This is a genomic window from Anabaena catenula FACHB-362, from assembly GCF_014698735.1.
Classification (GTDB): domain Bacteria; phylum Cyanobacteriota; class Cyanobacteriia; order Cyanobacteriales; family Nostocaceae; genus Anabaena; species Anabaena variabilis_A.
In genome coordinates this window covers 1-57671 of the sequence record NZ_JACJTQ010000022.1, presented here as the reverse complement: position 1 = coordinate 57671, position 57671 = coordinate 1, and the positions used below count along the sequence as shown (strand labels likewise).

Annotated in this window: 56 protein-coding genes and 3 tRNA genes (1 of these 59 running past the window's edge); 37 read left to right on the top strand and 22 right to left on the bottom strand. The window is 40.1% G+C overall.

The annotated features are described in order from the left end of the window. Together H6G68_RS15260 and murI are read left to right on the top strand one after the other, a co-directional pair. On the top strand, positions 1 to 235 hold the 3' portion of the coding sequence (locus H6G68_RS15260) for an N-acetylmuramoyl-L-alanine amidase (protein ID WP_190907396.1). It extends 1667 nt beyond the left edge of the window; only the last 235 of its 1902 coding nucleotides appear in the window; its start codon lies off the left edge, out of view; its stop codon occupies positions 233 to 235. Between the two features lie 148 nt (positions 236 to 383). Beyond that, complete coding sequence (gene murI, locus H6G68_RS15255; RefSeq protein ID WP_190907395.1) at positions 384 to 1241, top strand: glutamate racemase; 858 nt, start codon at positions 384 to 386, stop codon at positions 1239 to 1241. Positions 1242 to 1471: 230 nt separating this feature from the next. Here the strand turns inward: murI and H6G68_RS27230 are convergent, their stop codons facing one another. Further along, entirely contained in the window at positions 1472 to 1669 is a 198-nt protein-coding gene (locus tag H6G68_RS27230) for a hypothetical protein (RefSeq protein ID WP_242045281.1), read from the bottom strand. Between the two features lie 852 nt (positions 1670 to 2521). On the opposite strand from H6G68_RS27230, the gene sds reads away from it, so the two are divergent. Further along, on the top strand, positions 2522 to 3493 hold the full coding sequence (sds, locus tag H6G68_RS15250; protein WP_190907394.1) for a solanesyl diphosphate synthase: 972 nt from the start codon (positions 2522 to 2524) through the stop codon (positions 3491 to 3493). Between the two features lie 52 nt (positions 3494 to 3545). Here sds and H6G68_RS15245 read toward each other — a convergent pair whose 3' ends face one another. Beyond that, positions 3546 to 4022, bottom strand: coding sequence for a hypothetical protein (locus H6G68_RS15245; RefSeq protein WP_190907393.1), 477 nt, complete (start codon positions 4020 to 4022; stop codon positions 3546 to 3548). A gap of 148 nt (positions 4023 to 4170) precedes the next feature. Here H6G68_RS15245 and hetZ point away from each other — a divergent pair, with 148 nt between their 5' ends. From hetZ to H6G68_RS15230, 3 genes are all read left to right on the top strand, one after another. Further along, positions 4171 to 5361 (top strand): heterocyst differentiation protein HetZ, encoded by a 1191-nt coding sequence (hetZ, locus tag H6G68_RS15240; RefSeq protein WP_190907392.1) that lies wholly within the window; start codon positions 4171 to 4173, stop codon positions 5359 to 5361. Between the two features lie 146 nt (positions 5362 to 5507). Then, a complete protein-coding gene (locus tag H6G68_RS15235) occupies positions 5508 to 6329 on the top strand; it encodes a PatU (protein WP_190907391.1) in 822 nt (273 codons plus the stop codon). Between the two features lie 282 nt (positions 6330 to 6611). After that, entirely contained in the window at positions 6612 to 8930 is a 2319-nt protein-coding gene (locus tag H6G68_RS15230) for a transglutaminase TgpA family protein (RefSeq protein WP_242045279.1), read from the top strand. A gap of 1 nt (position 8931) precedes the next feature. Here H6G68_RS15230 and H6G68_RS15225 read toward each other — a convergent pair whose 3' ends face one another. Beyond that, the gene (locus tag H6G68_RS15225) at positions 8932 to 9075 is read right to left on the bottom strand and encodes a hypothetical protein (protein WP_242045277.1); all 144 of its coding nucleotides are present in this window, start codon (positions 9073 to 9075) and stop codon (positions 8932 to 8934) included. 1155 nt (positions 9076 to 10230) lie between these two features. Here H6G68_RS15225 and remA point away from each other — a divergent pair. Both remA and gmk read left to right on the top strand, forming a co-directional pair. Beyond that, positions 10231 to 10497, top strand: a complete 267-nt coding sequence (remA, locus tag H6G68_RS15220) for an extracellular matrix/biofilm regulator RemA (protein ID WP_016949896.1) — start codon at positions 10231 to 10233, stop codon at positions 10495 to 10497. A gap of 171 nt (positions 10498 to 10668) precedes the next feature. Further along, positions 10669 to 11265 carry a guanylate kinase gene (gmk, locus tag H6G68_RS15215; protein ID WP_190907428.1) on the top strand — a complete coding sequence of 199 codons (597 nt, stop codon included), beginning with the start codon at positions 10669 to 10671 and terminating at the stop codon, positions 11263 to 11265. 100 nt (positions 11266 to 11365) lie between these two features. Here gmk and H6G68_RS15210 read toward each other — a convergent pair whose 3' ends face one another. The 3 genes from H6G68_RS15210 to H6G68_RS15200 form a co-directional block, all read right to left on the bottom strand. Next, complete coding sequence (locus tag H6G68_RS15210; RefSeq protein ID WP_127055183.1) at positions 11366 to 11887, bottom strand: photosystem I reaction center protein subunit XI; 522 nt, start codon at positions 11885 to 11887, stop codon at positions 11366 to 11368. A 116-nt stretch (positions 11888 to 12003) separates the two neighbouring features. Next, positions 12004 to 12153, bottom strand: a complete 150-nt coding sequence (gene psaJ / locus H6G68_RS15205) for a photosystem I reaction center subunit IX (protein WP_127055184.1) — start codon at positions 12151 to 12153, stop codon at positions 12004 to 12006. Between the two features lie 39 nt (positions 12154 to 12192). After that, positions 12193 to 12687: a photosystem I reaction center subunit III gene (locus H6G68_RS15200; RefSeq protein ID WP_016949892.1), complete on the bottom strand. Its 495-nt coding sequence runs from the start codon at positions 12685 to 12687 to the stop codon at positions 12193 to 12195. Between the two features lie 224 nt (positions 12688 to 12911). On the opposite strand from H6G68_RS15200, the gene tsaD reads away from it, so the two are divergent. After that, on the top strand, positions 12912 to 13955 hold the full coding sequence (tsaD, locus tag H6G68_RS15195) for a tRNA (adenosine(37)-N6)-threonylcarbamoyltransferase complex transferase subunit TsaD (protein ID WP_190907390.1): 1044 nt from the start codon (positions 12912 to 12914) through the stop codon (positions 13953 to 13955). Between the two features lie 118 nt (positions 13956 to 14073). On the opposite strand, the gene H6G68_RS15190 is transcribed toward tsaD, so the two are convergent. Together H6G68_RS15190 and H6G68_RS15185 are read right to left on the bottom strand one after the other, a co-directional pair. Next, the gene (locus H6G68_RS15190; RefSeq protein ID WP_190907389.1) at positions 14074 to 15012 is read right to left on the bottom strand and encodes an alpha/beta fold hydrolase; all 939 of its coding nucleotides are present in this window, start codon (positions 15010 to 15012) and stop codon (positions 14074 to 14076) included. 92 nt (positions 15013 to 15104) lie between these two features. After that, positions 15105 to 15824: a hypothetical protein gene (locus H6G68_RS15185; RefSeq protein ID WP_016949888.1), complete on the bottom strand. Its 720-nt coding sequence runs from the start codon at positions 15822 to 15824 to the stop codon at positions 15105 to 15107. A gap of 547 nt (positions 15825 to 16371) precedes the next feature. Here H6G68_RS15185 and H6G68_RS15180 point away from each other — a divergent pair. The 6 genes from H6G68_RS15180 to H6G68_RS15155 all read left to right on the top strand — a co-directional run bounded on the left by H6G68_RS15180 (position 16372) and on the right by H6G68_RS15155 (position 21126). Further along, positions 16372 to 16899: a GNAT family N-acetyltransferase gene (locus H6G68_RS15180; protein WP_190907388.1), complete on the top strand. Its 528-nt coding sequence runs from the start codon at positions 16372 to 16374 to the stop codon at positions 16897 to 16899. Positions 16900 to 17142: 243 nt separating this feature from the next. Beyond that, positions 17143 to 17216: transfer RNA gene (locus H6G68_RS15175), tRNA-Pro, on the top strand. Between the two features lie 427 nt (positions 17217 to 17643). Then, positions 17644 to 18447, top strand: a complete 804-nt coding sequence (locus H6G68_RS15170; RefSeq protein WP_190907387.1) for a Tic22 family protein — start codon at positions 17644 to 17646, stop codon at positions 18445 to 18447. 5 nt (positions 18448 to 18452) lie between these two features. Next, positions 18453 to 19373: a peptide chain release factor N(5)-glutamine methyltransferase gene (gene prmC, locus H6G68_RS15165; RefSeq protein ID WP_190907386.1), complete on the top strand. Its 921-nt coding sequence runs from the start codon at positions 18453 to 18455 to the stop codon at positions 19371 to 19373. Between the two features lie 262 nt (positions 19374 to 19635). Next, positions 19636 to 20214: an L-threonylcarbamoyladenylate synthase gene (locus H6G68_RS15160; RefSeq protein ID WP_190907385.1), complete on the top strand. Its 579-nt coding sequence runs from the start codon at positions 19636 to 19638 to the stop codon at positions 20212 to 20214. A 12-nt stretch (positions 20215 to 20226) separates the two neighbouring features. Next, the gene (locus tag H6G68_RS15155; protein ID WP_190907384.1) at positions 20227 to 21126 is read left to right on the top strand and encodes a sensor histidine kinase; all 900 of its coding nucleotides are present in this window, start codon (positions 20227 to 20229) and stop codon (positions 21124 to 21126) included. 57 nt (positions 21127 to 21183) lie between these two features. Here H6G68_RS15155 and H6G68_RS15150 read toward each other — a convergent pair whose 3' ends face one another. From H6G68_RS15150 to H6G68_RS15130, 5 genes are all read right to left on the bottom strand, one after another. Then, positions 21184 to 21693, bottom strand: a complete 510-nt coding sequence (locus H6G68_RS15150) for a GNAT family N-acetyltransferase (RefSeq protein ID WP_190907383.1) — start codon at positions 21691 to 21693, stop codon at positions 21184 to 21186. Positions 21694 to 21867: 174 nt separating this feature from the next. After that, the gene (locus H6G68_RS15145; RefSeq protein ID WP_190907382.1) at positions 21868 to 22281 is read right to left on the bottom strand and encodes a hypothetical protein; all 414 of its coding nucleotides are present in this window, start codon (positions 22279 to 22281) and stop codon (positions 21868 to 21870) included. Positions 22282 to 22364: 83 nt separating this feature from the next. Beyond that, the gene (gene secF / locus H6G68_RS15140; protein WP_190907381.1) at positions 22365 to 23342 is read right to left on the bottom strand and encodes a protein translocase subunit SecF; all 978 of its coding nucleotides are present in this window, start codon (positions 23340 to 23342) and stop codon (positions 22365 to 22367) included. Continuing rightward, on the bottom strand, positions 23339 to 24751 hold the full coding sequence (gene secD, locus H6G68_RS15135) for a protein translocase subunit SecD (protein ID WP_190907427.1): 1413 nt from the start codon (positions 24749 to 24751) through the stop codon (positions 23339 to 23341). Before secD ends, secF begins: the two co-directional genes overlap by 4 nt. A 213-nt stretch (positions 24752 to 24964) precedes the next feature. Then, entirely contained in the window at positions 24965 to 25948 is a 984-nt protein-coding gene (locus H6G68_RS15130; RefSeq protein WP_071189566.1) for an alpha-ketoacid dehydrogenase subunit beta, read from the bottom strand. Between H6G68_RS15130 and H6G68_RS27625 the strand changes: the two genes are divergently transcribed. Further along, positions 25936 to 26058, top strand: a complete 123-nt coding sequence (locus H6G68_RS27625) for a hypothetical protein (protein ID WP_277925530.1) — start codon at positions 25936 to 25938, stop codon at positions 26056 to 26058. The genes H6G68_RS15130 and H6G68_RS27625 overlap by 13 nt on opposite strands. A 147-nt stretch (positions 26059 to 26205) precedes the next feature. Here the strand turns inward: H6G68_RS27625 and H6G68_RS15125 are convergent, their stop codons facing one another. Then, positions 26206 to 26418, bottom strand: a complete 213-nt coding sequence (locus H6G68_RS15125) for a helix-turn-helix domain-containing protein (protein ID WP_071189565.1) — start codon at positions 26416 to 26418, stop codon at positions 26206 to 26208. A gap of 6 nt (positions 26419 to 26424) precedes the next feature. Next, on the bottom strand, positions 26425 to 26637 hold the full coding sequence (locus H6G68_RS15120) for a helix-turn-helix domain-containing protein (RefSeq protein ID WP_071189564.1): 213 nt from the start codon (positions 26635 to 26637) through the stop codon (positions 26425 to 26427). Positions 26638 to 26808: 171 nt separating this feature from the next. Between H6G68_RS15120 and H6G68_RS15115 the strand changes: the two genes are divergently transcribed. From H6G68_RS15115 to H6G68_RS15105, 3 genes are all read left to right on the top strand, one after another. Next, complete coding sequence (locus H6G68_RS15115) at positions 26809 to 27261, top strand: hypothetical protein (RefSeq protein ID WP_190907380.1); 453 nt, start codon at positions 26809 to 26811, stop codon at positions 27259 to 27261. 273 nt (positions 27262 to 27534) lie between these two features. Beyond that, complete coding sequence (locus H6G68_RS15110) at positions 27535 to 27999, top strand: hypothetical protein (RefSeq protein ID WP_190907379.1); 465 nt, start codon at positions 27535 to 27537, stop codon at positions 27997 to 27999. An 85-nt stretch (positions 28000 to 28084) separates the two neighbouring features. Continuing rightward, the gene (locus tag H6G68_RS15105) at positions 28085 to 28546 is read left to right on the top strand and encodes a putative toxin-antitoxin system toxin component, PIN family (protein WP_190907378.1); all 462 of its coding nucleotides are present in this window, start codon (positions 28085 to 28087) and stop codon (positions 28544 to 28546) included. Between the two features lie 295 nt (positions 28547 to 28841). Here H6G68_RS15105 and hemB read toward each other — a convergent pair whose 3' ends face one another. Both hemB and H6G68_RS15095 read right to left on the bottom strand, forming a co-directional pair. Continuing rightward, positions 28842 to 29819 (bottom strand): porphobilinogen synthase, encoded by a 978-nt coding sequence (hemB, locus tag H6G68_RS15100; RefSeq protein ID WP_190907377.1) that lies wholly within the window; start codon positions 29817 to 29819, stop codon positions 28842 to 28844. Between the two features lie 281 nt (positions 29820 to 30100). Then, a complete protein-coding gene (locus H6G68_RS15095; protein ID WP_190907376.1) occupies positions 30101 to 30460 on the bottom strand; it encodes a DUF4870 domain-containing protein in 360 nt (119 codons plus the stop codon). A 203-nt stretch (positions 30461 to 30663) separates the two neighbouring features. On the opposite strand from H6G68_RS15095, the gene H6G68_RS15090 reads away from it, so the two are divergent. The 10 genes from H6G68_RS15090 to H6G68_RS15045 all read left to right on the top strand — a co-directional run bounded on the left by H6G68_RS15090 (position 30664) and on the right by H6G68_RS15045 (position 43495). Then, complete coding sequence (locus H6G68_RS15090) at positions 30664 to 32022, top strand: serine/threonine-protein kinase (protein WP_190907375.1); 1359 nt, start codon at positions 30664 to 30666, stop codon at positions 32020 to 32022. Positions 32023 to 32299: 277 nt separating this feature from the next. After that, positions 32300 to 32569 (top strand): hypothetical protein, encoded by a 270-nt coding sequence (locus H6G68_RS15085; protein WP_190907374.1) that lies wholly within the window; start codon positions 32300 to 32302, stop codon positions 32567 to 32569. Then, positions 32560 to 32973: a type II toxin-antitoxin system VapC family toxin gene (locus tag H6G68_RS15080; protein ID WP_190907373.1), complete on the top strand. Its 414-nt coding sequence runs from the start codon at positions 32560 to 32562 to the stop codon at positions 32971 to 32973. The genes H6G68_RS15085 and H6G68_RS15080 overlap by 10 nt, the downstream gene beginning before the upstream one ends. A 162-nt stretch (positions 32974 to 33135) precedes the next feature. After that, positions 33136 to 33336, top strand: a complete 201-nt coding sequence (locus H6G68_RS15075; protein ID WP_190907372.1) for a hypothetical protein — start codon at positions 33136 to 33138, stop codon at positions 33334 to 33336. A gap of 285 nt (positions 33337 to 33621) precedes the next feature. Beyond that, positions 33622 to 35247 carry a peptide chain release factor 3 gene (prfC, locus tag H6G68_RS15070; RefSeq protein ID WP_190907371.1) on the top strand — a complete coding sequence of 542 codons (1626 nt, stop codon included), beginning with the start codon at positions 33622 to 33624 and terminating at the stop codon, positions 35245 to 35247. 231 nt (positions 35248 to 35478) lie between these two features. Further along, positions 35479 to 37671, top strand: a complete 2193-nt coding sequence (locus H6G68_RS15065; protein ID WP_190907370.1) for a M48 family metalloprotease — start codon at positions 35479 to 35481, stop codon at positions 37669 to 37671. A gap of 609 nt (positions 37672 to 38280) precedes the next feature. After that, on the top strand, positions 38281 to 38775 hold the full coding sequence (locus tag H6G68_RS15060) for an RNA recognition motif domain-containing protein (RefSeq protein ID WP_127055152.1): 495 nt from the start codon (positions 38281 to 38283) through the stop codon (positions 38773 to 38775). Between the two features lie 1053 nt (positions 38776 to 39828). Next, complete coding sequence (locus H6G68_RS15055; protein ID WP_190907369.1) at positions 39829 to 41097, top strand: glycosyltransferase family 4 protein; 1269 nt, start codon at positions 39829 to 39831, stop codon at positions 41095 to 41097. A gap of 29 nt (positions 41098 to 41126) precedes the next feature. Next, positions 41127 to 41399: a hypothetical protein gene (locus H6G68_RS15050; protein ID WP_190907368.1), complete on the top strand. Its 273-nt coding sequence runs from the start codon at positions 41127 to 41129 to the stop codon at positions 41397 to 41399. A 368-nt stretch (positions 41400 to 41767) separates the two neighbouring features. Beyond that, a complete protein-coding gene (locus H6G68_RS15045; protein WP_190907367.1) occupies positions 41768 to 43495 on the top strand; it encodes an Rqc2 family fibronectin-binding protein in 1728 nt (575 codons plus the stop codon). Positions 43496 to 43859: 364 nt separating this feature from the next. On the opposite strand, the gene H6G68_RS15040 is transcribed toward H6G68_RS15045, so the two are convergent. Further along, positions 43860 to 45452 carry an iron uptake porin gene (locus tag H6G68_RS15040; RefSeq protein WP_190907366.1) on the bottom strand — a complete coding sequence of 531 codons (1593 nt, stop codon included), beginning with the start codon at positions 45450 to 45452 and terminating at the stop codon, positions 43860 to 43862. Positions 45453 to 45797: 345 nt separating this feature from the next. Here H6G68_RS15040 and H6G68_RS15035 point away from each other — a divergent pair, with 345 nt between their 5' ends. The 4 genes from H6G68_RS15035 to H6G68_RS15020 all read left to right on the top strand — a co-directional run bounded on the left by H6G68_RS15035 (position 45798) and on the right by H6G68_RS15020 (position 48879). Continuing rightward, complete coding sequence (locus H6G68_RS15035; protein ID WP_190907365.1) at positions 45798 to 46790, top strand: metal ABC transporter solute-binding protein, Zn/Mn family; 993 nt, start codon at positions 45798 to 45800, stop codon at positions 46788 to 46790. A gap of 181 nt (positions 46791 to 46971) precedes the next feature. Then, positions 46972 to 47751: a metal ABC transporter ATP-binding protein gene (locus tag H6G68_RS15030; protein WP_190907426.1), complete on the top strand. Its 780-nt coding sequence runs from the start codon at positions 46972 to 46974 to the stop codon at positions 47749 to 47751. 103 nt (positions 47752 to 47854) lie between these two features. After that, a complete protein-coding gene (locus H6G68_RS15025) occupies positions 47855 to 48724 on the top strand; it encodes a metal ABC transporter permease (RefSeq protein WP_190907364.1) in 870 nt (289 codons plus the stop codon). Between the two features lie 82 nt (positions 48725 to 48806). After that, positions 48807 to 48879, top strand: a tRNA-Phe gene (locus H6G68_RS15020). 314 nt (positions 48880 to 49193) lie between these two features. On the opposite strand, the gene H6G68_RS15015 is transcribed toward H6G68_RS15020, so the two are convergent. The 3 genes from H6G68_RS15015 to H6G68_RS15000 form a co-directional block, all read right to left on the bottom strand. After that, positions 49194 to 49266: transfer RNA gene (locus H6G68_RS15015), tRNA-Arg, on the bottom strand. Between the two features lie 42 nt (positions 49267 to 49308). Then, positions 49309 to 50481 (bottom strand): murein hydrolase activator EnvC family protein, encoded by a 1173-nt coding sequence (locus H6G68_RS15010; RefSeq protein ID WP_190907363.1) that lies wholly within the window; start codon positions 50479 to 50481, stop codon positions 49309 to 49311. A gap of 510 nt (positions 50482 to 50991) precedes the next feature. Beyond that, entirely contained in the window at positions 50992 to 51888 is an 897-nt protein-coding gene (locus H6G68_RS15000) for a prohibitin family protein (protein WP_190907361.1), read from the bottom strand. Between the two features lie 474 nt (positions 51889 to 52362). Between H6G68_RS15000 and H6G68_RS14995 the strand changes: the two genes are divergently transcribed. After that, the gene (locus H6G68_RS14995) at positions 52363 to 52830 is read left to right on the top strand and encodes a DUF29 domain-containing protein (protein ID WP_190907360.1); all 468 of its coding nucleotides are present in this window, start codon (positions 52363 to 52365) and stop codon (positions 52828 to 52830) included. A gap of 127 nt (positions 52831 to 52957) precedes the next feature. On the opposite strand, the gene H6G68_RS14990 is transcribed toward H6G68_RS14995, so the two are convergent. Beyond that, entirely contained in the window at positions 52958 to 54994 is a 2037-nt protein-coding gene (locus H6G68_RS14990; protein WP_190907359.1) for an elongation factor G, read from the bottom strand. A gap of 246 nt (positions 54995 to 55240) precedes the next feature. Here H6G68_RS14990 and H6G68_RS14985 point away from each other — a divergent pair, with 246 nt between their 5' ends. The 3 genes from H6G68_RS14985 to H6G68_RS14975 all read left to right on the top strand — a co-directional run bounded on the left by H6G68_RS14985 (position 55241) and on the right by H6G68_RS14975 (position 57333). After that, positions 55241 to 56248: a tetratricopeptide repeat protein gene (locus H6G68_RS14985; RefSeq protein ID WP_190907358.1), complete on the top strand. Its 1008-nt coding sequence runs from the start codon at positions 55241 to 55243 to the stop codon at positions 56246 to 56248. A gap of 110 nt (positions 56249 to 56358) precedes the next feature. After that, positions 56359 to 56913 (top strand): phosphate-starvation-inducible PsiE family protein, encoded by a 555-nt coding sequence (locus H6G68_RS14980; protein ID WP_190907357.1) that lies wholly within the window; start codon positions 56359 to 56361, stop codon positions 56911 to 56913. A 180-nt stretch (positions 56914 to 57093) separates the two neighbouring features. Then, complete coding sequence (locus H6G68_RS14975) at positions 57094 to 57333, top strand: hypothetical protein (RefSeq protein WP_016949276.1); 240 nt, start codon at positions 57094 to 57096, stop codon at positions 57331 to 57333. Positions 57334 to 57671 lie beyond the last annotated feature (338 nt).

Here is a 57671-nt window from a genome sequence, read left to right as displayed (position 1 = left end):
TCTGGCAGAAACTGTTCGCAACACTATTCTTCAGGATATCAGTACGATTAAAGACAGGGGAACCCGCAAGGCTAGATTCTATGTACTTAGGAAAAATTCTATGCCAGCGATTTTAGTGGAAACAGGTTATATGACTGGTCGTGAGGATAACCCCCGTTTAGGATCACCAGAGTACCAAAATCGCATGGCTGATGCGATCGCTCGTGGTATCCTCAAGTACTTACAACAAAGATGATAATACTTGCTTTAAAATGTAGTCCAAATTACTAATTACGCAGTTGGTATATAGACTTAATTTTGGTTACGGAATTTAGTGGTCAAGGAGAAAATTGTCTGCTAAATTCTGTATTTTAAATAGCAAAATCTCAATCAATAATTTGCCTGTGTATTCATCTTCCATTTTTGAAAGTAATCTTGACAATTTCTCGGATAAAGAACCTCAACGCGCCCCCATTGGGGTGTTTGACAGTGGAGTAGGTGGGCTGACGGTACTGCGACAACTCTACAAGCAACTTCCCAATGAATCAATTATATACTTTGGGGATACAGCCCATCTTCCCTACGGCATTCGTTCACAAGCCGAAATTTTACAATATGTTCGGGAAATACTGGTCTGGATGCAACAGCAACGGGTAAAAATGGTGATTATGGCTTGTAACACCAGTTCTGCCCTGGCTCTAGAAAATGTCCGTCAAGAATTTAGTTTCCCCATTCTCGGAGTAATCCTACCAGGAGCAAAGGCCGCAGTACAGCAAGGTAAGCGTATTGGTGTCATTGCTACCCCAGCAACTGCCAAAAGTAATGCCTATCGTCAGGCTATTGTAGAAATACAACCCGATGTCCAAGTCTGGCAAGTCAGTTGTCCAGAATTTGTCCCACTAATTGAGCAAAATCGCATTAACGACCCCTACACCCTAGAAGTGGCTAGATCATATCTGGAGCCTTTAATCAAACAGGAAATTGACACCTTAGTCTATGGCTGTACCCATTATCCCCATTTAGCACCTGTACTGCGATCGCTCCTCCCCTCACAAGTCAAGCTGGTTGACCCAGCGGTTCATGTTGTGGCAGCTTGCGCTCAAGAGTTAGACCTATTAACCATCAGAAATACTCACCTACCAATGCCTACTCGCTTTGCTGTCAGCGGTTGTCCGCAACAATTTGCTCAGTCTGGATTACAGTGGTTGGGCTATACTCCTCTGGTAGAACAGGTATTTCTTATTGATGCTACAGTATCCTAGTATCGAGTACCAAGTACCGAGTACCGAGTTGAAAGTCAAGAGTCGAGAGTTAATGACAGAGGAGCCATTGCGTTGCCCGGCTTCCCCCGTTGTCGCAACTGGCATAGCGCTCCAGGCGCTCCAGAAAGGAATCAAGAGTGTGGTCTAAATACATGAAACCTGCTATAACTTTTTTACTCGGTACTCGGTACTCGGTACTCAGTACTAACGACTCAGTACTCGGTACTTTTTTATTGACTATTGACTACCTCAGTTACTTTTGTCCTTAGTCCTCTTTGCTGATTGTGCTGATCCTGTATAGCTGAAGCTCCACTTCTAAGAACACCTTTTTTGCTTGTTCGCTTTGCTAGTGCTAATAATAAGTAGACGGTGAATAAATATCCAGCAGCTAAAATAAATATCAACATAGGCATATTTCCGTAAATCATTGTTCTACCAGCCCTGCTCTCAAGGGAATATAAAATCGCATACAAAAACATTAGAACTTCAGCCAATCAAGAATGTACTTGATTACTGTAGTTGGCTATGAAAAATCGCCCAGTAGAGTGTTAATTCTCTCAGGTTAACGAATTTATGATTTTATTTAATTTTTCGCAGACCACACATCCGACAGTAGTTAATTACCTAAATAGCAAATTAACTGCGCTCTTCAGCAGTCTACCCAGTCTGCGTTATTTACCCTCACACCAATCTAGTCAGAGCTACACTATGCTCAACGGTCGCTGAATAAGTGTAGTGGCTTCCCTAACAGGAGGCACATCATCCAACCTAAAAGGTCTATTGGTCGCACAGCAAACCTTTAGGAATCATTCCCTTAATTCTGTAGGCGACCTGCTATTTTAGACTCACAGCACCAATGAGTATAATCACTTAAAGGTGATTTGCTTTTTGGGAAGTGAATATCTGAAAAAATTTAAAATTCCTATACTTTAGCGTAACATAACTAAACTAGATTTTTAGCTAACTTCCAGACTAAATTTCAAATTTTATAGCTGTTTACACACAAGCTTTATATCAAGCAGTTTGAATGGGAAATAAATTAACAAGGAGGAGAATAAATCCATGTATAAAGCCAGCGGTTTCAATAAATAATTCTTTTTCTGGCAGAAAAGCGATCTAAATAGCACAAGTAGTCCAACATAGCAAACATTTTTTAGATCTTTTTTGCAGATAATTGAGCATCGGATTCCCTGAGGAAAACTTTGCGCTGGCACTGGGTTATCTTAAAATGAGTAAAGGATATGTAAACTTTCGTAACCTAAGTCAGAGTCCACCCATCCATGACCCCAGCCACCTCCCTGTTCACCCCTGTGGAAGCAGACCTGCGGATACTAGCAGATAACCTCACACAGCTAGTTGGAAATCGCCACCCCATCCTCTATGCAGCAGCCGAACATTTGTTTGGAGCCGGGGGTAAGCGTATCAGACCAGCAATTGTGCTGCTAATATCACGGGCAACCATGCTAAAACAAGATATTACGCCCCGTCATCGTCGCCTAGCAGAGATTACGGAAATGATCCACACAGCCAGCTTGGTACACGATGATGTAGTGGATGAGTCCGACGTACGCCGTGGTGTACCTACCGTTCATAGTTTGTTTGGTAATCGCATTGCTGTACTAGCAGGAGATTTTCTCTTTGCTCAGTCGTCCTGGTATTTAGCAAATCTGGATAACTTGGATGTAGTCAAACTGCTTTCAGAAGTGATCATGGATTTTGCATCTGGGGAGATCCAACAAGGGTTAAATCGTTTTGATACTAATCTGGCGACGGAAACTTACCTGAAAAAGAGTTATTACAAAACAGCCTCATTAATTGCTAACAGTTCTAAAGCAGCGGGATTACTTAGCGAAGTTTCCCCTGAGAGTGCCGAAAATTTGTATAACTACGGTAAGCATATTGGTCTGGCATTCCAAATAGTAGATGATATTCTAGATTTCACTAGTTCTACAGATACTTTAGGTAAACCAGCCGGATCGGATCTGAAAAGCGGTAATCTAACTGCACCAGTATTATTTGCCTTAGAGGAACAACCTTATCTAGAAGTGCTGATTGAAAGAGAGTTTGCCCAAGAAGGAGATTTAGAGCAGGCACTAGGGCTGATTTCAGAAAGCCAAGGCATACAGAGAGCTAGAGAATTAGCTGCTCATCATGCGAAGGTGGCGGCTGAACATATTGCCATCCTAGAACCCTCCGATTCACTGCAAGCATTAATTAACATGACTGATTATGTACTAAGTCGGCTTTATTAGGGACTGGGGAATGGGGACTGGGAAGAAGCATCTTACCCAATACCCAACACCTTCAAGCAATATCAGGAGGCACTTGCCTATTAGGCCTGTGTTGTTGCAAATGCTGCTGAATCAATTTTTGCAATTCAGTCCTCCCCACTTCATTAGCGTTACTGGTTGTGCCAGGAGTCTCAAAAAAAACTATACTATCTACTGGCTCTAATGCAACCAATTGAAACAAAATGTGAATGACAGGAATGGCTTTAGCTATTGTTTGAGGGTTAAGTCCAACAGATGAGAACAAGGAAACATCCTGTAATCTAGGAAAAGCGTAAACCACTCGCTTCTCTAATTCTGGATTTGCCTTGTTACTTAATGTAGTTAAAATCCAATTTTCCTGTAAATTTTGGAGAATATAGTACTGGGGGTAGCGTAACTTTTGAGCGATCGTTCTCAGAGCAGGGGCAATTGTGTCCAAAATTTTTGGTGTCATACCATCCTGAGGTGCATTGTCAATCAGCAATTGAATTTGTGCTTCTAAATCTGTCATGACTTATCAATAGCTCCTGAGTAATCTCCAAAATATTAAATCAGGGAAGAGTGAACAGGGACAACTGACACGCAAAACCTATCAAGCTAACACCCATAACCTTCCCGGTTGTGTTTAAGTATGTTAGGGTCTTTTTAAAATTCAGACTATGAATTCAGCCGCAACCGCAACTACTCAGGGAGACAAGTCTATCGGCGTGGAGGTTATATTTCAATTCCTATTGAAAGAACTACAGCAGTCAACCAAGGCTACAGAAAAAAATTGTCGCAGTGTATCATTACGAATTGCTGGTGAAGTACTGCGAATTTGTAATGAGAGTAAACGCATTCAAGCTTCCGGTGAAATAGAAAGCTCCGCAATGACCCTAGCCCGACATCGGCTGCAACAATGTCTCCGGTACTATCAGTTGGGTTCCAATCGGGGCAGAATAGAGTTACATAGTACTCTCAGTGCAATCATTTATCGCTATATTAATCCTCCTCAGAAGCAATTGAGCTATCAAGGGCGGCTGACTATCATAGAAGATTTTCTTCAGAGTTTTTATCTGGAGGCCTTGAATGCTTTCCGCAGGGAGAATCAACAAGAATCTACCTATCGCCCCCAAACCTTACTAGAATTAGCCGAGTACATGGCCTTTACCGAGCGCTATGGTAAACGCCGTATTCCCTTACCAGGAAGACAACAACAGCTAATTATCTTGCGAGCGCAAACCTTCTCACAACAGCAACCTCCCGAAACTACCGTAGACATAGAAAAAGCTTCTGAAGGCAGTAGTGGTGAATTTGATGGATCTTGGGAAGAGCCAGCCATACAACAATTGCGATCAGCAATGGCAATGCAACCAGAACCAGAACTAGAAGAAGACACCCTGCGTTCAGTTGTGATTACGGAGTTAATGGATTATTTAGAGCAAAGGCAACAATCAGACTGTGCCGATTATTTCTCCCTCCGCCTCCAGGACTTATCAGCGCCGGAAATAGAATCAATTTTAGGTTTAACCCCGCGTCAGCGAGATTACTTACAGCAGCGCTTTAAATATCATTTAATTCGGTTTGCACTCTTGCATCGTTGGGAATTAGTTCATGAATGGTTAGAAGCTTCTCTACCCACGAATTTAGGCTTGACCCCTCATCAATGGCAAGTCTACACAGCACAGTTGGATGATCAACATCGGTCTTTACTGGATTTGAAGCAACAAGGAGAATCGGACGAAACAATTGCCAAAACCTTAGGCTTGTCAATGGCACAACTGCAAAAACGATGGTTTAAGATTTTGGAACAAGCTTGGGAAATTCGTAACTCATTAGTGTCCGGATCTAGTGCATCTACCCATGAATAGTGACTCACAACCCTTACAATACCAGTTACTCGATTTGTTGTTGGCAGATAATGTCAAACCGGCGAGTATCCCTCGGTAGAGTGTGAGAAAATTGATGGGGTAGAAGACCCTCTCAAGGAAGCCGCTACATAAGTGGTGAGCCAGAGTTGGGAGGAAAACCCCAAACCTTTCAACTAGGAGAAATTCCTACTGTGCAAGAACGTTTTCAAGCCGTCCTCAAGCGTCGGTTACAAGTCGAAATCCAAAACCACCCACCTTTATTCCCTTGGGAAAGCCAATTAATAGATTATCCCGAATTTGTGGAAGAGCCATCGATTGCCTTAGTTCCTGCCTGGGGGTGGTTGGCACAGCAATCGAAACTCAATCTGCCAGTTTCTTTACCAGAAAAAATTTTCCAGCAATTGATGGAAAAGTGTCAGTTATTACTGACATCTTCTCTACCCTTAGGACCTAAACTGGTTCAGGCTGTAGAGAGCTTTTTTCCTGAAGATTACCAGTTAATAAATGATGTAGCTGGCTTGGTACTCAGAAGCGCCTATCGTTCTGTAGATGTTCTAGAGACAATACCCAATATTCAGAGTGATTACTCAGATTTACAACCACGTCAGCAAATGGCGTTGTCTTTAATGGCAGCTAAACAACTGCTAGAAAATCTGACTTTGCCTATTTCCTTCACTAATCCGGTGATAGAAAAACAATGGCAAACTACTGCTGGAACTCTAAGTATCAGAGTAGAATTACAGTCCCTGGGTAAGCTAACGAAGTTACGTGTTCACAGTGAATTACCCACTCAAGGGGTTTTGAAACTTCAGGGCAATGGTACTCAAGCAGTCTCACAATCTGGAGATTCAAACAAAGCAAGTGTGGAATTATACTGCAAGCGTGCCAGCCAGACTTATACTCTGGAAATTGAATGTCCAGAACTAGAACAACAACCATTACTATTAGCCATTAATCTCACGATGTAGTTCCAATTACCACTGCTAGCACTCTCAATTGATAAACAGCGATCGCAAAAGATAATAATCCTGGTTTTCAAGCTTACTCCTCTTTGTCAAGAATAGTAATTAGGGCATCTATTAAGAAGTAACTATGAGCGGGACACTTGCGAAAATACGTAGATTTCCTTAGATGCCCAACGGCAGTCTAAAGATAGGATAGGGTAGGGCTAAAATTGAAGACAAGGTAATCAGTTTTTGTTTTTAGCATTGTGTCCGTAGCGTCTACATCATAGTTTTACTTACTTAAAAATGTTAAATTTATCCAGGATGAATCGGTTTTGGCGCTTACCTGTAGGTGATTACTGGCGACAAACTAGACGAAGGTCGTCTTTAGCCGAAGTGGAAGATTCAATCCCCTTACGGGTGCTGGTGCTAGCACTGGTAATTTTAGGGACTGTGGCGACGGATATTGCATCTGAGACTACCTTTAGTTTTTGGGCAGTGCCTCTGAGTATGGTGGGTGCTATTTGGAGTCACTACCGTCGCCGCAATGCTAATATTCCTGTCAAATTCTGTATTGCTATAGGAATGTTGGTGGCACTAGGTGCTTTTTTTGGGAGGTTTATCGGTGAGTGGAATGATACAAGGCTAAGTCTTGCAGAATTACTGATTCAACTTCAGGTGCTACATAGCTATGATACTCCTCGCCGCAAGGATTTGGGTTATTCGATAGTTATCGGCTTAATATTATTAGGTGTAGCTGCAACATTAAGTCAAACTATGGGGTTTGCTCCTGTGTTGCTGTTATTTTTAGGCGTGGCTTTGCCAACTTTAGTTCTAGATTACCGCTCACGCTTAGGTTTAAAGCCTCGAAAACAAGAAAAAATTGCTAAGAAGAATTCTTCAAGCTTCAATTTTAAATTTTTAGTTGTAAATTTTTTGATAATTTTGGGGCTAGGATTGGGAATTTTCGCAGTTTTACCGAGGGTTCCTGGTTATCAGCTACGTTCGTTTCCTGTAAGTGCGCCCATTGAATTAAAAGGGCCATTTACAGGGCGCAATATCAATAATCCCGGTTATGTTCGCCAAGGTAATAGTCAAGGTAATGGTAGCGGCACGGGAGAAGGAAGAAATGGTGAAGCAGGAAAGATAGATAATAATTTTTATTACGGTTTTAATAGCCAGATGAACCAAAACCTCCGGGGAGAAATGAAACCCAAGGTGGTGATGCGGGTTAGATCCCAAGCTGAAGGTTTTTGGAGAGTTCTGGCTTTTGATCGCTATACAGGCAAGGGATGGGATATTTCTCGTAATGAGCGAGTTACTACTCTTAAGCAATTGCCTTGGTCTTACAAAATTTCCCTTGATCTGCCAATCATCACAACTCCAACCAAAGAAGTAGTACAAACTTATAATGTAGTATCAGATTTACCTAACCTGATTCCCACTCTGTCTTATCCCAAAGAAATGTATTTTCCGGGGCCTGTGATCGCAGTTGATACCGAAGGGGGTTTGCGATCGCCTGTGCAATTATCAGAAGGGATGACATACACGGTAGTTTCGGAAGTCCCCTACCGCGATCGCACTTTGTTAGGTAAAGCCTCGACTAAATATCCCCGCAATATCAAGAATTATTACCTGCAAATTCCCCCAGAAATTAGCGATAAAGTCCGACAAAAAACAGAAGAAATTCTGGCTAACTATAATCGTGAACGGGTTTCTCGAACTGAAGACACTAGAACCCTAAATTCAGCTTACGAAAAAGCACTTTACCTAGCTCAATACCTCAAGCAAAATTACTCTGTCCCTGAAAATCCCTTCGGACTACCTTATTTAGAGAAGAAAGATGACCTGGTAGAATCCTTTTTGTTCAAAAATCAAGGAGGCTATCCAGACCACTTTTCTACTGTACTGACTGTAATGTTGCGTTCTATAGGCATTCCCGCACGGTTAGTAGCAGGATTTGCTCCAGGAGAGTTTAATCCATTTACAGGAATGTATGTTGTCCGTAACACTGATGCTTATGCCATGACGGAAGTTTATTTTCCTAAATATGGCTGGTTCAGTTTTGATCCAATTCCCAATCATCCCTTAATTCCTCCTTCAATTGAGGAAGATCGGACGTTTAGCGTCCTACGTCAGTTTTGGAATTGGGTAGCTGGTTGGCTACCTTCACCCGTTACAGGGTTGCTTAATAATGTATTTGGGACAATATTTAGCTGGTTCGTTAGAGCGATCGCTTGGTTTTTAGCTTTATTTTCTCAAGGTTGGTTAGGGGTATTCACTGGCTTAATTGTAGGGACAACCACAGCGTTTTTAGGTTGGCTGGGTTGGGTACAGTGGCGAAAATGGCTTAATCTTCGTTGGTTAAAAAAATTGCCCCCAATGGAAAGCCTGTATCAACAAATGCTACAATGGACAGCCGAAAAGGGTTTGGCTAAACATCCAGCCCAGACACCTCTGGAATACGCCCAAGTGTCATATCAACAACATCCTAGAGAAACTGCTCAGGTAATAGATGAAATTTGTCAAGCTTATGTAAGTTGGCGTTACGGTGGTCATACTCCTAACTGGAAACAATTACAACAAAGATGGCAAGAATTGAAAAAGACGAAGAGCGCTAGGTGATTTAGTTTTCAGCCACATTTCCATTACAACTAAGCGCCCACCAAGCTAAATGGGTAAATTGGGCGCACTCAAACCAAGTTAAAGTAAAAGCAAGATGATAAACAATTACCACCGCTTCAATGCCCCGGTAAGGGGAATTTATCACCTGCCACAAACACCATTGCCAACACTCTCTGAGCGTGTCCTAACAAGCGCGAGTTGAGCAAATTCTGGCATCGCATCCTGCGATAAATCAAACTCTACCGCGTCGGGGACTGAGTGATACTTCTGTGAACTTGATGTAGAGATTGTTGAGCGGTACTGCCTGCGTCCAAGGGTATAAGCGGAAAGGCGTAGATTTTTTTCCTTCATGCAACAAAGCCACAAAATGTTTTAAGATTCAGGTTCGGCTACCACGTGAACGATAATACCTTAACCCACAGACTCCACCCCAAATTGCACCTAGAATCGTTCCAGTTTGAACACAAAAGAGCCAAACAAAAATTAAATATCCTGCCATCATTCCGTGACTGAGACCACTCAAGTTCGGATTTGAGAAACTTGGATCTGTTCGTATCGTCCATTTATACCACAACCATCCGATAAAAAAACCAGCACTAGAACCAAGTAAACCAACAATAAATGACCACAAAAATGTTGATAATCCGTACTTAAAAGACCTCAAACGCACTGTAGCGAACGCGACAAATATCACTCCTATGAATGCTGCAATTGTTACTGTTGATAGAATTAGTCTTACTATTGAATACCCCTTAATTAGTCTTAAAGTTGACAATTACTTAAGGTTTTACTATTGTATTTTGTTCATGTCATCTCCATATTATTAACTATATCAACACCTTGATTCGCATTGTTGAGAACGAAGACATTAGCACCTGTATTCTCCGTAAGTACACCGTTGCCAGAATTACCAATCAGCGTAAAATTAGCTTTTTCAACTAACGCGCTTATTAGCTTTTGTTTTTAAAACTTTTCTTTCTTGTCAGTTCGCTGCGTCCACTTAAGGTATCGCACTATATAGTATAATTGCTCGTTCTTAGAAGTAGATAAGCGTAGCGATAGTTATTGAGGTGGGGCGAGTGTCAAAGGGGCTTTCTCTTATCTCTGATGAGTATAATTTCGCATATATCTTTAGAAAGATTTTTAGTAAAATTAGCTGATAAATAGCTAAAAAAAAGCAGTTGTTATTAAAAAACTTAATTTATCAAGACTTTAAGCGTTGTAACTACGATTCTTTAGGTATAACATTGGAATAAGTTTCTAATAAGCTTTTTCTAGCGCATTTAGCGTCAGTTTTTTTATGGACATTCAATTAATCAACATAGGTTTTGGCAACATCGTGTCCGCCAATCGAGTAGTTGCCATTGTCAGTCCAGAGTCTGCTCCAATTAAGCGGATTATTACCGATGCCAGAGATAGAGGTCAATTGGTTGACGCAACCTATGGTCGCCGGACTAGGGCTGTAATTATAACTGATTCCAGCCACGTAATTTTATCAGCGATTCAGCCGGAAACGGTAGCAAATCGCTTTGTTATTTCCCGTGACCATCAGACTGTAGATAATTAATCTTAGGTGGGTAATCAACCCACCGCCATTTGCACTATATTGGCCGTACCATGTGAATTAGACAAATTTTCTGTCACCAGTGCTACAAATTTCTTAGTCCCAGCTTGCCCTCGCAAGTAACACAAGACTAATGAATAACATCTATTGATTAATTCACAAGTTGAACGGATCATGCAAGTTTTACCCATACATAGTGGTGCTACTACCAAAGAATGCCAGCCTCATGGCAAACTGATTGTTTTGACAGGTCCTAGTGGAGTTGGCAAAGGTACTTTAATGCAAACGCTCCTCCAGCGTCATCCAGAACTGTATTATTCAGTATCTCTAACGACTCGTTCTCCGCGCCCTGGAGAAACAAACGGTAAAAACTATTACTTTATTAGCCGCAGCAAGTTTGAACAATTAGTTGCTCAAGGAGAATTCTTGGAATGGGCAGAATTTGCTGGTAACTATTATGGCACTCCTCGTGCCACAGTGCTTGACCACATTCAGTCTGGTAAGTTAGTAGTGCTAGAAATTGAGCTAGAAGGGGCAAGACAAATTCGTGCTTCCTTTCCTAGCGCCCTCAGCATTTTTATTCTGCCGCCGACATTTTCAGAATTGGAGAAACGAATACGTGGACGGGGACAAGATTCAGAAGAATCTATAGTTCGTCGTTTGCACCGCGCCCAAACAGAAATTAAAGCCGCAGATGAATTTGATATTCAAATCGTCAATAACGACTTTGAAACCGCTGTAAAGGAAATTGAAGCGGTCTTATTTGGATAATTAGCAGTTTAACAACACACCTATTTTTTTATTTATGGGTAATAGGTAAAAGCAACAAATAACTGAACAATTACCTATTACCCATGATTTAGAAATCAAACTAACCGACTAAACCTTGAATGATGCCCAAGTTGCCAGTTAAAAAGTAAGCAACTACCGCACCACCAATACCACCAATTAAGAAAGCACTAGCAAAGTTATTCCAGCTTTCCTTAGAGTTAAAAGCATCTACAGGAGGGTTGGGAACAGTAACGCTGGCAAGAGCTTTAGCCGGATTGCTATTAGCATACAAGGATAGACAGGCTGTGAGAATCACAACCAAGCCAATACTACCCAGTAAACCCGCTAAGTTAGCATTCGGAGCATCCCGCAGTGGACCCAATTTAGCAAATGGACCAAACAGCAAGTAACCATGAGCCATGCCAACTTCTAGTCCCCGTCTAAAAGGAGTTAGACCTAGACGATAAGCAGGCAAATTGCCGATAAACCACTTCACCAAAGGAGAAGAATTAATTGGGGTTTCTAGATTGCCATCCTGTGGATCACGTCCAGCAGGTCTAACTGTCTCCCGGTTTCTAGGATCACTAGGGAGATTTTTTGATGCATTTACTGCTTGTGCCATGTTTTATGTTGCCTCTAAATGAGAATCGTGGCATTTATTTAAGTTGTCAGTAAACAGTTATCAGTTACCAGAGTGTTTACTGTTAACTGTTTACTGATTTAAATCACATTTTCACCCTATGGTAGTGGGTGGAAAAGTAAGTCAGGGAAAAAGCGGTTAAATTCAATCAAAATGCCTGCTGTGATTGTCAGCCAAATGGTTGCTGCCACAGGTGCTGTAGAGAGAAATTTAACGAAGTAGCTTGATTGATCGCTTTTTTCAGCCATGAATTTAGTCTCCAAAACAAGTGAATGAGTACAGATGAATTAGCGGGGAGAAACAGTAATTTCTGAATCCTTAGCTGTTAATTCACCTGAGAGAAATTCTTTAAGTGCAGCTGCAGGCCAAGCAAAGCCCGAAGAAATAATGGGTAGTGCGATGCCAAGATCGATTTGAATTTCCTTTTGTTCAGAATCAGATCCCTTGCTGACCGCTTGTAAATAAGCGCGACCAACCCAACCTATCCAACCAGCAATATAGAGGAAAAGGATACTGGGGATCAAAAAGTCGCCAGCACGATCAAGGCGGCCATCGACAATCAGGTGAGGATAACCCTCAGGTCCACACAGGGCTTGAGAATAACGCTCAAACCGCTTTTTCCCTGATTCAGGGTCAGCAGTGGTGTTACGGGCATTTTGTGCTAGTGCTTGAAATGCGGGTGAGTCTTTACAAGGTACAAGGTTAGCTCCTAGGGCTTGAGCTTGAGGAGCAAAATTGAACCAAAGACCAATCGCTAAAATCAAAGCAAACAATCGTCGCATGGAGTTGTTTCCTTTTATTACAAAACAAGAAGTTCTTTGTACAAAACGAAGCGGCTTGTACAGTGTTTAATTTGGATAACTAGCAAGTCATCATACTCTTGGCCGGGAACCGAGTAAAGTTTAAGTAAATAAAAGTTAAAGCTTCTCAACGAAAAGATAGGGAACAGGCAACGGGCAAGAGTTACAATATATTACTTTTTACCACTCCCTAGTCCCCAGTCCCTATGCCAACCGTTTTAGCAATCGAAACCAGTTGTGATGAAACTGCTGTCGCAATTGTAAACAATCGTCAGGTGTACAGCAGTATCATAGCCTCGCAAATTCCCGTCCATCAGCAGTATGGTGGAGTTGTGCCAGAGGTAGCATCCCGCCAGCATTTAGAAACGCTCAATCACGAAATAGCGCAAGCAATGGAGCAAAGCCATAGAGATTGGGGGCAAATTGATGGGATCGCTGCCACTTGTGCGCCTGGTCTGGTAGGAGCGCTGTTGGTGGGGTTAACAGCGGCCAAAACCTTAGCGATGGTACATAAAAAACCATTTTTGGGGGTTCATCACCTCGAAGGCCATATCTACGCGACTTACTTGAGCGAGTCAACTTTAGACCCCCCATTTCTTAGCTTACTCGTTTCAGGCGGACATACAAGCTTGATTTATGTAAAGGATTGTGGTAATTACGAAACGCTGGGAGAAACCCGTGATGATGCTGCGGGTGAAGCTTTTGATAAAGTGGCACGATTGTTAAAGTTGGGTTATCCAGGCGGTCCCATAATTGATAAACTCGCACAAACAGGAAATCCCCAAGCCTTTGCACTACCAGAAGGGAAAATTTCTCTACCAGGTGGAGGTTATCATCCCTATGACGGGAGTTTTAGTGGTTTAAAGACAGCAGTGTTGCGGTTGGTGCAGCAGTTAGAGAAAGAGGGGAGAGAAGTACCGTTGGCAGATGTAGCGGCCAGCTTTCAGGAAACTATAGCGCGATCGCTAACCAAAAGAGCGATCGCTTGCGCCCGGGACTATGGTCTAAGTACGATTGCAGTGGGTGGTGGCGTAGCTGCGAATAGTGGGCTAAGAAAATACTTACAAGCTGCTGCTGCCGAGCATAATCTCCGGGTCCTCTTCCCCCCCTTAAAATACTGTACTGACAACGCCGCAATGATAGGATGCGCCGCATCAGATCATCTATCTCGTGGTCACACATCTACCCTTACATTAGGCGTACATTCTCGCCTACCCCTCAGCCAAGTTATGAATTTATATGAACATTAATTGCAATGAAAGAAGACGCGGAGATGTGGGGACGTGGTGATGGGGAGATGGAGAGACGCGGGGACGTGGGAATGTGGGGACGGAGAGGAATGACCAATCACCCATTACCCATTACCAATCACCCTATGCCTAACGGCAGGCTACCGCCAACACCCATCACTAATGACCGGATATGATGGGCAACAGTATCCGGCTGCTCTAACATCGCCAGGTGTCCACAATCAGGAATTTCAATCACATTATCGCCAACGTATTGAAAAAGCGGATGAAAACTAGCTAAATGACGGACATACTTGGGTTCCATCACCTTGTCATCAGCACCAGCTAAAAAATAAACCGGCTGTTTTAGTTGTGACACTAACTGTGGTAAGCGGTTAACTTCTTCCTCAGTAGTAGATTCTAAAAGTGTTCCTAGAGAAGCTTCTGGGTCAGCCACAAGGAAATCAATTACCCGTTGACGCGCCCAAACGCGCTCTAAAGGACGTGCTACACTCGCTCTGGTAAACAGTAAATCAATCAAAGGAACTTGGGAGAGCCAACGTGGGCGGACTTGTAAAAATTTCTGACCAGCAGACCGGAACTGCTCAAATGCTTCTTTAAGATAAATCCCACCACCGGCATTAATACAAATGACTCCCTGCACACAATCAGGTAGTTGAGCGGCTGTCCACAGGGCAATAGTGCCTCCCAAAGAATGACCAATCAGCCAAACACTGGAAATATTCAGTTGTTCCAAAAGAACTGCTAAATCCTGAGCATAAGCAGAGGGAGAATATAAAAAATCAAAGGGAGAGCTAACTACACTAGGATCTGTGTAATTGAGTTTCAAATCAGTTTCTGCTCGATTAAAATCTAATTTCGTCTGAGACGATGATTCTCCAAACCCCCGCAAATCATAAGACAAGCACTGCAAATCAACTGATAGGCGAGAAATCACAGGTTGCCAGTATCCACGGCTATTTAGCCAACCGTGGATAAACACTAAAGCATGGGGGCAAGAGGTGGGAGCCGTTAGCTCGTATGCGTGTGGAACGCCTAAGATTTCTATTGTTGCCATATCTATATCGTACCCCTAAGAGCGGGTGCGACTAAATACGGAGAGGGAAAGACAAATTCAAAATTTTGATTTTGATTTTGAATTTTCTCTACTCATCGACCGAGTAACCTCTGTCGCACTCCTTCAGCAATTTTGTTACCCAGATATTCAGGAATCAGGCTTTCATTAGGCCCCAACAAGTAGAGTATCAGCCTTGTCCGTCCGCGCCAAACTAGCAAATTGGCATTGACTACCAGCAAGTCTTCTTGCCAGATACCGTACATGACTTTATAAAATAATCCTGGTTGATTATCGGCTTCAATGACTAGGGCGGGAAGATGAAAAACTGGATCAACATAGAACTCGGTTTGTACCTGCTCTAAACCGGCATTTAGATTAAATTCTACCGCCAGCATTTCTTCGACCTCAAACCGACTTCCCAAAGCCTCACGAATGGCACGGCAAACATTCTCTGCTGTTTTTTCAGTCAAGGCTTTGCTGCCACGGGACACTAGCAGTTTGATAAACACTAACATGGGTGGTCGGATCTGACCATATAAACTAAGACCGTGGATAGTCAACCCATAGGCAGCCAGCACACCAAAAATATCGCTGAGGAGAAATGACTGATTCCGGTACGCGAAATGCAGGGCGCTTTTATTACCCTCCGGCTTCATCTCTATAACTGCGCGTCTAGTTTTATATAGACGATATGCCAGACGCAAATTTTGTAGTTGAATCTCACTGCTAACAAATTGCTCATAGAATTGGGGAAACGCTCGGTTGAAGCGCTTTAGGAGTTCCAGTGTCGAGGATTTTAAACCAGAAGTCATTTTTGGCGGTAAGACTTACGTGCTTTCTTAAAACTAAAGCTAAAAACTGTATGATTTACTACTTCTGTCTCATATCCTTCCGTTTCGGCGGCTTGAACATAAGCTTTACATAATAACCGGAATAGTGGATGAAGTTAGGTATCATACCAGCTACAACCGAAAAATCTACATACTCTACATAATCTATGTAAGCATTCTACATTCTTGAAAAATCCCTGTTCCCTAGGAGCAGGGAGTGTCAAAATGTAGTATCTTGATTTTAGTGGATCAGGAAATCAACCACATAAAAAAAACCAGTAGCCGAGAGGCAGTGCATCTTCAAGAAAAATCTCCAGTGCTTTAGCTAGGGGAGTGTGAAAACAAAATGCTAAAGTTAAAAATGATTGGTGTGAAACATACAATAAGTGGCTGTTAACATTTCTATTGCCCGAAACGCTCAAAAAATTTTAAGTGTATGGGGATAAGGTAGTAACGGTTGTGTTAGGTGTGAATCAACACTCTCAATAAGTGGAAACCAATTCAGTCATCTTAACCGAACCACGTTGGCATGGGTTTTTGGAAAACTTGGTTTAGTGCTTCTGAATCTGTAGCGACAAATAAAACAACTGCATTTGAAGAGAATACAGCTGAAAATGGAGGCAACTCCAGCGCAGGTAACGATAATATCGTTTTCAGCACCGAGCGAGATATTGACCTGTATGAACTAGAAGAACTCTGTGATGCAGTTGGTTGGTCGCGTCGTCCTCTGAGAAAAGTAAAAAAAGCCATTGAGCATAGTTTCCTCGTCGCTTCCATGTGGCAAGTACGAGGAAATCAAAGAAGGTTGATTGGTTTTGCCCGTGCTACCTCAGATCATGCTTTTAATGCCACTATCTGGGATGTGGTAGTTCACCCAGACTTCCAAGGTCAAGGGCTGGGTAAGACATTGATGAAATATGTCCTCAAAAAATTGAGAAGTGAAGAGATTAGCAATGTTACTCTCTTCGCTGACCCCCATGTGGTAGATTTTTACCGGACAATGGGGTTTATGCCTGACCCAGAAGGTATTAAAGGGATGTTTTGGTATCCTCGCTAATCCTTAATTGGAAAGAAAACTGCTTGCGACTGTAAAATTCAGCTATGATGTCTAAGATGTGATACTATAGATTAGCTGAGTCGAAAACCAGTCGTCTAGCTGGTGAAGATTAAAACTCTTATTTAGGAACTAATATTATTTTTCCTGGGTAAGAGGCTTCGCAATCAGTTTGAAGTATGATATAATCACAGAAGTGCTTGAGTTAAACATAATGAAAGTTGTGTGATGCAAGAGTGACTTTTTCGGGATGTAGCGCAGCTTGGTAGCGCGCCTGCTTTGGGAGCAGGATGCCGCAGGTTCAAATCCTGTCATCCCGATTTGTAAGCATAAATCTTAAAAATGGCATTTTTTATTACATATGTATTAGTTTTGATGTAGGCAGATGAAAAAATATCCTACTTGATATAAAGTAATAATGCTTAGTTTTCGTACACATTGAAGCGATCGCAATTGGAACGATTTATTTATTCATAACGTCACCCATAACTGAGAAAAACAATAAAATAGCATTGTTCTGATCAAGAGTCCGGGATATAACTCCCAGCTTGGGAAGAAATATAATAGGCGCATACAGCATTTCGTAGTGAATGGCAAGGCAATAAAAAAAAATTAGTTAAATCTACTAGTTATTTACCTATAAAATGACTTAATAGATAACTGAAACTATTTATTGCTGTATAAATTCCCACATTTTTGGGATTGTCTAAGTTAATTCAACTATTGATATTGAAGTGAGGAGTAATTATGAAATCATTAGTTCGCTGGGGAGCAACCTTAGGTCTAGTAGGGAGTACATTTTTCTTAAGTGTTGTTGGCATCAGTCTTCCTGTGCAGGCATTATCAGAACAACAAATAAAAGACAAATTAGACTCAGTACCTGTTTACTTAATTACCAATGATAAAGGTCTACCCCTAAGTCGTAATTTACCCGATGGTCAGAATGGTCAAAAAGGCGGCTCAGTAACGGGTGTATATATGAGCCGACAAGAAGCTTTGGCTTTTATCAAAGAACTGCGGAATGCCAAAAATAAAGACCCTAAAATGGAGGACATGGCAAAGAAACTACAAGTCACTGCTGTGCCTTTAGGTGTAATTTATCAACAATTGCAACAAAGCAAAAACCAGCCAAATCGGCTTTTATTTGCTTTTAAGCCTGTAGATCAAGAACTGAAAGGTGCTTTAGACTTGCTACGTGCCAGCGGTCAAAAAATAGATCAATTTAAGAGTGTACCAGTTTTCGCAGTCAGATTTGCACCTGATAAAGGGTATGTACCTATTCAACTGGGTGCTGAAAAACAGCAAACTATTCCTCTATTCTTGAGTAAACAAGATGCACAAGGTTTATTGAACCAAGTGAAGCCAAAGTTTCCTACGGCTGATATTCAAGTTATAGATGTAGATGGGGTGATTAAAACTTTAAAAGATAAAAACGATTCGTGGTTAAACCAAGTGGTCTTGGTTCCATCCCCGGAATCTAGAGAATACATCAGAACTTTGCCCAAGGATAATGCTCCTAAGCCAAAAACTTTACCATCCAAGCAGCCTTAATCAGGATGGAGAATCAACAGCCAAAGGTAGTTTCTGGTGTAGAAATTTGGCAATGGCGCAATATTGCAATTCAGAATGCGATCGCTCATGATGTCTCACCGATAGAAGTAGATTGGCTGTTACAGGAAGTAGCTGGATTAGACCGTTTGGCACTGCGTTTGGAGTCTTTCAAAGCATGGAATCACATCCAGATGCAGTTGTCTTTGAAAGAGTTAGATCTGTTGTGGCAAAGACGCTTATATGATCGCTTGCCAGTACAGTACATTGCTGGAGTTACACCTTGGCGACGGTTTAAACTCGCAGTGTCAAGTGCGGTTTTAATTCCTAGACCAGAAACAGAGATGTTGATTGATTTGGCTGTGGCCGCTGCTAACCAATGTAAAGACGTTTCATGGAACGTCTCTACACAACAACATTGGGCGGATTTGGGAACTGGTAGTGGTGCGATCGCTCTGGGACTAGCTGAAGTATTGACAAATCCCACAATTCATGCAGTTGATTTGAGTGCAAAAGCATTGGCTGTTGCTCAAATAAATGCTGAAAATTTGGGTTTTGGGGAACGGATTAAATTTTATCAAGGCTCTTGGTGGCAACCCCTAGAATCGCTGAAAGGTCAGTTTAGCGGGATGGTATCAAATCCGCCTTATATTCCTAGTGATACGGTACTAACTTTACAGCCGGAAGTAGTTAAACATGAACCACATTTAGCTTTAGATGGTGGTGTTGATGGTTTAGATTTTATTCGTCATTTAATCGCAGTTTCCCCTCAATATTTGCGTCCTGGTGGAGTGTGGTTGATTGAGATGATGGCGGGACAGGCCGATACAGTGCGGGAATTATTGGAAAATAATGGTAGTTATTGTCATATTTCCATTCATGCTGATTTAGCGGGAATTGAGCGTTTTGCGGTGGCTTTTAAAAAGTAGGGAAATGTCTGAATCAGGATGTATGGCTCTAGCTTGCGTGGCGTTAGCCATACGCTCCCGTAAGGGATACAGGATTTAATGATGAACAGGATGTTTTGGTCAATGTTCATGTTTTAAATATCTGGGATTCTCCTATTATAAATATGAATCATCAACATCATGAACATCTCTAAATCGTGATTCAGAGATCATTGCATTGTGATTTTACAGGTAGGAGTAAAGCGCATTGCTAAATCCCTACTCACGGAGGAAAACTAAATTTATGAATGTTTCTCTAGAAGTTATTATAAACGCTGCTAAGACTGGAAAACTAATCAGTTTCCCCACAGATACTGTCCCCGCATTGGCCACTATACCTGAACAAGCAGAATTGATTTATGCTGCTAAACAAAGAAGTTTTGATAAACCTTTGATTTTAATGGCTGCTAAAGCTGAAGATTTATGGGATTATGTTCAAGGTAGCGAAATTGAATATCAAATCTGGCAAAAAGTTGTCAATCAATATTGGCCTGGGGCGTTGACTTTGGTTTTACCAGCTAGTAATACAATTCCTAAAGTCATGAATCCTCATGATCCAACGACTATTGGCATTAGAGTACCAAATCATACAATAGCTCAAAGTATTTTGGCGCAAACTGGGCCAATGGCTACAACTAGTGCTAATTTATCAGGTCAACCAGCTTTAGAAAATCGAGCCGAAATAAACATTCAATTTCCAGAAGTTATTACTTTAGAATCTACAGAGTACAAAGGTTTGGGAACACCTTCTACTGTTGCTAAATGGACTGGGACTAATTGGCAGATTTTGCGACAAGGTTCTATTAAATTGGCTCAGAATTAGAATTAAAAAATAATGAATTTTATTAATTGGCTATATCTAGGAACAGGAATAGGATTAGGAATAGGTTTTTGTAGATTATTTCTACAGTCTTCCAAATCTACACCCACTCCTTCTCCAAACGCTCCACCACAGCAAGAAACTCAACTTTTACAACAAGTGAAGCAAAGCCAACTGGCCTACGAAATGGCACAGGAAATGAGCCAGTTTAAAGCGGGTTTTTTGGCGCGGACTAGCCATGAATTGCGATCGCCCTTGAATGGTTTAATAGGGTTACACCAGCTAATTTTGAACGATTTGTGCGAAAATCCCGCAGAAGAAAGAGAATTTGTTGGACAAGCTTATGAGCGATCGCTAAAATTGTTGAAAATGATTGATGAAATTCTTAGTGTCGCCAGAACAGAACATGGGACAAACAAATTAGATATTCAGCCCATACAGCTAACTCAAGTTTTGCAGGAAGTTCATAAATTAACTTATATGCTGGCGGCCAATCGCAATTATCCTTTTATTGTGACACTTCCAGAACCGGAAATTTATGTTTTAGCAGATATGCGCTGGCTACGCCAAATATTGCTAAATTTAGTAGAAACTACAATTTCTCAGATGGAAGAAGGTAGTATTTATCTTTCTACTCATATTCTACCTACAAATAGTTGTATTCATATCTGTTTAGATATCCCCAGTCATGCTGTAATTTGGAGTGAGCCAATTGACTTGATTGAATCTAAAGAAAGTCTAGAAAAAGAAAATACCAATTTGTCTTCAGAAATGAAGCTATTACTCAATCAAAAATTATTAGAAGTGATGGAAGGAAAACTAGAAATTGTCCCCTCTCCCATCACCCAAGAAGTAACACAGAATTGGACTAGGTTACAAATATCTATGCCCCTAGTACAAAACAGCATAAGTTAACCAACAATTCCAAATTAATGAAAAGCTTTTTTAATTTGCTTTTTTAATTTTCAACTTTTAATTTTTAATTCTGCCCTGCGGTACTAGTGATTCTTGAAACTGAACTTCTCCAGTTGCAAGAGAACCTATATGAGATTGATTGTATAGCACCATCGTCGTTGTGCTATTAGTTTGAAAACCAATCTTTTCGTAAAATGCCTGTTGGTTAGTAGTCATCAGGTAAACACGCTCTACCTGCATTCGCGGATGACTCAAAATGGTCTCTACTAATTTAATTCCCAGTCCATTGCCTTGATACTCTGGGTGAATAACCACATCCCAAATTGTAGCGCGATAGATGCCATCGGAAGTGGCTCTAGCAAAGCCAATTAATCGCTCTCCATCCCACACAGAAATCACTGGTTCACTGTTGGCAATAGCTATGCCTAAATCCTCAATACTACGCCCTTTTGCCCAGAAAGCAGCAATATTAAACAGGTTTTGGAGTTGGTAAAGATCAATTTCTGAAGAGCGATCGCTTGTAGCGCAGCTACGCTGCTCTCTAAAATGAATTTGAGAATATTTCATGTTTAGACACCCAAACTATGGTAGCATCTGGACTCTTGTTACGTCATATTTAGCTTGAAATACCTAAAGCTGTATATGTATATGCAACTTAAAAAATCAAAATAGTTCTTACAGCAGGTCACTTTCACAAAATAAAAAAACTCCTTCATCTTACCTGTTCTCTGTATTCCCTATTCACTGACAAACCCACTTCCAGAGAGGATGAGTAGAACCCTGCTGACGGATGCGACAAACTTGTGTTTCTAAGCGTTGCTTTTCCTGTTGTGGTAATCCCAAAAGAATATTCCGACTTTGCCAAACTAAAACAGAAACAGTTATGGCAATACAAAAGGATAGACCAAGAGTAGCTAGTGGATGAAAAAAGAGTCCATATCGCACTGCTACCCAAGTAAAATATTGTTGCCACAAAGCCATTTCTGCACGTAAATCCCATAAGCAAGCAGGTGCAATCAGGAGCCACGAACCGCCAGCAAATAACCACCTGCCATATACTGTTAGCTGGTGTAACCTCTGTACTTGGTGAATAAAAGTAGCGTCAGAGTTTTCAATGATTGAGTCATCAATTGGTGGTTCTTCCTGTTGAGCCATAGGACAATAAAATCACAATATATGGGAAAAGCAATTCAAAATTCAACAAAATGCTTTAATCCCATTTTGAACTAATTCCTGAGCTAACTATCCTGGGAACTAACAGATGTATTAATTGCTTCAATTGGAGACTGTTCTGTGCGCTCTCGCCACCAAGTTAGAAGCGTACTGGCGATGAAAATACTGGAATAAGCCCCCATGATAAAGCCAATAATTAGAGCCAAAGAGAAATTATGCAGTGTTTCTCCACCAAATAGGAAGATAGCAGATAATGTCAGTAAGGTTGTTAAAGTAGTGTTGATTGACCTAGATAAAGTTTGGTTGACAGCATCATCAACAATTTCCGCAATGGGACGTTCGGGATTGAGTTTAAGAGTTTCCCGAATCCGGTCATAAATTACCACAGTATCATTCACAGAAAAACCTGTGATGGTCAGCAACGCGACGATAAAAAGACTATCTACTTCTGTACCTGCAACTAAGCCCAAAATTGAGAACACACCGACAGTGACTAAAATATCGTGGAATAGAGCCACAATCGCAAACAGGGCATAGTCTAACTGGAAGCGGAAAGCCATGTAAATAGTAATACCGATAAAGGAAACTATTAGAGCTAAAATTCCCGACCTAAATAACTCTTTTCCTAATGTTGCACCTACAGAGTCAATTTGGTTTTTTTGCGGGTCGAAAGCACCTATTTTTTCGCTTAAGGCGTTTTGCAACTTGGTACGCTGGTCAGTTTCCAAGTTTTTTGTGCGAATGGTAATGCCATTTTCTTTACCATTTTCAGAGATTAATTGGATGCTACTATCTCCAAGTCCTTGTGATTTAGCAACTTCCCGAACGGCGTTGATATCTATTGGTTGGTCACAGTTGTTAGGTATGCTACAGTCCCGGACTAGCTGTAATCGCGTCCCACCGATAAAATCTAAACTGGGGCGTAGGGGTGCTTTGATAGCTGGTGTTTGCCAAGAAATCACCATTGAGATGATACCGCTAAGAATGATAGCAGCTGAAATAGTCCACCAGAGCGATCGCGATTTGTTAATACTTAGTTTCATTGAGCTACCTCCACTTTATTCACTTTTGGCACATTAGGACTGTAAAGTTCTGTTTTCCGCCAAGAGGGAATGGAAATAGCCAAAAACATTAATGTGCGACTACAGGTAATGGCTGTAAACATACTCACTGCTACCCCTAAAGCTAAAGTGAGAGCAAAGCCTTTTACTAACCCTGAACCCAGCCAAAATAATGCTGCACAAGCAATCCAGGTGGTGACATTACTGTCTAATATGCTGGAAAAAGCCCTGTAAAAACCAGATTCTACGGAACGATATAAAGATTTACCTGCTTGCAATTCTTCCCTTGTCCGTTCAAAAATTAACACGTTAGCATCTACAGCCATACCAATACTGAGAATAAAACCAGCAATTCCCGGTAAGGTGAGGGTGACACCCAATAAACAAAAAGTAGCCCAAGTGAGTAGGGAGTAAATCACTAGTGACACATTCGCTATCATTCCTGGTAGTCGATAGTACAACACCATAAAAATTAAGACTAAAGTCAGACCACCGATACCAGCGTAAATGCTGCGTTGAATACTGTCTTTACCTAGAGTTGCTCCTACTGTTCGTCTTTCAGCAATTTCTACAGGTACGGGTAACGCGCCACCTCGTAACTGCACACCTAAATTGTTCGCTTCTTGGGCTTGAAACCGACCTGTAATCACCGCTGAACCGCCTGTAATCCCTGTTGTGGCAAATTCTATACCCACGCTAGGAGAACTAATCAGTTCATTGTCAAGAAAAATACCGATGCCACGTCCAGTTCCAGCCAGGGTTTTAGTCAAGTCAGCAAAGAGTTTACCACCCTGTTCATCAAAACGAATGGCAACATTCCAACTATCGCCTTGAGTGGGTTCACCGTAGGCATCTTTGAGGTATTTACCTGTGAGTGGTGGGTTGGTACTTTCAAATAATTCCGCAAGCGCTTGATTACTGTTGTTTAAATCTTCCTGATTTTTAGCAATTGCTGCTTTATCATCGCTCTTTCTCAACTCTTCTTGTTTACCTTTGAATTCAGATCGTGATACTTGCAGCGCATACACTTGAGTTTCTGTATTCGGTTTTTGAATCTTAAATTCTAACTGGGCTGTACCTCCTAGTACCCGTTCTGCTTGTTCTGGGTCATTCACTCCAGGCAGTTGTACTAAGATTTTATCTGTACCCACAGTTTGAATTACCGGTTCCGAAACGCCTAAACCATTAATCCGTCCTTCGACGACTTTCTTCACGGCCTCCAATTCTCTTTCGGTGATTTGCTTAATTTCCGCTGTTGGTTTCACCTGAATTGTAAGCTGTGAGCCGCCCCGCAAGTCCAATCCCAAGGGTACGGGAATTGTCGCAATCACCGCAATAGCGGCGATGACCAAAACTATAATCAACGCTAATAGCGATCGCTGTCTTTGCATACTATCACTCACAACTGACAAATGCTATAATAGCGTTCTTTGATCGCGTTATGAGTAGAAGTTTTGATAGGGAGCAGGTGACAGGTGACAGGTGACAGGTGACAGGTGACAGGTGACAGGGAACAGGTGACAGGGAACAGGTGACAGGTGACAGACAAGAGAAAGAGTTTTTAAGATTGCATTACCCATCACCAATTACCTATCACCAATTCACTAAACTCGCAAAGCTACCATTTTTTGGACTGCTTCAACAATTTGCTCTGGTTGGATAATTGTTAGGCGTTCCAGATTACCGTTGTAAGGTGTGGGTATATCTTGGGAAGAAAGCCGCAGTACAGGTGCATCTAATTCATCAAACAAGCGATCGTTGATTGAAGCGGTTAATTCTGCGCCAATACCCCCAGTTCTCATGCATTCTTCCACAATCACTACACGGTGGGTTTTGCGTATTGATGCACCAATAGTATCAAAATCAAGGGGCTTGAGAGATATCAAGTCAATAACTTCTGGATCGTATCCTTGTTTTTCCAAAGTTTTTACGGCTTGCAGGACATGATACCGCATCCGAGAATAGGTGAGAATTGTCACGTCTTTTCCTTGACGGACTACCTCTGCTTTATCCAGTGGTAATAAATATTCTGTTTCTGGCAGATTTTCTTTTAAGTTATAAAGCAAAACGTGTTCAAAAAATAACACTGGATTATCATCACGGATTGCGGCTTTAAGCAGTCCTTTGGCGTTGTAAGGTGTGGAACAAGCGACAATCTTTAACCCTGGAACAGCTTGGAAATAAGCTTCTAGTCGCTGAGAATGTTCTGCACCTAGCTGTCTACCTACACCACCAGGGCCACGAATGACCATAGGGATTTTAAAGTTACCGCCTGAAGTGTAGCGCAACATCCCGGCGTTGTTAGAGATTTGGTTGAAGGCTAATAGCAAAAAGCCCATATTCATGCCTTCAATGATCGGTCTTAACCCTGTCATTGCGGCTCCCACAGCCAACCCTGTAAAGCTATTTTCGGCAATAGGGGTGTCTAAAACTCTGAGTTCGCCATACTTTTGATATAGGTCTTTGGTTACTTTATAGGAGCCACCGTATTGTCCTACATCTTCACCAAGAACAAATACGCTGGAATCACGCGCCATTTCTTCATCAATGGCTTCCCGGAGGGCGTTGAAAAATAGTGTTTCTGCCATTTAGACCTTTATTACAATTTATTGTTTTAGAATTTTATCGTGTCATTGTCCCCAATACCGTCAGCGATCGCACTCTTATTGGTGACTGGGGACTGGGAACTGGTGACTAGGTACTGGAAACTGGGGACTGGGTAGTTATAGCAGGAGTCAGGAGTAAAACCCTCTTGTAGTGGGAGTTTCATTATCAATTGATGTCCTAACCACCCTTTCCACGGCTATACCATAGTTTGGATTTTGAATTGTGAATGGAATTCACCCTACTCTTCTACAACATCATATAAATCTTCAATCAAAACTTCAAACGTCCGTGCCAGCTTTTGAAGAGAAGTTACGTCCACGGTAGCCAAGCCCGGAGACTTAGCATAGTTCTTGAGCGTGGTGTATGCAATTCCTGAACGCTCTGAAACCTCTTTGAGCGTCCAGCCCTTCTCAGCCGCAAATTCTTTGACCCGCAACCGCACCAAGCCCATAGTTTATTATTCCTGCACTATCTCATACAAGTCTTCTATCAATACGTTAAAGGTTCGTGCTAACTTGTGTAAGGATGTCACATCAACAGTTGCCAACCCAGGAGAACGCGCATAAACCTTGAGCGCACTGTACCCTACACCAGAACGATCAGACACTTCTTTTAATGTCCAACCATTCTCAGCCGCAAATTCTTTTATCCGCAACCTTACCAAACCCATACTTGACAAAAGGTATGTATCTATCCTTTAATAGTTACAGGAATAAAAAGCGATCGCTCCCTAGCCTATCAAACAAAAGAGCGATCAGCAAATCGAAAATAAATTTCAACCTCTTGGTGTCTTTTACCCGAAATCCAGGTTCATCTACCCAAAAGATAAAAATCTATCACTATGATAACAATTGAACAATCGAAATCCAACTCTGTCAATCCTTTATTTAAGTTTGTTACTGAAGAAGCAGTTGCTTTGCTGCTGAAAATTCCAGTTACGGAAATCAAAAATATTCGCTGCTGGCCCAATGTAATTTTGGTAATTTCGGAACATTTAGTCAGATTTGTTAGTTACGCCGACTTACCACCCATCTTAGATGCGGAAAGACCTACAAACAAAGATATATTAACTTGGCGTAAGCGTTGGCGGAAACAGAAAACACATCAAGCACCAAAGTTCTGGAAAGAATTCTATAGCCTCAAATTTCGTCAAGCTAAAGACTTTGAAGAATTGTATGCTTGGGGGCGACTCGTCAACATTCTCAAGTTTGCATTATCCTATGATTCCCTAGAGACGCTAAGAAACGTTTTTCGGGAAGCTCGTAATTTTATCGTTGTCCCTGTACGCAAATAATCTCACACCTAAAATTATAGAGAAAGTTGGCGTTGCTGATTAAGAGTATGATTTTTTTCACGCAGAGGCGCAGAGTCGCAGAGAGTAAGAGTTTGAAATCATTGATTTTTCAATTTCATACTTCAGTTCAGCAATGCCAATTATAGAGAAAGTTAAATTTATTTCTGGATATTTGAAATCAACAGGTGTACCTGGGGGTTAAGGTTGGGTAAAGTGGGGTAAAATACAAACAACATCATTATATCCCATTGTCAAGCTAAGAGCATAATCAAAATGCTGACACTAGAGCGCGACGTTTCTCAATTAATCGCAGATTTACCGAAGCAGATAGACTTCAAACCTAAAGCCCAAGCAACAAAAACATATCTTGATTTTGGCAATTTATTTCTGCAAATTAGCCAAAAGTTCCAAGAAAGAGCAAATCAAATTGAAACGGATTGGGATTACTATACCAGCACTGTGTCATCAGAGAATCTGGAAAATGAATTAAGCAATATTGAAGAATTGACCAAACAATTAACTTCAATAGAGTCAGCTATTAAAGAAAAACAGCAATTTGGAAACCTGACTCTTCAAAGGGGCTTAAATGCCTTAACAGAAGCCTTAAAACATTATCAAGATGTAATTCTTGACACTATAGAATCTGCGGCGATAACAGATGAAGTGAGAGAATTACGGTTAAAACCTTTGGAAAAGACTAGAATTGAGGAAGCAAAAGAAATTTTGTCTTTCCTTTAGTGTTCAGAATAAGACATATCAATTTCTTTCATTCTGACAGGAGGTTAGATATCTATAAAAACCGAACTAAAATATTCTACTTCCAATGGAAACCAAGGTTAGGGCTGTAATTGATACCTCTGTTTATCTAGCATCTTTTAAATCAAGAAGTACAACAAGCGCCCCCGTAAAAGTTATAGATAACTTACGCGAGGGCAATTTTTTGGCGATTTTAAGCCCTCAAATATTTTTAGAAACTCAAGATGTTGCTACTAGACCAAAACACGGTTTTACCCAAGATTATGTTCGGACTTTTTTTAGCGTTATAAAATCAAATATAATTATCATATCGGGTGATTATACTTGCTACAAATTAGATGATATAGATATAAAAGACAATATGATATTGGCCGCAGCTTTAGAAAGTAAAGCTGACTACATCATAAGTTTGGACAGAGAACACTTATTACCGTTAAAAAATTACCAAGAAATACAAATAGTTAATCCACATCAATTTTTACAGGAATTTAAAGATTACGAAATCATTAAAAATAAAATTGCCCAATAATAGCGCCACCTTCTAGGGGTAGCTTAGTTAAGCTTACCAATGTAAGGCAAAGGATAATTTTGTAATGGACAGTTAAAAATTAGTCTTCCTCAGCTAGACTTTGTAATTCATCAAATTTTGATACTGTCATTACTTATTCACTGTTTACTTAAAAAACCGCTAAAATTTTAGCCTATTTTTTGCCCCAAAACAAGCAAAAACAGTATCAAAATACAAAGAATCTCACGCCCAAACACAAAAACACTCAAAATCCTCTTTGCGCCTCTGCGTCTCTGCGTGAGATAATATCTGAAATTTACAACCACCGAGCCGCATCTTTAGCGTGGTAAGTCAAAATCAAATCAGCACCAGCCCGTTTAAACCCAGTCAAAGTTTCCATAACAACGCGCTGCTCATCAATCCAACCATTTAAAGCCGCAGCCTTCACCATCGCATATTCACCAGACACATTGTAAGCAGCCACAGGTAAATTACTAGCTTCCTTCACGCGCCAGATAATATCCATATATGCCAAAGCCGGCTTCACCATCAGCATATCAGCGCCTTCAGCAATATCCAACTCAATTTCTTTTATTGCTTCACGAGCATTACCAGGGTCCATTTGATAAGTACGTCTATCACCAAACTGCGGTGTAGAATCTGCTGCATCTCTAAACGGCCCATAATAAGCTGAAGCATATTTAGCAGCATAAGACATAATCGGGATATCTTCAAATCCCGCTTCATCCAAACCTGCGCGAATTGCTTGGACAAAACCATCCATCATTCCCGAAGGTGCAATAATATCAGCACCGGCTTTAGCTTGAGAAACTGCGGTTTTCTTCAATAATTCCAAAGTTGGATCATTTAAAACTCTTCCTGTCAAATCACCAGTTTGTAAATAACCACAATGACCATGACTTGTATATTCACACAAACAAGTATCAGCCATGACAATTAAATCAGGAACTGCTTCCTTGACTGCGGTTGCTGCTTTTTGAACAATACCACAATCATGCCATGCACCAGTAGCATCTATGTCTTTATCTGCCGGAATTCCAAATAAGATAATTGCGGGAATTCCTAAGTCATAAACTTCCTTTGCTTCTTCCACAATTTTATCTACCGAAAGTTGGTAGACTCCGGGCATAGATTTAACTTCTTTAGCAACACTTTCACCGGGAACAGCAAACAGTGGATAAATCAAATCATTGGTTGTTAAAACGGTTTCACGTACCATGCGACGCAATTGAGGATGGGTACGTAAGCGACGGGGACGATGTGTAGGAAACATAATTTTTTATCAAGAAAAAACCACAATGGACATAAAACAAAGCGTCACAAAAGCCAGGTTTTAGCCTGCTTTTTTCAGACACACTAGAAACAGTGCTTAACTGTCTTTGCCCTACTGTTGATCAACCTGTGGGGCAATTTTGTATTTTACAACTTAGTTGACATTTGCTTATAACAAATTTACAAAAAACAATCTTAAAAAATTCATTCAATTAATTGGGGTAAATGGTTAAATCAAAAGTTTGTGATTAATAAAACTACCATATTGTTCCGATTGTTATCTTAAAAAACTCGGAAGATAAACGGATAACGGCAAGGTTGATCAGGATTGGTAAAAACACCAATTAGCGCCCAGATTGTTAGTCCCCAGTGGATGATATATCCTAAACCAGCGATTGGCAACAACACGATTAGCGGTAAAACCAACCAACCAGTTAGAAAAAACAAAGTTCCCAGAATTGCTCCGTAGAACCAAACGTTAAAATGGAAATTGATCGATTCCTTGGCATTTTCTTTGACAACAGGATCATCGGATACAAATAATATGGCTATAGGTAAACCAACAGATACTATTGTCGTGCTGAAAAAAATCGCCCCGTGACACAAGGCTGATAATAGTTTACGTTTATCGCTGTCGTACATTATCTCCTCCATCAATCCTTTTCATACTTTCATTTTATACTATTGTCAGAATCAGGATTTACAGGATTTAAAGATTTTCAGGATAAAGATAAACTATATATTCAAAATCCTGTTTATCATTGAATCTTGGGTATTTTGATTCTGACATGATATAATTTTTACAAGATATTGAATTAATCTCAGCAATATCTACTACCAAAGGTATGATCATTTGGCAACCAGATCAAGAAATTAATAAGGGTAGATTCATAATTCAAGGTAAAGCTTTGGGTAGTGGTGGTTTTGGAATTACCTACAAAGCTTTAGAACCCAAGACGGGTAAATTATACGCCATCAAAACCCTGAATCAACAGATGCAACTCAGGGAATATTTTTCAGAACAACAGGTTAAGTTTATTAACGAAGCCTTGACAATTAAAGGTTTTGACCATCCGCATATTCTCAAAGTTTATGAAGTCATCCAAGAAAGTGAACTTTTTGGTGTGATGATGGAATATATTGATGGGGTAACTTTATTTCAATATGTCCAAAACCAAGGACAATTATCAGAAAGTGAAGCACTATTATATATAGATCAAATTGGTAAAGCTTTAGAATATATTCATGAAAAAGGACATTTACACCGGGATATTAAACCATCAAATATTCTCTTGCGAGAAAATAAACAAGAAGCGGTTTTAATAGATTTTGGTTTAACTCGGAGTATTGCTACCAAAAGCATGACTCAAGATAAAACTTTCGGTTATGCACCTATTGAACAATATCGTCGCAAAGGTAGTTTTGGTTCTTATACCGATGTTTATGCTTTAGCCGCAACTTTATATTATCTCGTCACGGCTGATGGACTGAAAAAAGAGGGTAAATTTACTCCAGTTCCCGCGCAAAACCGGAAATATGATGATGAACCTTTAGCAGAACCAAAATATTATAATTCTCGGATTAGTCAGCGGGTGAATGATGCTATTTTGCAGGGTATGGAAATAGAACCGGAAAACCGCACTGCGACGGTGTTGAAGTTTCGGGAAAATTTGGGTTTGGTGGTTCAACCGAGAAGAACCCCACCCCCTAACCCCCTCCCCGCAAGCGAGGAGGGGGGAATAAAATCATCCTGTGGGATGGACTACAGGAAACTGTGTGATTTCCTCGCAGAAGGGAAATGGAAGGAAGCAGACGTGGAAACATCAGACGTAATGTTAGCGGTTGCGAAGCAGGAAGATTGGTTAGATGTTAAACATATTGATAATTTTCCCTGTGAAGACCTTCGCACCATTGACCAGTTGTGGGTAAAATACAGTGATGGTAAATTTGGTTTTTCTGTGCAGAAACGGATTTATCAAGGTTTAGGTGGAACGAGAGAATATAACTCAGACATTTGGGATAAGTTCGGGGACAAGGTAGGATGGAGAAAAGGAGGTTCGTGGTTGTACTACAAAAATGTTACTTTTGACAAGAAAGCACCAGAAGGCCACCACCCGTGCGTGTTTGTAGTTGGGGGTGAGTTTGGTGTTCGTGTGTGTGGGACGGGGAGGTGTGTGTATCTTCTCTCGCGTCGAGACTTGTAGATGATTGTAGTTTATAAAGGTTACAGAAAATTATTAAGTCAGAATCAGGATATCCATGATTTAAGGATTTACAGGATTTTATTTTGTGGTCAAAAATTTCCGACTTGTGTGATAATTGATGTTGATAAATGAGAAGATGAATTTAAAAAGTCGGTTATATTAATCTCTCAAATGTCAGAATCAGGTGGTTATCGAGCGAAGTCGAGATAACCACCTGATTCTGACAACTTAACTCATTCAGATATAATATAGTAAATTCCCACCAGGAGTAAAAGTTATGACTATGAAAGAACTTATTCAAGCAGAAATTGACAAAATACCAGAACAAGAACTAAATAACCTTTATCAATGGATAAAAGAATTTACTGATAAAATAAATAATATGAAACATTCAGAAAACTTAGAAACATCCGACAAACATCTTTCTAATTCCTATCCTTACCATGATTTAGATTATCTTGCTGGAACATGGACAAAAGAAGATGAAACTGAATTTTTACTTAATACTCAACAATTTAATGAAATAGATCAAAAGTTATGGCAATAAAATCAATCTTACTAGATACCAATGCTTATACTGCTTTTAAACGTAATCAAAATGAAGCGGTTTTAATAATTGGAAATGTAGATATTATTGCCATCAATTCTATTATATTTGGAGAATTACTAGGAGGTTTTGCATTGGGAAATAAACCAGAAGTTAATCGTTATGAATTAGAAAAATTCATGGAATCTCCTAGAGTCAAAATATTTACTATAGATGAAAAAACGTCAGAATATTATGCGCTCATTTATTCTCAATTGAGAAAGAAAGGAAAACCCATACCTACTAATGATATTTGGATTGCAGCTACAGCAATTCAACATGATTTAATTTTATTTACTTATGATAGTGATTTTAAAAATATAGACAATTTGAAATTAGGTAGCTGTTTAGCAGATTTTATATAGAAATCTCAATATTCAAAATTTCATACCTGTAACCCACATCCTGTAAATCCTTAAATCCTGGACATTATCTCGACTTCGCTCGATAACCACCTGATTCTGACAAAAAACATCAAAGCATAACTATAAAAAATCCTCAAATATGCAATCTACTATCACCATAATATGTTGACAGTATCTGTTCCTCGTAACTTTACAGAAGATCCTTGGTTGGATGTCTTGCAAAATAATCCTATACCCATTCTGCAACGCGATCGCAATATCCCGATAAAATTAGCTGGAGTGCTAGATTCAGCTTTAACCGAAAAGCCGCAAATCTATTTTCAGAGTGCTGCAAAGTTTAAGAAAGCGTTAATTGATATTTAGTTCTAAAATATTGCAAATCCTAAAATCCTGGATATTATCTCGACTTCGCTCGATAACCACCTGATTCTGACAATCAATGATGTTGGGAGAATCTAACTCTTAGTATATATGCGCGTACAGATTCCCACTATAATAAAAATATAATGAAAAATCGGGCATTTGTCAACTATCTCACTGATTAATTTCGGAATTAAGTAAGTTAGATGTGAAGATTAATAGAATTTACAAATGTGATTCCTAGTCCTGAAAAAGATTACATTAAGTTAGGTAACGAAAAATACAATCATGTCCACAGAAATTGAAACTGAATTGTTGGAAGCGGTGGAACTACGTCGCAATTTTGCGATTATTTCTCACCCTGATGCTGGTAAAACTACGCTAACTGAAAAGCTATTATTATACGGAGGTGCAATTCACGAAGCAGGGGCAGTGAAAGCACGCAGAGCGCAGCGTAAAGCGACTTCTGACTGGATGGCGATGGAACAACAACGGGGTATTTCCATTACTTCCACTGTATTGCAATTTGTCTACCGCAATTGTCAAATTAATTTACTAGACACTCCTGGACACCAAGATTTTAGTGAAGACACCTATAGAACTTTAGCTGCGGCTGATAATGCGGTAATGCTGATAGATGCTGCGAAAGGATTGGAACCCCAAACCCGGAAACTGTTTGAAGTGTGTAAACTCAGGGGTATCCCGATTTTTACATTTGTCAATAAACTCGACCGTCCGGGACGAGAACCCTTGGAACTGTTGGATGAGATTGAGCAGGAATTGGGATTACAGACTTATGCGGTGAATTGGCCGATCGGAATGGGCGATCGCTTCAAAGGAGTATTTGATCGCCACCAACAGCAAATCCATCTGTTTGAACGTAGCTCTCACGGTAGTAAAGAAGCCCGTGATACCATCATCGATTTAGGCGATAGCAGAATAGAGGAACTACTAGAAGAAAGCCTTTTCCACCAACTAAAAAATGATTTAGAACTCTTAGAAGGAGCGGGAGGAGACTTAGATTTAGATTTAGTGCATCAAGGAAAAATGACACCTGTGTTCTTTGGTAGCGCCATGACTAACTTTGGGGTGGAGTTATTTCTCAAGTACTTCCTGGACTATGCCCTCAAACCAGGTACACACAGTAGCAGCGTCGGTGAAGTTCCCCCCAGTTATCCAGAATTTTCAGGGTTTGTCTTCAAACTGCAAGCCAACATGGACCCCAAGCACAGAGATCGTGTGGCTTTTGTCCGGGTCTGCACAGGTAAGTTTGAAAAAGATATGACAGTGAATCATGCTCGCACAGGCAAAGTTGTCCGTCTGTCTCGACCACAAAAACTCTTTGCCCAAGAACGGGAATCCATTGATGTGGCTTATCCAGGTGATGTGATTGGTTTGAATAATCCCGGCGTTTTTGCAATTGGCGATACAATTTATACAGGGCAAAAACTGGAATATGAGGGAATTCCTTACTTTTCGCCAGAACTGTTTGCTACTCTCAGAAACCCCAACCCCTCAAAGTTCAAGCAGTTTCAAAAAGGCGTTTCCGAATTGAGGGAAGAGGGCGCTGTACAAATTATGTACGCTACTGATGAAGCCAAGCGAGATCCAATTTTAGCAGCGGTAGGTCAGTTGCAATTTGAAGTGGTGCAGTTTCGCCTACAAAATGAGTATGGAGTGGAAACCATACTCGATGTCTTACCATACAGTGTTGCCCGTTGGGTAGAAGGAGGTTGGGAAGCGTTGAATCAAGTGGGACGTTTATTCAACACGACAACAGTCAAAGACAGCATGGGACGACCAGTGTTGCTGTTCCGCAATGAATGGAATTGCCAACAGTTAGAGGGAGATCATCCAGAGTTAAAATTAAGCGCCATTGCCCCGGTATTTTCTAGTCAGAACACAGTTCTTTGACAAGGAATAGTCAATCGATTTTGGATTTTGGATTGACGATTTTGGATTGACGATTTTGGATTGGTTCCATAGTTGAAACTAGGGGCTGGAAACCTTTTTGAGATTTCAGATTTTGACTAACAATCCAAAATCTAAAATTGTCTCGGTCATGGGTTATGGGTCATAGATGAGCGTTTTTTACAATTACCTTGTTCCCAATTACCTTGTTCCCAATTACCTCCCAAAATTTGTATGCCTTCACACCCCGAATCATCTTTGGAGGCTGGTTTAGTTGCCCTCAAGGAAGGAAATTACTACGCAGCAATCACTCAACTAGAACCTATTGCTAGTAGCCAGAATCAGAGCAATACTTGCCTGCAAGCCAAAGTTGGGTTGGTGATGGCTTATGCACGCACAGGCGAAACCTCAAGAGCGATCGCTTTGTGCGAAAATCTGATATCGAGTAATAATTCCCAAGTTCAAGAGTGGGCAAAACGCGCTCTTGAACACTTGAACAAAAGCCAAAAACGGCAGAGAAAAGCGAAAAGCACCGAAGAAACGGGATTTGTTGCTTTTGATAATTCTTCACAGAAGAAACCACAAGAAGATATCCCAGAAAGAAATGCTCATAACAGAGATATAGCAAATACAGGCTTCATCGGTCTTAGGGGTAGTAAAAAAACTGAAACTTCCAGCATTTATTGGCGGCAAGCTAGACGCGCTAAGGTATGGCAACCCTTGCGTAAGCCGAATTTTATGCTGTCAATACTCTCTCTGTTGGTGACGGCAGGAACATTCATGTCCCTGTTTTGGGTGTTGCAAGCAATACTCAAATTACCAATGGGTTTGATCAACCTGATTTTAGATAAACTGCCATATTTAACGCCATTAGCACTTCTATATAGTGATCCAAGTTCACTTATACTAGTTTTTTTGTTAGTCTTCATCGGACTGTCTCCTTGGTTACTAGATTGGCTACTGGCAGTATTTTATGGTCAACAACAGTTGTCCAAAGAAGTCTTAAACACCTACAGTCGTGAAGCAGTCCGCGTTATCCAACGTACTTATCAACAGCGACACTTACCTCTTGTCAAACTGCGGATTTTACCAATAGCGGCACCAATGATGTTGACCTATGGTAATCTACCCCGTACAGCCCGGATAGTCGTGAGTCAAGGTTTGTTAGACCAACTAGAGGATGATGAAATAGCTACTATTTATGCCTTGGGACTAGGGCAGATTCATAGATGGGACTTTTTTGTCATGTCCTTGGTGCTACTGGTGACACTGCCGTTTTACGAATTATATCAGCGAGCAGCAGACTGGGGGAACAACGGACAAAAGCCTCTCTGGCGCTGGACTGCTACAGGTTTAACTTGTCTTTGCTATGGAATTTGGTGTTTACTGACTGGTACAGCCTTGCTTAACTCCCGATTTCGGCTTTACTATAGCGATCGCCACGCGGCTGAAATTACAGGTAATCCCAATGGGCTAATTCGGGCTTTACTCAAAATTGCCATTGGTGTTGCTGATGATATCAAAAAGCAACAACATACTTCCTGGGAGTTAGAAAGCCTGAATATCCTCGCCCCAGTTAGCTACCAACAAAGCCTGTCTTTAGGAAGTATGGCAACTCATCTTCCCTTTGAATCATTCTTAATGTGGGAAAACTTCAATCCCTATCGGCGATGGTTTACTATTAATAATAGCCACCCCTTAATGGGCGATCGCATCCAACGCCTCTGCCAAATAGCCAGTCATTGGCATCTAGAAACCGAAGTACATCTGACTAGTCAAGAGTTTTGTCCAGTAAAGCCTCAGTCCTTCTTATTACAAATTTCTCCTTGGTTGGGAATTCCCCTGGGTTTTGTCTTAGCAGGTCTATTCTGGATAATTTGGCAAACGGCATTTGCCTTCCATTTGTTAAACCTGAAGTGGATTTACGATGATTGGTCTTTCGTCACAGGTTTTCTATTGATAGGCTTTAGCATCGGTACAGTGATGCGGATTAATACCTTTTTTCCTGATATTAGACCTTTAACCTTGCAAACTGATTACTACCTGCCCAACCTATTAACTGACCCCACGGTTTTACCAATTGATAGTGTCAGCGTTCGTCTTGTTGGTAAACTCTTAGGCCGTCGTGGCACTAGCAACTCTCTAGCGCAAGACCTAATCTTAGAATCCAGCACAGGATTAGTGAAATTAAACCATATTCCTTGGCTAGGACAGTCAATCAACCCCCAGGAATGGATTGGTAGGCAGATTATCGTTACAGGTTGGTTACGCCGTGGGGCAACACCTTGGATTGATATTCAAACCTTGGAAACTCAAAGTGGCAAAACCATTAATAGTCCCCATCCTATTTGGTCTACTGTCTTGGCAGTCGCTGCTCAAGCATGGGGTGCATACATTGTGCTGACCGCTCAGTCCGTAACAGGATGATGCCGCAATTTAATCAATGACTACCAGAAATGTAAACAAACGTTGCATAATCCTTCCCAAAGTGTTACATTTATTTACAAAATCAATGGCAACTGACGTAATTCATCTACATAACTCGGTGATTGGTCTAGCTGCTGCTACTATCTCATCCCCTTTGATACCCCCAACACAGCAGTAAATCAACCAGCCAGTGGCTGGTTTTTGTTTCCAATTTCTAACTTTGTCAAAAAAAATGTATTTTATGCTACGATGCAATAATACTATCGGCAGAAATGTAGGTGCTGAACTAGCTACGTAAAAAATACCGTGATAATCTTAAGGGATGGTATTTTACTCTGCCGATAAAAGCTAGGAAGAATTCATTTACTGTGGCGGACGGTGGGCTATTAAATTTACAATTCTTAGAATTAAGGTGTTATTAACTGAGCGTGGTGGCGCGTTTGTCTTAAATAAGCTTGATCCCAACAAAAAACTGTATTGTATAGGTTGACAGTTTGGATTAAAAAAATTGGTTTATGGCGATTTTAGTTAATAGCATCTATTTAAAAGCCAAAGCCAAGTGATTGTTTTTGTCAAAATAAGTTCATTTCAACTCTGGAGGTATAGTTCATGTCTGTTCGCCTATATATAGGTAATTTGCCAAAAGAAGAAATAGATCGTCTAGAGTTGCAAGCAGTTTTTGCAGCTGAAGGCGATGCTGTCACCACTAAGCTCATCAAAGACCGCAAAACAGGCAAATGTCGTGGTTTCGGGTTTCTGACGGTGAACAATGACGAACAAGCAGACCAAATTATTGAAAAGTATAATGGTCAATTGTTCAAAGACACCGCTATTAAACTAGAAAAGGCATTACCTCGTACCAAGGGTGAAGAGGGTGATGAGCAGGCTCCTAAAGCGGCTAGTCAAGCTACCAGCATTCCCACACCTACCATCAACAAAGAAAATAACCGTCGTGAAAAAGGCGCTAAGAAATCTCGGCGTGGTGGCGGTGTGCGCGAAACAACCAGCAGTAATGTTGATTCAGACGCTATTCGTCCAGACCCCCGTTGGGCTGCTGATTTAGAAAAGCTTAAGCAAATGTTAGCTGCACAAACTACTAACTGATCATGTGGGGAAAAAGATTAAAAATTAAAAATCAGCAAAGTTAAGATTTTTAATTTTTGATTGTTCCCTTGTTAATCAGAGAAAATGTAGCTAAATTTACTAATTTCATCTGAGTGAGTTGGCTTCTTTGCTGGTTCTAGCATCCATCTGTAGTCGCTACTCAGACTAAATTTTGTCTGGCGGCTAATCTCAAACTGAAATCATCAGTACCAATCTGGGATTGCTCTCTGTGCAAATAAAAAATTATTGAGCAGTGATGAAAGCCAAAGCAGGCTATTCTCACTGCTCAATTTGACTTTATACGGCAAATTTTATATTAACCTAAGTTGCTACTTACAGCAGGTTGCAGGAGGTACAAAATTTAAGAACAAAGCTATATAAAAACAGAGTTTCAACCCTATTCCCTATTCCCTGTTCCCTGCTTTATCTAGTTTAGACAGGGAAAAAGGTAATTGTTAATGGGTAAAATTCTTATCGGTTTCTTGTTCCTGATTAAGAATTTCCTTGCTCAATTAGATGTCAGGTAAGAGATACAGAACTGGAAATCCAGTAAGGTATGAGGTTTTTGCAGAATTGTATCTTATTTAACAAAAAAATACATAACATAATAATAGTATAAGTCACCACAGTTAATAAAAACCAATTTGTGTCAAAAAAAAATTTCATTTTTGCACATTTGTTGATAAACCATGACTGTAAATTCACACGTAATTTAGGATTGGTGTTTTGATTGAATAAAGAACTAAAACTGTTAAATTAAAAATCTCTCAAATTTACTTGGTGTTGTACTGCAAAGCAGCAACAGCACATATTTTTTATGCATTTATTAAAATAAATAGATAAAAAAAGCTAAATTATCTAAAAATAAATAGAACTAAATCTATCGAAAGTATTAAAGGAAAATATGGAGTTTTAGGTATAATAAAATCAAGATTTTTGACACAATTAAATTAAAATAAAGATTAAGCAAAGTTCCTAAATACTTCAGGTAGGCGTGATAAACGCCAGCATGGAACTGCATACTACCTTGTGACAATCAGCAACACACAACTTATGAACTCTACCACTGACAAACGCATTGCCTTGATTTCAGTCCACGGTGATCCAGCGATTGAAATTGGGAAAGAGGAGGCTGGAGGACAGAATGTTTACGTACGCCAAGTGGGTGAAGCACTATCCCAGCTAGGATGGAAAGTTGATATGTTTAGCCGCAGAGTGAGTGCTGACCAAGAAACAATTGTTCAACACAACTCTCACTGTCGAACCATTCGTTTAACAGCGGGGCCTGTGGAATTTGTCCCACGGGATAATGGTTTTAAATACTTGCCAGAATTTGTGGAACAGTTACTTGAGTTTCAAACAGAAAACGGCATTAAATATCAGTTGGTTCATACTAATTACTGGCTGTCTAGCTGGGTAGGATTGCAGTTAAAGCAAATCCAAGGAAGTAAACAGGTTCATACATATCATTCTTTAGGAATAGTCAAATACAACGCCATAGAAAGTATTCCACTGGTTGCGAGTCAACGCCTAGCAGTAGAAAAAGAAGTTTTGGAAACAGCAGAAAGAATTGTGGCGACAAGTCCGCAAGAAAAGCAACATATGCGATCGCTTGTTTCCCAAAAAGGTGAGGTTGACATTATTCCCTGCGGTACAGATATTCGGCATTTTGGTTCAGTAAAAAGAGAAGCAGCCAGAGTCACCTTGGGAATAGATCCTGAAAGCAAAGTTATATTGTATGTAGGCCGTTTTGACCCACGCAAAGGCATAGAAACCTTGGTACGCGCAGTGCGTGAGTCTCAGTTTTATGGCTCAAAAGACCTGAAACTAATTATTGGTGGTGGTAGCACTCCTGGTAATAGTGATGGTAGAGAACGCGATCGCATTGAGGGCATTGTCAACGAATTGGGGATGAGTGAATGTACTATCTTCACCGGTCGTCTCAGTCCAGAAATCCTGCCAACTTATTATGCTGCGGCTGATGTGTGCGTCGTTCCCAGTCATTACGAACCCTTCGGATTAGTAGCAGTTGAAGCGATGGCCAGTGGAACACCCGTCATAGCCAGCAATGTGGGAGGACTTCAGTTTACAGTCGTTAATGAAAACACTGGTTTATTAGTACCACCCCAAGATGCAGCAGCTTTTAGTAACGCCATTGACCGCATTCTTAGCAATCCCGAATGGCGAACACAACTAGGTCAAGCTGGTAACAGGCGAGTCCTGAGTAAGTTTAGCTGGGATGGTGTAGCTATGCAGCTAGATCAGTTGTACACCCAACTCTTGCAACCAGTGAAAGAACCTGCATTAGTTACGCTAGGGTAAAGTCAAAAGAGAGTTAGACAGGTAAAACGATGGAAGTTCAAGAACTCAAAAAATTTCCTAAACCAAGGAAACCAGAAACTGAAGCAACAACCTCTCAACACATCAAGATATTAGACTGTAACCAACCAGTTAGTCGGGTAATTTTTGAGTGTTGGCATTGTAAACAAGGTCTGTTGAGTGAAGTAGATGTATCATCTTCACAGTTTCTAGAAATTCAATGCCCCAGTTGTGGTAGAACAGCTTTAAGACTGATGGCAGAAAAAGTGATTTCAACCACAGCTATCCCTTCACCCTGGCAATGAGCTATTAATTAGAAGCCTGAAATCCTGAATCGATTAAACCCAGAAATTGTGTTGAATTTCTGGGTTTTGTTCTGTTCCAGAACCTGGTATGTTGGGTGGTATAGCAGGTGACAGTCTGAAGAGTCTTTTGGTGTCTAGGTTTTATAATCAGTTGGTGTCCTAACCGCCCTGTCAGTTGCTGTATATGCTTGGCAGCTACTATAGGCGCGGCCGTGAGTAAAAAAAAGAAAGTAGCTGTTTAGTTATGAGAATGCTAGTTTAGGATATTAACCGTTAGAATAATTCTGAAAGAAATCGGAGTATTTAACGATTTTGTATTTGGCTGTCGGCTTCTTGATGGAAAAACTCCCCTATTGTGACTAATCGTTTTGCAACCAGTTGATTTTACTACCCTCACTGCCGCTTGTAGCGAACTACGGGCTGACTGGCTACCCTCGCGGACAGAGCAAGTTTACCAGCGCGATCGCTATACTATTTCTATAGCCTTACGTACCCTAAAACAACGGGTTTGGCTAGAAGTGTCTTGGCATCCCCAAGCTACCCGCATTTGTATTGGTGAACCACCACCACGCACACCAGATACTTTCACCTTCAGTCAGCAATTAATCCATCAATTGGGTGGTTTAGCCTTAGTAGCAATTGAAGCGATCGCACCTTGGGAACGTGTAATTGATTTACAATTTGCTCGTCGTCCTGGAGAAAACGCCCTCTATCACTTGTATGTAGAAGTGATGGGCAAATACAGTAACGCCATTCTCACCGATGCCGATAATTTCATTATCACCGCTGCTCATCAAGTTAGTCAGCAACAATCCAGTGTTCGTCCTATCCAAACCGGACAACCTTATGAAATACCACCCAAACAAACTGGCCCTATTCCTAGTTTGAGCGAATCCCAAGCACGTTGGCAAGAACGGATTAGTTTAGTACCAGGCGCTATTAAACGACAACTACTCAAAAATTATCGTGGTTTGAGTGCAGCTTTGCTAGATACAATGTTGCTGGCAGCGGATATAGCAGCAGAAACCACCACAGATACACTAAATACTGATGATTGGCATAGGCTATTTGCACATTGGCAAGAATGGCTACAAGCTTTAGAAGCGGGTAAATTCCAACCAGGTTGGACGGAAACCGGTTACACTGTCATGGGTTGGGGTGTTGTCGCACCAGCGAAAAACATCCAAGAGTTACTGAACAAATATTACACCGACGAATTAAATAAACAATTATTTTCTCAATTACGCCATCAGTTAACTCAGAAACTAAATAATATTCTCGGAAAATTACGTACCAAAGCCCAAACTTTTAGTGAGAAATTGCAGCAATCAGATCAAGCTGATGATTATCGACAAAAAGCTGATTTATTAATGGCATATCTGCAAAACTGGGAACCAGGGATGAAAGAAATTATCCTGGCAGATTTTGAAACTGGTAAACCAACTGCGATCGCACTTCTTCCAGATAAAAACGCCGTCCAAAACGCCCAGAAGCTTTATAAACAGCACCAAAAACTCAAACGCGCTCGTGCTGCTGTGGAACCGTTATTATTAGAAGTCCAAGCCGAAATTGATTATTTAGAACAAGTAGAAGCAGCTATTTCCCAACTCGACAACTACCAAACAGCAGCAGATTTACAAGCTTTAGAAGAAATTCGTGATGAACTAATTGGGCAAAAATATCTAGAAGCCCTGGAATACCGCAGCCGCAGTACCACCGACTCTCCCAGCACTAATTTTCATCGTTACCGCACTCCCAGCGGCTTTGAAGTCTTAATCGGTCGCAATAATAACCAAAATGACCAGCTGACATTTCGTGTAGCCGGAGATTATGATCTGTGGTTTCACGCCCAAGAAATCCCTGGTAGTCATGTTTTATTACGTCTTGAACCTGGTAAAGTCCCGGAAGAAGCCGATTTACAATTTACCGCTAATCTTGCAGCTTATTTCAGTCGCGCCCGTCAAAGTGACCAAGTACCAGTAGTTTACACCCAACCCAAGCACGTCTACAAACCCAAAGGCACTAAACCAGGACTTGTAATTTATAAACAAGAAACCATCATTTGGGGACAACCGCAAATAATTCGTAATTCGTAATAGTGCCTACGGCAGGCTACCGCCAACGTAATTCGTAATTCGTAAACAGGGAACTCTTAACAGGTAATTCTTAATTTTACTCGCGTCCCCCTATCTCCGCGTCTCCGCGTCCCCCATTTCCGCGTCCTCATCTCCCCCATCACCCCCTAGAAATAAATGCTACTCACCTGCGGATAGATATTTTTTAAGATATTTTTAGGAAAAAAGTGTACTGGCTGTTACAATCTTGTTAAGAAAAGTTGCCCGTTAAATTTTGGGAACGCGCAATTTGGTTTTGACTCTATTGAGAAGACAACGCGAACAACGTTTTTTAGACCAGCCCGTGGGAAGGCTGGTCTTTTTGTTAAGATAGTGGTTTTGAAATTTAGAAACTGAAGGTGGTTCTCAAAGCACCAATGACTACACCATCATTATTATCGTTATGATCTGCTGCTGTTAGCCAAATCACACCTGGGGTAATGGTGATATTGTCACTAACTTTGTATTGATAAAATGCCTCAATGTGATATGAGGTATCTTGGTCTTCAGGTACTCCAGCAAAACTGGAACTTGTAACTCTCGGTTCCATTCCGAGGATAACACCAGCTAAATTACCTTTTTTACCCAAGTCTGGGAAACCAAGAGTAACAGCATAGTTCCAAATGTCAACATCTCCCTTTGTACCTGTCAATACCTGACTATTGGTATATCCAGCCCAACCACCTAAGACAAATTTATCACTGATGCCAATTGATGCTTGGAGACCGTAAGAATTGCTGGAAAATGCTTCACTGACATCCGTGAATGTGGCGAGATTACTACCTGTGAGTAGTGGCTGTTTGTAGGAATTGATGTAAGTTAGACCAAGGGAAATGCGATCGCTTGGTTTGATAGTCAACTGCGCCAAAGCACCATAAGGACCATCAAACAAACCATTTTTAGAAGATGGGTCATTAGCTGTACTACTCAAATAGCCTAAACTTAATGTCAAATTTTTACCAAACTGGTGATTTACTCCCAACCCAGCACCACTAATTTGAGCATAAATCGGGTTGCGTGTACCAAAGCTGGACAATGCACCAAATCCACCATCACCATCAAAAAGATTCACAGTACTAGTCAGGTCATCTGCTGCACCAGCATTAGCAATAGCGATTACCTGTGTGTTTTTTCCTAGAGGGAATTTGTACCATAGCGCATCTAAAGAAACATTATTAGTACCATCAACACCTTGAAAAAATAAGTTGCCTTCTGGAGTATTAATATCAGGAGTCTGGATATTATTACTCTGGAGTCTCGTAAACAGAGTATCTTGACCAGTGAAACTAGTTACAAATTCAACACGCGCCCGCGCCCCAAGGGTAGTATTTTTGTCTGTAATCGGTCCGTCAACATTGTCACCTGATAAAACATCACTGACAACTGCGACAACTTGTCCTTGTAGTTTGGTGGTAGTAGAAAATTGATTGGCTTCTAATTCAGAAGCCCTCGCTTCCAGCGCATCTACGCGTCCCCGCAAAGTTGCTAGTTCTGTGGAAAAATCTTCTCGCAGTTTTTGTAATGTTGCTAAATCTTGTTTTGTCAACGAGTCGGCAGTTGCGGTAGCAATTAGCTCATTCACCCGATCTAAACAAGCATTCAAACCAGCCGCAAACTCATACCTTGTCATGGCACGATTACCACGATAAGTACCGTTAGGATATCCAGCTATACAACCATAACGTTCTACTAAAGATTGTAAAGCTTGGAATGCCCAATCTGTAGGTTGCACGTCGGACAATTGAGATACTGATGTAACTTGTGAGATTAACTCTTTTTGATTTATATTTTCAACTTGTTGGTCTGAATTGGCTACAACAAGTGGTTCACTGGCTTCTATTGTTGCTGGTGCTTCTCCTGCCCACGCTGCTGCACTCATCAATAGTGTTGCGCCGCTAACTACTGGACTAGCTAGCAGATATTTCCATGATTTTTGCATTTTCTACTCACACCTATTTGCTAACAATCAGCACATTACGTGCTTATACGAAATGAGAGATTATTAAAAACTGATCTCAATATACTAGCAACAAGTAGCATTTTTTTTAACTAAAAAAGTCAAGGAATCTTCATGAATGGGGAAAGCTAGTATAAGGCAGTATCCTCTCAACAAAATCATCTGTCATTACTGAATCTCAGTATATTACACCGATAATGCAGGATATTTTTGTCAAACCAACATGATAATGAGAATTATTATAGTATAATGTCTAGGATTAAGTCTTGTTGTCAATAAAAATATTGACCTAGGTAAAGACAGTGTTCTGAAGGAAGAGAAAACAAGATGATTGAGACTGATGTCAGCCGAAGAATAGGCAGATTTAGAGGTAGAATATTGTCTCTCATGGCGCTGCTAATGTTGGCAATGATTTCTGGCTGTACCGAAACAAAACAGGTTGCACAGACAGATACAGAACAGTCAGAACCAGCAAAGCCACCAAAAACTAAAGTAGTCACAACATTTTTACCAGTGTATTTATTTACTAAGGCAGTAGCGGGAGATGCAGCAGATGTAGAAATTTTAGTTCAGCCAGGTACGGAGATACATGAATATCAAGCTACACCAGCTAATGTAAAAGCGATCGCAACGGCGAATGTATTAGTAAAAAATGGGCTGGGGTTAGAAGAATTTCTGACAGATACCGTCAAAAATGCTCAAAACACCAAATTAGTCGAAATTGATGCCAGCAAGGGCATTCAAGCTATCAATGAAATTTCTCCCATAGAGGAAATTGGGAAGGAAGAAAAAGATCATAACCACGAACACGCAGATGGGAATCCTCATGTTTGGCTAGATCCCGTTTTAGCTAAACAGCAAGTAGTAAATATTAGAGATGGGTTAATTGCTGCTGACGCTGCGAATAAACCGACTTATGAAGCCAATGCGGCGGCATATATCCAAGAATTAGAGAATTTAAATAATGAATTTCAACAGACTTTACAGCAGACTCCAAATTGCACCTTTATCACCTTTCACGATGCCTTTCCTTACGTAGCTAAACGCTATAACCTCAAACAATTAGCTGTTGTAGAAATTCCAGAAGATCAACTTTCACCCACAGATATACAAAAAGTTATTAATGCGGTGAAAAAATACAAAGTGAAAGCCTTATTTAGTGAACCAGGGGTAGATAATAAATTATTTACCAGCCTGTCTAAAGACTTAAATTTAACTTTGCGAACTCTGGATTCTTTAGAAACTGGTGAGACAAATCCACAGTATTATTTTAAAGCGATGAAATCTAATTTACAGACTTTAGCAACAGCTTGTAAATAATTTTATGGTATTGCAGGCTAACAACCTCTTGATTTTCTGTAGTCCGTGCTGGCAGACTTAGTTCTTATAGTTGCAACTTTCGTTTGTCAGGCTTGTTACTCGTCCGCTACTTACTAATTGATAAAACCGTAAAAAAGCCAATTTTAAAATAGAAAATTTGATGAATGACGACCAACAATTAATGACATTACCAATATTAAAAGTAGAGGGATTAACTGTCTATCAAAGCAGTTATCTAGCGGTGCGGGATGTTTCTTTTGAATTGTTAGCAGGAACAGACACAGCTATAGTCGGACCTAATGGTGCGGGTAAGAGTACTCTGGTAAAAGCTATTTTAGATTTAATTCCCAGAAGTGCGGGTAAAATTGAAATATTTGGTCGTCCAATATCTCGATTAGGAAGTTTACATCACCTGTTGGGCTATATGCCACAAAACTTTATTTTTGATCGTAGTTTTCCGATTTCTGTCAGTGAATTGGTGGGACTAGGAATAGGTGACAGAGAACAGGTTACAGGTGACAGAAAACATTTATTTTCCAAGTTTTGGCAAAATCACCGAGAAAAATCAGCAGCAATAACCGCAGCTTTACAGCGAACTGACGCGTATCATCTACGAAATCAAGCTATTGGAACTCTTAGCGGTGGTCAACTCAAGCGGGTGTTGTTGGCTTATTGTTTAGTAACTCCACGCAAATTTTTAGTACTTGATGAAGCTTTTGCTGGGGTAGATGTGCAAGGTGCGGCTGATTTTTATGTTTTACTAAATGAATTAAAAAGAGAAGAGGGTTGGACAATTTTACAGGTTTCCCATGATATTGATATGGTAAGCCGTCATTGCGATCGCGTCCTTTGTCTGAATCAAACTCTTGTATGTACTGGTAAGCCAGAAATTGCCCTTTCACCACAAAATCTTTTAGCTACTTATGGCCCTGGTTTTAGTCGCTACCAACACCATCACTAAACAATTCAAAATTCACATCAAAATTCAAAAAGTTCAGTAACAGCCTGACCAAGACTGAATCATAGGTTGTGGTTAAATAAATGTATTAAAAAAAAGCAAAAATATGCATTTATTGATTTTGCATCCACACAACTTGTTAGCTACTGCTAATAATCCAGACTTAGTGAGTTTGTTACAATTCCCCTTCATGCAACGTGCCATTATTGGTTCTGTATTAATGGGAATACTTGGCGGTTTACTGGGTAGTTTTGTTACTTTGCGCCAGTTATCATTTTTTAGCCATGCTGTTGGTCATGCAGCCTTAGTAGGCGTAGCATTAGGCGTATTACTCAACACAAATCCTACTTGGATGTTGTTACCTTTTACATTGATTTTTGGGATTGTTGTCCTCTACTTAGTGGACAAAACAGACTTAGCTAGTGATAGCGTTCTCAGTATAGTTCTATCAGGAGCATTAGCAATAGGTGTCATCCTCACCAGCATGATTAAAGGATATCGTGGCAATTTGATGGCTGTACTGTTTGGCGATATCCTAGCGATTGATCTCACGGATTTAATGTTGACGCTGCTGGTACTTGTCGGTAGTACCGTTTTTTTATTATCAACCCTGCGATCGCAAATTTTGTTAACTCTTAACCCTGATGTTGCCCAAGTACAAGGCGTTCCGGTGCAATTATATCGTTATGGGTTTGTCGTTTTGCTGTCTTTAGCCGTTGCTGTAGCCATTAAAGCTGTTGGCGTTTTACTCGTGAATGCCTTTTTAGTGATTCCCGCTGCCACCGCTAAACTCATGAGTCACCATTTTAGCCGCTTTCTCATTCTGTCAGTGCTTGTCGGTTCTAGTACTAGCATTGGTGGAATTATGGTTTCTGGGGTGTTTAACCTGGCTTCTGGTCCTAGTATCGTTCTGGTACAGTTCCTGATGTTCCTCCTCGTTTTCACTTGGGTAAAGTTAGGGATAAAGGCAGCGTAAAAGTTTCTTCTGTAAGCCACTTGACAAATCTTTCTTTCTTTGCTAAATTGATTAATCGTGGCGGTAATAAAAAACCACCCCCGCCGGGATAGCTCAGTTGGTAGAGCAGAGGACTGAAAATCCTCGTGTCACCGGTTCAAGTCCGGTTCCTGGCACTTATTAGTAAAAAGTAACAAAAAATAACCTCCTACAAGACTTAAAACTTTGTATGGGGTTATATTTTTTTAGAAAAAGAACTTTTCCCAAAACTGAAAATTTATCTGTTCGGATTCTCTAGGTTTTATCTAACTTACGCAACTGTCCGGTTATTTTTTGAACAAGCTAAACAATCGCTATTAATATGGGATATATGGATATTTGAGGTTTTCTCAAACTTGCCAACTCTAATAGTGATGCAAATACTCGTTGGTTAACGTGAACAAAGACTGAGAAAAAGTTAATTTTCCGTTGATTTGTAATATTTAAAAAACGAGCGCGGAGGGATTTGAACCCCCGACCCACAGGACCGGAACCTGTTGCTCTATCCACTGAGCCACGCGCCCTCAAACATATACTTCAGATCATATCATACTTTTTGAATTTAATTACAAGTAATTTGCTGGATCAACGGGTGTACCATCACGACGGACTTCAAAATGCAGGTGAGGGCCTGTAGATAAGCCTGTAGAACCGACAGATGCGATCGCTTGTCCTTTTTGTACAGCCTGTCCTTCGCTAACATACAACTCACTGCTGTGTCCATAAAGGGTGGTGATACCGTTGCTGTGACTGATAATTACAGCTTTACCATAACCACCATACCAACCTGCAAAAATCACTGTACCTGAATCTGCTGCTCGAATTGTACTACCATAACTGGCTGCAAAATCCAAACCGGCATGAAAGCGACGATAACCGAGAATTGGGTGTATTCTCCAGCCAAAAGGACTGCTGGTGGGTGCGTCGCTGGGAAATGCAAAGATACCCGTACCACGAATCCAAACTTTACTGTTAGCTTTTGCTAGTGCGGCTTCCCTTTCTTTTTCTTGAATCAAAGCTTCTAGATTTTGAGAATCTTTCTCCAGTTGATTTTGTGCAGCTTCTAAAGCCAAGCGATCGCTATTTAAACGTTGAACTAATTCTGTTTGTGACTCTGCTTGATTTTGATAGTCAGCTTTTTGGGCTAGTAATTGTTCTCTAATTAAAGCAATTTGATTTTTCTGCGCTTCTACTTCTGTTTTTTGTTGAATTAATAAATTTGCTTGTTGAGACAGTCTCGCTAAAATTTGCTGATCTGCTTTATAAACCAACTTCAACTGATAACGACGACTGATAAAATCGCTAATATTTTGACTTTGTAGTAAAACAGCTAATCCCTGATAAATAGGTGAACGTTGAATATACCGCAATCTTGCAACTGTTGCAACTTGCCGATTTTCATAATCTCTTTCTGAAATAACTAAATCAGTTTCTAATTCCTTAAGTCGTTGGTTAGCTTGTTGTAATCTTAGTTCGCTTTCTTTAATATAGCTATTAGTAGTTTGGATATTTTGCTTGACACCAGTTAGGTGTTTTTGTGCTTCTATTTGTAAATTTGTTAAGCGATTCTGTTCCTGAATTACATTCTCACGTTGTTGCTGAACTTGCTGCTGTTGTTGTTTAAGGGTGTTAATAGAATTTGCAGATACTGGCAACAGTATGAAAACTGTCCAGAAAATGCAACAACAGATCAGAAATAACCACCAAAATCCAATTTGTTTAAAAAATGCCGTTTTCATCTAGTTAAATTCCGCCCAAGCAATGCAGATATGAACATTATTATGCCCAAAATTGGGTAAAATCTAACACCCATCCCCAGATAACTGCCCCAATTTCTTAGATAAGTCGGTGATCTTGTTGTTAAAATCTCATTTAGGATAGCCATATATATGTCAAATTCCATCAACTCGCAACCAGTGTCATGTCAGAGTATTTGTAAAGACTGTGCTTTTTATGTCAAATTAGAATGCTCTCACCCTGATGAATCTGGAGTTAATTGTGATCCTGTGATTTTCTGCAATTCCTTCACTCCAGCGGAAGAAGTTGACAGTCCTTGTGTTTCTTTTGGTAATGAAGATTAATATTAATTAGGTTCGCACTCCCAGCACAAACATCTGAAAATACAGCAGAATTCAGGAGTCAGGAGTCAGGAGTCAGGAGTCAGGAGTCAGGAGTCAGGAGTAAAACTGGCTTGGTGTCTAGGTTTCAATTTAGATTCTGTACCTCATTGATCTGCAATCTGCTGTATTTTATGGTTTTGTTATTCCTGAATCTGGCTGGATTAAAATAGGAATTCCCCCCTTTTCAGAACCGATAACTACAATTTTCGAGTTATTAGATTGAGCGAGTTTTTCTGTAGCTTCAATTGTGCGTAATTGCAGCACTTGGTTAGTGAGTCCACTAGAGATAATTTTTTGAGCATCAGCGATACCTTTGGCTTCTATTGTCTTGCGTTCAGCTTCTTGACGCTCTTTTTGTAACACAAATTTCATCTGTTCATTTTCTTGTTCTGCTTTGAGTTTTTCTTGAATAGCTGTTTGCAGAGTTTCAGGCATTTTCACATTTCTCAAAAGTGCTTGGTCAACTATAAAACCCAAACTTGGTATTTCTTGTGTAAGTTGTTGATTAATTTTTTGAACTATTTCTTGGCGTTTTGTTGAGTAAACTGCACTTGCTGGATAGTTTGCTGTAATAGCGCGGACGGTAGAACGAAATCTGGAAATGATCAATTGTTTTTCATCAGTTCCAATTGTTTTATATACTATCGCTGCTTTCTGGGGGTCAAGTCTATATTGAAGACTGACATCAAGATTTAAACTCAAACCTTCTTGAGATGTTGTGTCTATGTTTTCCTTGATATCTTTAAGACGAGTAGAAAAATTCAAAACTTTAGCAAAAGGGTTAACTACGTGAACACCTGAATCGAGGGTATTGTCGGAAACTTTACCAAATAAATTCACAATACCAACATTCCCCGGTGGCACAGTCACTAAAAGTCTGGAAATAGAAGGCATTAGTGCAATTGTACCAATTAATATAGTAATTACACGTACCGCAAATTGAGTCTTTGCACTGGTTATTCTGCCGGTTTGGAGATATATGAGAATTGCTATGAGACTTGTGAGGAGGGAGAATATAAAGCCCATAAGATTTTCCTGTATTGTTAAGATGTTATATATACTTAACATACAAGTATAATAATCAGTTTAAGGTTTGGTTATCAATAAAATTTCTTATTCTAAATCTCTGTCCTATTTACTTAAACGGTTTTGAAAAATATCATTATCTTCCCCTCCTTTCTTTGCGTCTAACGCAGTTCGTGCTTCGCTGGTGCGTCTTTGCGTGAGACACAAAAAAGGAAAGTAGAACCTTCTAGATAACATTCCCAGTCAGAGACTGGGAACGAGATTAAACTATTTACTGTTCCCGTTACCACCATTACTAATTAGAATGCGTTCAGCCAGCTTTTCTGGGACTTCCTGAAGATGATCTTCCAATGGAAAGAGTTAACACCTAAAGTAAGCGATTTAAGTATAATTATTATATCAGCTAATTATTCTATGAGTAACTAAATATATTACCCCAAAAATCAACAATTTATTTAAGGAGGTTGGAATAAAATGACAGCAACTCAACCAACAAACCTGACTAATTCAAATCTTTATAACGAAGATTTTTATCTGTGGATAGAAACAACAGCCAAAGAATTAAAAAATGGTAACTTTGCAGAAATTGATTTAGCCAATTTGATTGAAGAAATCGAAAGCATGGGGAGAAGTGAAAAAAGAGCATTAAAAGGCAACTTATTAGTGGTATTAATGCACCTGTTAAAATATAAATATCTGCCAGAAAAACGCAGTAATATTTTGTTATCTACTATATTTGAACATAGACGCAGATTAAAAGAAGACTTAACCGAAAGTCCAAGTTTAAAAAAATACTTCTCTGATGTATTTAGCGAATGTTATCAAGATGCAAGGAAACAAGCATCTTTAGAAACAGGATTATCACTTGATACTTTTCCTGTAGACTCTCCATTTACTACAAATGAATGTTTAAATCAAGATTATTTACCTGAACAACATTAATTTTTTCCTGATCTTCCTTGCCTCTCCCTGCGCCTCTGCGCCTCTGCGTGAGACAAAAAACGGAAGGTAGAACCTTCTAGATAGCATTCCCAGTCAGAGACTGGGAACGAGATTAAACGAGATTAAACTATTTACTGTTACCGTTACCACCATTAGTAGTGAGAATGCGTTCAGCCAGCTTTTCCGGGACTTCTTGGAGATGATCTTGTTCCCAATGGAAAGAACCAACGCCTAAAGTAAGCGATCGCAATTCTACAATAAAATTCTGCATTTCCGCTTGGGGTAAATATGCGGACACATTATCCCAACCTGGCCAATCATGTCTACCTTCATAACCCAAAATCTGTCCCCGTCTACCAGTCAACAGTTGCAACACCTTAGAAGTAAACTCACTGGGACTATTCACATCTACCTTTAAAATTGGTTCTAATAAGGTAGGTTGGGCTTGGGTTACTCCCGTCTGCATAGCTAACCGTGCAGCTTGTTTAAAAGCTTGTTCCGAACTATCAACGCTGTGGTAAGAACCATTGGTTAATGTCACCGCAACATCTACCATTGGAAAACCCAAAGGCCCGTGGGTGAGAAATTCCCGCACACCCATTTCTACCCCAGGAATGTACTGTCTAGGAACCACACCACCAACAATTTTTTCATTAAAGTTGAAACCTTCCCCTCTTGGTAAAGGTTGAATATCTAAATAAACATCTCCAAATTGTCCATGTCCACCGCTTTGATGTTTATAACGTCCATGAACAGAGTTTACAGATTTACGAATGGTTTCTTTATAAGGAACTTGGGGTAAATGAGTAGACATAGGTAAATTATATTTGCGACGCAATCTATCTAATGCAACTTGCAAATGTATTTCACCTTGTCCCCAAAGAATAACTTCATGGGTGTCTCCATGTTGTTCCCAAGTTAACGCCGGATCTTCTTCCAATAACTTAGTAATTGCACTGCTGAGTTTTACCTCATCATTGCGTTTTTCAGGTGTAATTGCTAAAGCAAAAACTGGTTCTAATTGTTTAGCTTTGGGTAATTCCATCATTTGGGAATCTGTAGAAATTGTATCCCCAGTTCTTATTCCTTCCAACCGACTTATAGCCACAATTTCCCCAGCTACAGCTTGATTCACTTGCTGTTGTTGTTGTCCCATTAAACGGTAAAGACCACCAGTACGAACACCATTTAAAACAATCCCATCAGTTAATGTTCCTTGCCATACTCGCACTAGGGAAACTTTACCACCTTGAGGAGTGTAAAAAGTTTTGAGAACTTGCGCTAAAGGAGTATCGCTGATTTTCTCCAAACGCCTTTCCATTGTTGTTTCGGGTTCCGGTGCTTCTCTAAGTAAAGCTTCTAATAAAGGTCTAACACCAAAGTCTTGTTCCGCAACACCAAAGAAAACAGGTACTACTAAATCTGCACCTAATTCTAATTTTAAATCTTTGAGAATTTCCTCTTGGGAAGGTTCAATGTCTTCTAAAATTTCTTCGAGTAAATGATCGTCAAAATTTGCCAAAGCTTCTAACATTTCTGCTCTGGCTATATGTTCTTCTGCTTTTAAATGTTCTGGAAAAGGTATAGAATCAGCAGGTGAGCCGGCATGATATTGATAAGCTTGTTCACTTACCATATCAATAAATCCTGTGAGTTGTTCCCCCTGCATAATGGGAAATTGGTGCAGCACTAAAGGACGACTAGAAACAGCTTTCAGTGCGTGTAATGTTTCTAAAACGTGAATATTTGCCCTGTCCATTTTATTCACAAAAACGATATGGGGAATTTCCCAATCATCAAGGAATTTAAATAATGGTGCTAGGGTAAGAACTCTATCTTTGATCGGTTCGCAAACGACAATTGCGGCATCGACTCCCATTAAAGCATGATATGTTTCTTGGGCAAATTCTATAGAACCGGGACAGTCTATAAAAGTGAAGCGGGTATTTTCATATTCGGTATTAGCTGCGGATACCTCAACACTCATACGCCGATCTCGTGCTTCGTTGGCGCTATCTCCGACTGTGTTACCATCTTTAACGTTACCTTTGCGAGAAATCGCTCCGGTGACAAATAACAAACTTTCGAGTAAAGTGGTTTTTCCACTTAAATAAGGGCCGACAATTGCCACATTCCGCGAACCGGATTTTACTTTTTCGTTCATAAATTCTCCTTTGCGGTGATTCCCTTAACCGCATTCTGTGTTTTTCAGGAGTAATTCATTTATTTGGTCAGGAGAATTATTCCTGCTTTAATTTTTTATTATCCTCCTTTTAATCTAAAGATAAAAAAATCGTTGCTTGTTGTAAGATTTAGCTTAAGAAAAGTTAAGTAGTACTAAGTTTTATTCTGAATCTAAAATTTTTGTAAAATAATTCGTTTGTAACAATATTTTCTATCTAGTAAATTTATGACATTTTTATTAAAACAATCTCCTCTAATTGGAATTGTCACTTTGCTGGTAATAAATGTAAATATTAGTCCAGTAATTTCAACCTCTCCCCCAATCAACTCAACTCAATTAAATATAAAACCTCTCTCCTACAAGGAGAGAGGCTTTAATTCCCCATTTCCGCGTTGGGAAGGGAGTTGGAAGGTTAGGTCTTTTTTAGCTCAAACTACCAATCGTCAAACGGCGTTAGACAATTTAAATCAAGGCTTACAGGCGATTCAAGGGGGAAAGCTTGAAGATGCAATTACCGCGTTTCGTCAAGCAACTCGATTAGATCCGACCTTAGCACCAGCGCACTATAATTTAGGTTTAGCACTGCGACAAGCTGGACAACTGCAACCAGCAGCAGATGCTTTTTATCAAGCTACGCAAACAGATCCTCAATTTGCTCCAGCTTTTGCTAATTTAGGAGGTGCGTTATTAGAAGGGAATAATTTACAGTTAGCGGTTGATTATTTACAACGGGCATTACAACTAGATCCGCAACTGGGCTTTGCCCATTATAACTTGGGATTGGTACGAGAAATACAAAAAGATTGGGAGAGTGCGATCGCATCTTTTAAAAAAGCGATCGCATATAGTCAGAATTCCCCAGAACCAGCCTATCATTTAGGAACGTCTTATTTGCAACAAGGTAAAATTGAACTCGCCAAGGAAGCCTTTAGCAAAGCAATCACCATAAATCCCAGATATGCAGAGGCGCATTACAATCTTGGCTCAATTTGGTTTAATCAGGGCAAATTTAACGAAGCATTAGCAGCTTTTAGAAAATCAGCCGAAGTAAATTCCAATTATGCTGATGCTTATTATGGTGCAGGATTAGTTTTTATACAATTAAAGCAATATTCAGAAGCAGTAAAAGTATTCCAATATGCCAGAGATTTATATAAAACTCAGAGGAATTCCCAATGGGCAACAAATGCTGAACAATTGTTAATACAAGCACAAAACTTAAATAACAATTAAATAACAAATTAAATAACAAACCACGCTGAGGCGCGAACCTTTAATATTACGTAACAATAAGATAATTGGGTGAACAGGCTGGTGTGGTCTCAATCCCAATAGGAATGAAAATGCATACGCAGAAACGCTTCAAGAGCCGATTTTTATTTTTTGATCGCTGGTTAGATCGTCATGCAATCGTTCGTAATATGGAGGCATTCCAAGACTTAATTGTCATTTTCCTCTGTTTAGCCTTGTTTGGAGTCATGTTAGTACAATTGTGGGGAATATTTATTTCTCTCACTCATTCACTAGACTACAAGCAAGTAACAGCTAAAATGTTATTTGTATTGATTCTAGTTGAGTTATTTCGACTACTCATGATTTACTTACAAGAGCATAGTATTGCTGTTGGTGTAGCAGTCGAAGTCACAATTGTTTCCGTTCTGAGAGAAGTAGTAGTTCACGGTGCGCTAGAAATTTCTGGAATACAGACAGCAGCAATTTGTGGCTTATTGTTGATGTTGGGTGGACTATTATTAGTCTGTGCAAAAACACCACACATGGATTGCATGAGTGCTAACACAAAGTTTTGCCCGATAGTGCATCGAGGAGGTAGAGAACAGGAAAATGAATTAGAATTTCGATATTCACGTACCTGTGATGAAAACCAACCTCCCGCATAAATAAGCCAAAAGACATCATTCTCTGGCTAGATAAACCAAGCCATAAAAGTAGCAAGTGGGAATACCAAATACTTGAGGCTGCCTCAGCAGCCTTGATACTTTTCCCTCAGCTTTTTGGTAGATGAATGACTCTTTGAGAGTGAGTATAAATTAATTAGAAACTTTAAAAAGGGTAAATTTATGACTACTGGTAACGGGCAATCGCAACAACCAATTAGTAATTTAGAATACGACTTCATCACCGTACTGCACAACAAAGCCGCAGCAGTGCAAGCTTACGAACGTTACATTCAAGATGCACAAGAAGTTAATTCTCAACCTTGTGTAGAATTGTTCCAAAAATTACGTCAGTCAGAAATTGAAGAAGCACAAGAAATTCGTCATCATCTGCAACAAGTGATGGCACAAGGAAGGATGTAAAGTTGTAAAGTTTAAATTTGTGAATAATAAGATCCCCGATTTCTTGAAGAAGTCGGAGATCTTCTACATAAGTAGTCGTGCAAAATAAATTGCATATTTAGGAGAGAGAATAAGGAACAAGCAATAGTAAAAGAATACAGAGATTTTTAATTTTTAATTCCGCGTAGCGGTACTAGTTAGTTGATAATAATTATATTTTTTTTAACTTCTTTCTCCCTACCCCCTACTAATTAGACATCTCCGAAAAAGAATTAAATTATGGTATAAGAATATAAAAGTGTATTTTTTGGTAAGACGTTATGGGCAGTATATTTGAATATATTCAGAGCAATCCTCAC

What these genes read in the sequence shown, in the direction of transcription:
- H6G68_RS15150 (WP_190907383.1), bottom strand. Translation starts at nt 21,693, where the DNA reads ATGAAATATTCTCAAATTCATTTTAGAGAGCAGCGTAGCTGCGCTACA.
- H6G68_RS15245 (WP_190907393.1), bottom strand. Translation starts at nt 4,022, where the DNA reads ATGACAGATTTAGAAGCACAAATTCAATTGCTGATTGACAATGCACCT.
- H6G68_RS15185 (WP_016949888.1), bottom strand. Translation starts at nt 15,824, where the DNA reads ATGACTTCTGGTTTAAAATCCTCGACACTGGAACTCCTAAAGCGCTTC.
- H6G68_RS15050 (WP_190907368.1), top strand. Translation starts at nt 41,127, where the DNA reads ATGGAAGTTCAAGAACTCAAAAAATTTCCTAAACCAAGGAAACCAGAA.
- H6G68_RS15160 (WP_190907385.1), top strand. Translation starts at nt 19,636, where the DNA reads ATGAATGTTTCTCTAGAAGTTATTATAAACGCTGCTAAGACTGGAAAA.
- prmC (WP_190907386.1), top strand. Translation starts at nt 18,453, where the DNA reads ATGGAGAATCAACAGCCAAAGGTAGTTTCTGGTGTAGAAATTTGGCAA.
- H6G68_RS15055 (WP_190907369.1), top strand. Translation starts at nt 39,829, where the DNA reads ATGAACTCTACCACTGACAAACGCATTGCCTTGATTTCAGTCCACGGT.
- H6G68_RS15105 (WP_190907378.1), top strand. Translation starts at nt 28,085, where the DNA reads ATGGAAACCAAGGTTAGGGCTGTAATTGATACCTCTGTTTATCTAGCA.
- H6G68_RS15170 (WP_190907387.1), top strand. Translation starts at nt 17,644, where the DNA reads ATGAAATCATTAGTTCGCTGGGGAGCAACCTTAGGTCTAGTAGGGAGT.
- H6G68_RS15180 (WP_190907388.1), top strand. Translation starts at nt 16,372, where the DNA reads ATGGGTTTTTGGAAAACTTGGTTTAGTGCTTCTGAATCTGTAGCGACA.
- H6G68_RS15000 (WP_190907361.1), bottom strand. Translation starts at nt 51,888, where the DNA reads ATGGGCTTTATATTCTCCCTCCTCACAAGTCTCATAGCAATTCTCATA.
- H6G68_RS15030 (WP_190907426.1), top strand. Translation starts at nt 46,972, where the DNA reads ATGACATTACCAATATTAAAAGTAGAGGGATTAACTGTCTATCAAAGC.
- hemB (WP_190907377.1), bottom strand. Translation starts at nt 29,819, where the DNA reads ATGTTTCCTACACATCGTCCCCGTCGCTTACGTACCCATCCTCAATTG.
- H6G68_RS15040 (WP_190907366.1), bottom strand. Translation starts at nt 45,452, where the DNA reads ATGCAAAAATCATGGAAATATCTGCTAGCTAGTCCAGTAGTTAGCGGC.
- H6G68_RS15130 (WP_071189566.1), bottom strand. Translation starts at nt 25,948, where the DNA reads ATGGCAGAAACACTATTTTTCAACGCCCTCCGGGAAGCCATTGATGAA.
- hetZ (WP_190907392.1), top strand. Translation starts at nt 4,171, where the DNA reads ATGAATTCAGCCGCAACCGCAACTACTCAGGGAGACAAGTCTATCGGC.
- H6G68_RS15110 (WP_190907379.1), top strand. Translation starts at nt 27,535, where the DNA reads ATGCTGACACTAGAGCGCGACGTTTCTCAATTAATCGCAGATTTACCG.
- H6G68_RS15025 (WP_190907364.1), top strand. Translation starts at nt 47,855, where the DNA reads ATGCATTTATTGATTTTGCATCCACACAACTTGTTAGCTACTGCTAAT.
- H6G68_RS14990 (WP_190907359.1), bottom strand. Translation starts at nt 54,994, where the DNA reads ATGAACGAAAAAGTAAAATCCGGTTCGCGGAATGTGGCAATTGTCGGC.
- H6G68_RS15210 (WP_127055183.1), bottom strand. Translation starts at nt 11,887, where the DNA reads ATGGCACAAGCAGTAAATGCATCAAAAAATCTCCCTAGTGATCCTAGA.
- H6G68_RS15125 (WP_071189565.1), bottom strand. Translation starts at nt 26,418, where the DNA reads ATGGGCTTGGTGCGGTTGCGGGTCAAAGAATTTGCGGCTGAGAAGGGC.
- secD (WP_190907427.1), bottom strand. Translation starts at nt 24,751, where the DNA reads ATGCAAAGACAGCGATCGCTATTAGCGTTGATTATAGTTTTGGTCATC.
- H6G68_RS15035 (WP_190907365.1), top strand. Translation starts at nt 45,798, where the DNA reads ATGATTGAGACTGATGTCAGCCGAAGAATAGGCAGATTTAGAGGTAGA.
- H6G68_RS14985 (WP_190907358.1), top strand. Translation starts at nt 55,241, where the DNA reads ATGACATTTTTATTAAAACAATCTCCTCTAATTGGAATTGTCACTTTG.
- H6G68_RS15190 (WP_190907389.1), bottom strand. Translation starts at nt 15,012, where the DNA reads ATGGCAACAATAGAAATCTTAGGCGTTCCACACGCATACGAGCTAACG.
- H6G68_RS15080 (WP_190907373.1), top strand. Translation starts at nt 32,560, where the DNA reads ATGGCAATAAAATCAATCTTACTAGATACCAATGCTTATACTGCTTTT.
- H6G68_RS15065 (WP_190907370.1), top strand. Translation starts at nt 35,479, where the DNA reads ATGCCTTCACACCCCGAATCATCTTTGGAGGCTGGTTTAGTTGCCCTC.
- sds (WP_190907394.1), top strand. Translation starts at nt 2,522, where the DNA reads ATGACCCCAGCCACCTCCCTGTTCACCCCTGTGGAAGCAGACCTGCGG.
- H6G68_RS14980 (WP_190907357.1), top strand. Translation starts at nt 56,359, where the DNA reads ATGCATACGCAGAAACGCTTCAAGAGCCGATTTTTATTTTTTGATCGC.
- H6G68_RS15115 (WP_190907380.1), top strand. Translation starts at nt 26,809, where the DNA reads ATGATAACAATTGAACAATCGAAATCCAACTCTGTCAATCCTTTATTT.
- H6G68_RS15230 (WP_242045279.1), top strand. Translation starts at nt 6,612, where the DNA reads ATGTTAAATTTATCCAGGATGAATCGGTTTTGGCGCTTACCTGTAGGT.
- H6G68_RS27230 (WP_242045281.1), bottom strand. Translation starts at nt 1,669, where the DNA reads ATGATTTACGGAAATATGCCTATGTTGATATTTATTTTAGCTGCTGGA.
- H6G68_RS15075 (WP_190907372.1), top strand. Translation starts at nt 33,136, where the DNA reads ATGTTGACAGTATCTGTTCCTCGTAACTTTACAGAAGATCCTTGGTTG.
- H6G68_RS15010 (WP_190907363.1), bottom strand. Translation starts at nt 50,481, where the DNA reads ATGAAAACGGCATTTTTTAAACAAATTGGATTTTGGTGGTTATTTCTG.
- prfC (WP_190907371.1), top strand. Translation starts at nt 33,622, where the DNA reads ATGTCCACAGAAATTGAAACTGAATTGTTGGAAGCGGTGGAACTACGT.
- tsaD (WP_190907390.1), top strand. Translation starts at nt 12,912, where the DNA reads ATGCCAACCGTTTTAGCAATCGAAACCAGTTGTGATGAAACTGCTGTC.
- gmk (WP_190907428.1), top strand. Translation starts at nt 10,669, where the DNA reads ATGCAAGTTTTACCCATACATAGTGGTGCTACTACCAAAGAATGCCAG.
- H6G68_RS14995 (WP_190907360.1), top strand. Translation starts at nt 52,363, where the DNA reads ATGACAGCAACTCAACCAACAAACCTGACTAATTCAAATCTTTATAAC.
- H6G68_RS15090 (WP_190907375.1), top strand. Translation starts at nt 30,664, where the DNA reads ATGATCATTTGGCAACCAGATCAAGAAATTAATAAGGGTAGATTCATA.
- H6G68_RS15085 (WP_190907374.1), top strand. Translation starts at nt 32,300, where the DNA reads ATGACTATGAAAGAACTTATTCAAGCAGAAATTGACAAAATACCAGAA.
- remA (WP_016949896.1), top strand. Translation starts at nt 10,231, where the DNA reads ATGGACATTCAATTAATCAACATAGGTTTTGGCAACATCGTGTCCGCC.
- H6G68_RS15200 (WP_016949892.1), bottom strand. Translation starts at nt 12,687, where the DNA reads ATGCGACGATTGTTTGCTTTGATTTTAGCGATTGGTCTTTGGTTCAAT.
- H6G68_RS15095 (WP_190907376.1), bottom strand. Translation starts at nt 30,460, where the DNA reads ATGTACGACAGCGATAAACGTAAACTATTATCAGCCTTGTGTCACGGG.
- H6G68_RS15060 (WP_127055152.1), top strand. Translation starts at nt 38,281, where the DNA reads ATGTCTGTTCGCCTATATATAGGTAATTTGCCAAAAGAAGAAATAGAT.
- H6G68_RS14975 (WP_016949276.1), top strand. Translation starts at nt 57,094, where the DNA reads ATGACTACTGGTAACGGGCAATCGCAACAACCAATTAGTAATTTAGAA.
- H6G68_RS15120 (WP_071189564.1), bottom strand. Translation starts at nt 26,637, where the DNA reads ATGGGTTTGGTAAGGTTGCGGATAAAAGAATTTGCGGCTGAGAATGGT.
- psaJ (WP_127055184.1), bottom strand. Translation starts at nt 12,153, where the DNA reads ATGGCTGAAAAAAGCGATCAATCAAGCTACTTCGTTAAATTTCTCTCT.
- secF (WP_190907381.1), bottom strand. Translation starts at nt 23,342, where the DNA reads ATGAAACTAAGTATTAACAAATCGCGATCGCTCTGGTGGACTATTTCA.
- H6G68_RS15145 (WP_190907382.1), bottom strand. Translation starts at nt 22,281, where the DNA reads ATGGCTCAACAGGAAGAACCACCAATTGATGACTCAATCATTGAAAAC.
- H6G68_RS15155 (WP_190907384.1), top strand. Translation starts at nt 20,227, where the DNA reads ATGAATTTTATTAATTGGCTATATCTAGGAACAGGAATAGGATTAGGA.